Raw genomic sequence first — 57,112 nt, forward strand, 5'->3', positions numbered from 1 at the left:
CCCGCAATCGCCCACTACACGGTGTTCGAACCTGAGCGCGGAGACTTCGGCTTCATCATGGTGGACCCTTCGGGCGTCGTCGGCGTGGCCTGGGCGCAGTTCCTGGGCACGGGGAACCCCGGGTACGGGTTCGTTGCCGCTGACGTTCCGGAAGCCAGTCTGTGGGTGGCCCCCGAACGCCGGGGTGCCGGGCACGGACGTTGTCTGCTCCGACGACTTCTCGCGGAGAGCGCCGCGCGCGGGCACGACCGCGTCAGCCTCTCCGTGGAGGACGGCAACCGCGCGAGAGACCTCTATGAGTCCGAAGGGTTCTTAGCGGTCCCCGGACGAGAGCATGACGGGGTCATGGTGTGGAAGGCGGGGTGACACGGACCGCTCGCTCCGCGGGAGCACTGCAGGGAATCACCAGCAGCGACCTCGAAGATCGACACTGCCCTGCGGCCAGGTGCCCACATCGCGCGTTCCAGAACTCACCATCACCGGGGCGCCTGTTTCTTCCACCGTTTGGCTGGAACCGTCGCGGGAACGGAATCGCTCGGTGACCTCAATGCGCTTGTACCCGCACGACTCGTAGAACGGGACTACCTCCTCTCGACAACCGAGGTATCCGTAGTGGGCCGGTGCAATGGATCGGGCGGCGTCCTGCGCCGCAACGAGCAGCCGCGCACCAAGGCCCTGGCCCCGATGCGAGGGGGAGACCAGCACTCCGCCTGTTCCTGCAACCAGCACTTCGTGGTCACCCACGGAAATCATCCGCCGCTGGGTGCCCACGTGACCCACGACCCTCCCGCCCTCGACTGCCATGACGTGCAGTGCGGCAGGAGCGTAGCCGTAGGGTGCGTCAGGGTCCCACGCGCCCTCGTCGGCTCTGTACTCTGCGTCGAAGAGTTCTCCCAACTGGTCGAGCTGCTTCCCTGTCAGCTCCTCGTGCCACGCCAGGCAGATGTCAGCCACCAGGCTCACTCACCCCGCAGCGACGGGAAGTCCGTGTCCGCGTACTCCACCGACTGACCGGAGCCGGACCCGGCCTCGACACCGCTGGGCGAGGCACCGGAACCCCCCAGCGTGTCCGGATGCAGCACGGCCTCCCGCCGCCGCAGCTCCACCCGGCGGATCTTCCCGGAGATGGTCTTGGGCAGGTCGAAGAACTCGAGGCGCCGGATTCGCTTGTACGGCGCGAGGTTCACGCGGCAGTGATGCAGGATGCTCTCCGCGGTCTCGGCGGTGGGCTCGTGACCCGCGGCGAGCACCACGTACGCCTTGGGAACGGCCAGGCGGATGGGATCCGGCGAAGGCACCACTGCCACCTCCACGACCGCGGGGTGCTCGATCACCACGGATTCCAGCTCGAAGGGAGAGAGCCGGTAGTCGGAAGCTTTGAAGACGTCGTCCGCGCGGCCCACGTAGGTGAAGACCCCGTTCTCGTCCCGCGAGACCACGTCCCCGGTGTGGTAGACGCCGCCCCGGAACGCCTCATCGGTCTTCGCGGCGTCCCCGTGGTAGCCGGGTGTCAGGCTCACGGGACGCGGGTCCAGACGCAAGCACAGTTCGCCCTCGGTCTCGCTCACCTCACCGGTCGTGGTGTCGATCAGCACGGTCTCGTACCCGGGGAGCGCACGGCCCATGGCCCCGGGTTTCACGGGCATCCCGGGGGTGTTGGCGATCTGCAGTGAGGACTCGGTCTGACCGTACCCGTCACGGATCTCGGTGCCCCACGCGGCCTTGACCCGCGCGATGATCTCCGGATTCAGTGGTTCACCCGCGGACACCGTCTTGCGCGGCGGGTTCTTCAGATGGGACAGGTCCGACTGGATGAGCATGCGCCACACGGTGGGCGGTGCGCAGAAGGACGTCACGCCCTCGCGGTCCATCTGGTCCATGAGTGCCACGGCGTCGAAGCGCGAGTAGTTGTAGAGGAACACGGTGGCACCCGCGATGAACGGTGCGTAGAAGTTGGACCACGCGTGCTTGCCCCACCCCGGCGACGCCACGTTCAGGTGCACGTCCCCGGGTTCCAGCCCGATCCAGTACATCGTGGACAAATGCCCCACGGGGTACGTGACGTTGGTGTGCTCCACGAGTTTCGGTAGGGACGTGGTCCCGGAGGTGAAGTACAACAGCAGCGGGTCATCCGCGGGCGAGGGCTCGGTCACCTCGAACTCCTCGGGACCCGCGAAGGAGTCCCGGTAGTCGATCACGGGGTGCTCCCCGATCTTCCGCGGGCTCGGTTCTTCACCCTCGCCCGACGACGCCGCAGTCCCGGCCTCCGGCGCTCCCGCCGCGTCGTCGCCGGCAGCAGCGGGCGACGACGCGGCGTCGTCGTGCCCAGCGGAGGACGCGAAGACCGACGGCGCGGAACGGGGACGGTGATCGGGCTGATCGGGAACCTCGATGATCGTGAAGTCCCCGGGGACGTCCTCGAACTTCAGGGCGTTCGTGTGGGACGTGACCACCCAGGCCGCCCGGCCGCGCTCCACGCGGTCCTGCAGATCGGCGGGCCCGAGCATCACGGTCGTGGGGATCATGGGTGCGCCCAGTTTGGTGCACGCAAGCATGGTTTCCCACAGCTCCACCTGGTTGCCGAGCATGAGGATGACCCGGTCACCGCGGCGCACGCCCCGGGAGCGCAACCACGTGGCCAGCTGCGACGAGCGCCGGGACAGCTGCGCGTACGTGCGGCGGGTCTCGGTGCCGTCCTCCTCCACGATCACGAGGGCCTCGCGGTCCGCTTCCTCGCCGTTGCCCAGGACATCGAACCAGTCCAGGGCGAAGTTGAAATACTCGAACCGGGGCCACTCGAACTCGCGGTGTGCGGCGTCCAGGTCGGTGCGTAGGCGCAGCAGCTGGTCCCGTGCGGCGCGCAACCGCTGCGTGACGGAGTGTTCTGAGGCGGTGGTCTCGCTCATGGGATCCTCGTTGCGACGTGTGCGGATCCCCGGCCCGTCCACGGGAGGGCGGCCCGGCGCGCCGGTGGTGCTCGCGCCTCGAACCGGGGGTGGCTGGTTCCTCAAATTTACTGCACCACACCGGGGCGTCGTCGCTGGTCGCGCGCTGACCGGGGCTTGCCGGCTCATGGGGCCCGTCGACCTGCGCGCACCGGAGCCGTACGATCGGGCGGAGAAAGCGACGAACGGCGTCATCAACAGCGTGCTGGACCGCCCACGAGGCGGGGAACGGAGCGGACATGGACATCAGGGACTCGACGGCGGTCGTCACGGGTGCGGCCTCCGGGCTGGGGGCGGCCACGGCCGCGGAACTCGTGGCGCGTGGGGCGCACGTGATCGGCCTGGATCTGCCGCAGGTCGTGCACGCCGCCGCGCCGGTCGATGGCGTGCAGTACGTGTCCGCGGACGTCACCGACGAGGAGCAGGTGCGGGCCGCCGTGGTCACCGCCGCGGACGTGGCGCCGTTGCGCACCGTGGTCAACTGCGCGGGCATCGGGACCTCCGCGCGCGTGGTGGGCAAGAACGGCGTACACGACATCGCGTTGTTCGAGCGCGTGGTGCGGATCAACCTGGTGGGCACGTTCACGGTCCTCGCGCTCGCCGCGGAGGTCATGACCGCGCAGGAGCCCGTGGACGAGGCCGGTCAACGCGGCGTCATCATCAACACCGCCTCCGTGGCTGCCTTCGAGGGACAGATCGGCCAGGCCGCGTACGCCGCGTCCAAGGGCGGTGTGCATTCGATGACGATCGCCGCGGCGCGTGACCTCTCCTCCCGCGGGGTGCGCGTGATGACGATCGCCCCCGGGATCGTGGACACCCCCATGCTCGGTCGAGTGAGCGAGGATTTCCGCAGCGCCCTGGCGGAGTCCGTCCCCTTCCCGCACCGCCTGGCCCGCCCGGACGAGTACGCCCAGCTCGCGGGGATGATCGTGGAGCACGACTACCTCAACGGGGAGACCATCCGCATGGACGGCGCCCTGCGCATGGCGCCGCGCTGATCCTCGCTGCCGCGCGACTGTCCCGTCCCGGGCACGCAGCCACGGGCGACGACACCGCACGGCCCCCGCACATGACGATGCCTCGTCACGGTCCACCCGTGACGAGGCATCGTCGTGATGTGGTCAGAGCTCCGTGGCCCCGGCCTGCGCGAAAGGCCCCGGGAGTCGCCCCGCTGAGGTCGAGACGCCCCCGGGGCGTTCCGCGGATCAGTCGACCGTGAGCACGATCTTGCCCACGGCGTGGCCCTCCTGGCTGGCGGTGAATGCGTCCGGCAGCTGCGCGAGCGGGAAGGTGCGGTCCACGCGGACGGTGAGCTTGCCGTCGTCGGCCAGGCGACCGAGCTCGGTGAGCTGCTCTGCGTCCGGAGAGACCCACATGTAGCTCCCGCCGTGCTCCTCCACCTCGGGGTCCGCGATGGAGGCGTGCTGGCCGTCGTCCGCGAGCACGGCGACGGAGTCCTCTACCACGCCGCCCACGAAGTCCACGACGATGTCCACACCGTTCGGGGCAAGCTCCTTGACGCGCTCCACGAGACCGTCCCCGTACTCCACGGGCTCCGCGCCGAGCTCACGCACGTAGTCGTGGTTCTTGGTCGATGCGGTGCCGATCACCCGCGCGCCGAACGCCTTGGCGATCTGCACGCCCATGCTCCCCACACCACCGGAGGCCGCGTGGATCAGCACGGTCTTGCCCTCCGCGAGACCCAGTCGGGTGAGCACCTGGTACGCGGTGAGTCCCGCGAGCGGCAGTCCTCCGGCCTGTTCCCAGGAAAGACTCTTCGGCTTGGGGGCGAGTGCGCGCACGGGGACGGAGACGTACTGGGCAAACGTACCGCCGTGGATCCAGTCCTTGCGGGCGTAGGCGATCACTTCATCGCCCTCGGAGACGCTGGGGGTGTCGAAGCCCTTGCCCACGACGACGCCCGCGACGTCCCAGCCGGGGGCCGCCGGGAACTGGACGGTCATCATGGGATCCAGCCCGCCGGACATGACCTTCCAGTCCACCGGGTTGATGCCCGCGGCCTTCACCTTCACCAGGACCTCGCCGGGGCCCACCTTGGGCATGGGCTGGTCGGTGAGCTCCAGTACGGAGGTGTCGCCGTACTGCTGATATGTCTGCGCCTTCATTGTGGTCATGTCTGTCTCAACAGCCCCGGGCGGGGACCTTATTCCATGCCGCAGCAAGTTGTTCGTGCGCGCTGCCGGACGACGCCGTCCGGTGGCCTTGGTCTTCCAGTCTCCCCGGGGGTACCCGGGCGAGTGGGGGAGCAGCCTCAGGCGGAGATCAGCGCAATGCCCGTGAGCACGGCGGCGCAGCCGATGAGCCGCGGCACCAGGCGGTTCTCCTTGTAGATCCACCACGCGAGCAGCGAGCCCACCACGATGCTCGACTCCCGCAGGGGAGCCACGAGCGCCACCGGGGTGGACTGCATGGCGAAGAGCACCAGGATGTACGCGAGCGGGGACAGCAGGCCCACCGCGACGATCCGGTTCCGGTCCACGGCCCACGAGCGCACCATGTCCTGGCGCTGCCGCCACGCCTTGGGCGTCAGGGTGAGCACCAGGACCACCGAGGTCAGCGCGAAGTACAGCACGGGCGGCAGGTCCAGGGTGGCCATGGAGTGGTTGTCCCACAGGGTGTACCCGGCGATGCACGCGCCCACCGCGGCACCCCACAGCACGCCGGTCAGGGCGGACTCGCGGGTGGGTGTGGCAGCGGCGTCGCCCCCCGGTGAGTGCCCGTCCGCCCCTTCCGGGGTCGACGTTCCGTACGCGGAGGAGTCCAGCGGGGCGGCGTCGCGCGCGATGACCGCGCCGGGATCCGACGCGTCGGACGAACTCGGCGGGGCGGCGTCGTCGTCCCGGGTGGAAGTGGGCGTACCGAACGTGGCGACCACGGCCACGCCCACGAGCACGGCGATCGCCCCGGCGGCGGCCGTGAGGGAGAGCTGCTCACCCAGGAACAGGACCGCCACGATCATGGTGATCATGGGCCCGGTGCCGCGGGCCACCGCGTAGACCACGCCCAGAGGTGCGCGGTCGTAGCCGGTCTGCAGGGCAGTGCCGTAGACGGTGTGCAGCAGCCCGGAGACCACGGCGGCGCCCACGAGGGGCCACCCCCAGGACTGCCACGCCCCGGGTTCCAGCAGGCTCACGGGGATCAGCACCACCGAGGAGACGAGCCCGTACCACCACACGAACAGGGTCCCGTTGCCGCGGATGCCCTTGGCGAGGATGTTCCAGACCGCGTGCACCACGGCGGCCAGGAGGATCAGGGACACGCTGAGGGTGGACATCACCGTCCATTGGAGCGCACGCGGGGACGCGCGGCCGAATCGGAGCGCGGATTGTGTCGCCGCGCCACGCCCGCCGGGCGGCGGGCAGCGTCCGGGGCGGTTCAGTCCCGCCGGTACCTCAGCAGCTCCGCCATGGCCGCCACGGTCTCCCGGGCGATCCCCGTGCGGTTCTCCACGTGCAGCTTGAACATGACGCCCTCCCCCAGGGAGATCACCAGCTCCGCGGGAACGGTGGTGCACCCGCTGAGCCGCAGCAGCTCGCGTGCCTGCCCCTCGAGCCGCACGCGCTCCTCCGCGAGCACGGTGGCCAGCTGCGCGTTCTCCCGGGTGCGCGTCCGCGCGGAAGGCTGCGGCGGCACCCCGGTGAAGGCGGTGACGCTGCTGAGCCGCCGGGCGGACGACGCGGAGACCACACGCACGCCCATGCGGGAGACCGCACTGAACGGCGAGTACACGGCCCACCTGCCGCAGGCCCGGCCTCGGGTGAGATCGAGTGCGCGGTCGAGGCCACCTCCGAGGATGGCCGCGTGCAGCGCTGGCCGCGCCCGTCGAAGGCGTGGCTGCGGGCGGCGATAGACTGACCGACCGTGGCCAAGCTCTACTTCCGCTACGGCGCGATGAATTCCGGGAAATCCACGGCGCTGCTCCAGGCCGCCTACAACTACGAGGAGCGCGGGCAGCGCGTGCTGCTCGCCAAACCCCACGTGGACACCAAGGGCGAGGACCAAATCCTCTCCCGGCTGGGTGTCACCCGCACGGTGGACTTCCTAATCCAGCCCGGCGAGAGCGCCATGGGCCTATTCAAGCGCCACTCCACCGGCGATGACCCGGAGGCCCTGCTCGAGCACGTGGACGCCCAGCCCGTGGCGTGCCTGCTGGTGGACGAGGCGCAGTTCCTGGAGACCGGGCAGGTGGACGACCTGCTACGGATCGCCGTGCTGCTGGACGTGCCCGTGATGGCCTACGGCATCCGCACCGACTTCCGTACCCGTTCCTTCCCCGGCTCCGAGCGGCTCATGGAGCTCGCCCACACCTTGGAGGAGCTCAAGACCATCTGCCGCTGCGGACGCAAGGCCCTGTTCAACACGCGGAAGGTGGGCGACGACTTCGTGTTCGAGGGGGACCAGGTGGCTATCGACGGCGTGGCCGTCACCTACGAGTCCCTGTGCGCGGCGTGCTACCTGCGAGAATCCGGCGGCAGGCTGGGCTGAGGGGTTAGCCCCGACACGTAAACTGCCCGTATGAGCACCGACTTCTCTCCCGTGGACCTGGCCACCGCCCGTGAGCGCCTGCGCGAACTGATCAAGGACCTCGCCGTGGTGCGGGGCAAGGTCACGCTGGCCAGCGGCATCGAAGCGGACTACTACGTGGACCTGCGCCGCGTGACCCTGCACCACGAGGCCTCCCGGTACGTGGGTCAGGTCATGCTCGGTCTGCTGGACGAGGCCGGGATCGCGTTCGACGCCGCCGGTGGGCTCACCATGGGCGCGGACCCGGTGGGCAACGCGGTCATGCGCACGGCCGGGGACCAGGGCCGCGCCGTCGACACCTTTGTGGTGCGCAAGGCTCAGAAGTCCTACGGCATGGGGCGTCAGGTGGAGGGCCCCAGCGTGGTGGGCCGCAACGTGGTGGTCGTCGAGGACACCTCCACCACGGGTGGTTCCGCCCTGACCGCGGTGGAGGCGCTGCAGAAGGCGGGCGCGAACGTCGTGGCCGTTGCCGTGATCGTGGACCGCCGCACCGGCGCCAAGGAGCGCATCGAGGAGACCGCGGGCGTCCCGTGCCTGTACGCCTACTCCAAGGACGAGCTCGGGCTTGACTGAGCCGGACGCGTCCGGGTCTCGGCAGGACGACGACGCTGCGCCCCGCGTCGTCGGCGTGGGCCCCTGGCAGGGCGAGTGGCCCGCCGGCGAGCGCTGGGACCCCGAGCTGCTGCGCGAGGGCGACCGCCGCAACGTTGCGGACCAGTACCGCTACTGGCGCATGGACGCGATCATCGCGGACCTGGACTCCAGGCGCCACGCCTTCCACGTGGCGGTGGAGAACTGGGAGCACGACTTCAACATCGGCTCCGTGGTGCGCACCGCCAACGCGTTCCTGGCTCGTGAGGTGCACATCATCGGGCGACGCCGATGGAACCGCCGCGGAGCCATGGTCACGGACCGCTACCAGCACGTGCGCCACCACGCGAGTGTCGCGGAGTTCACGGCCTGGGCACGCGGCGAGGGACTCGCGGTGCTCGCGATCGACAACGTTCCCGGTTCCCAGCTGCTCGAGACGTTCGAGCTGCCCGAACGCTGCGTCCTGGTGTTCGGTCAGGAGGGCCCGGGGGTCTCCGAGGAGCTCGTCGCGGAGGCGGACGCGGTGCTGGCCATCGAGCAGTTCGGCTCCACCCGCTCCATCAACGCCGGAGCGGCCGCCGCCGTGACCATGCATGCATGGATCCGCCGCCACGTGTTCGAGCAGCGTCCTGCGCCCTCGTCCGACGTCACGAAGGGCGCAGGAGCGTGAAAAAGGCCGGCCGACCATAGCCAGGAGGCAGAAGTTACCGTAGGGTCATGTGAGTTGAATCACATGATGAAAGGTTCGCATGCTCATGGCTGCCTCGACCACACGGCCATCGTCCTTGCGGCGTTCTGCGGGTGCCCTCGCCCTGGGCGTTGGGCTGCTGCTTGCTGGACTGCAGCCCGCGCATGCGCAGAGCGCAGCAGGCTCCACACCGGATGGCGGTTTCTCCGAGCTGCCGCGCAGCGAGCAGGACCAGAAGCTCCAGGAGCAGGGTCTGACCCGCGATGATCTTGCTCGCGAGGATGCGCTGAAAAAGCTCCGCAGCTCCACGGACACGGACTTCTACAGCACCCCGGCGCAGCTGCCTGCCGCCAACGGGGGTGTGGTGCGTTCGGAGCCGTCCACGTTCTACCTGGACCCCGTCAAGCTCATCAAGCCCAATGCGTCCGCCACGCGCATCATGTACAGGACCACCAACAGCAAGAACCAGGCCGTGGCCACCACGGGCACCGTGCTGCAGTCCAAGGCGGCGTGGCGCAAGCCCGGCCCACGGCCGCTCGTGGTGCTGTCCTCGGGCACCCAGGGTATGGGTGACTCGTGCGCGCCGTCCCGTCAGATGGCCATGGGCACGAACTACGAAGGCCTCAGCCTGGCCGGTCTGATCAATGCCGGCTACAACGTGGTGGCCCCGGACTACATCGGTCTGGGCACTGACGGCGCCCACACCTACATGAACCGTGTGGACCAGGCTCACGCCGTGCTCGATGCCGTGCGCGGTGCGCAGCAGCTCGGCATGGAGGGAGTGGACGCTAAGACCCCCGTGGCCGCCGTGGGATACTCGCAGGGCGGCGGTGCCACGGCTGCAGCCGCGGAGAGCGCCCCTGAGTACGCCCCAGAGGTGCAGCTCAAGAGTGCCTGGGTGGGTGCGCCGCCCGCGGACCTCACACTCACGGGTCAGCACATCGACTCCTCTCTCTTCTCCGGCCTGTCCTTCTACGTGATGGGGGCGGCCGAGGACTCCGGGGTGGCGGTTCGGGACAGACTCAATGCGGAAGGGCAGAGGCGCTATGACAAGGCCCAGGACAGCTGCCTGGTGGGCACCGTCCTCGCCGACGCCCTGGTGCCGTCCGAGAAGCTCACGGCTGACGGGCGCTCCTTCTCCCAGCTGCTCGGGGACCCCGCTCTGAAGGCGTACCTGGACGAGCAGACCATCGGTGCCGCGGGCCGCCACCCTCGTGTCCCGGTGCGCATCGCCCACACCGTGGCGGACGACGTCGTGCCCTACCAGTCGGGCCGACGGCTCGCCCAGAAATGGTGCGCCTCCGGGGTGAACGTCTCCATGCAGACGCTCGCTACGCCCACCCATGTGGGGGCCTCCCTGGAAGGCATTCCCTCGATGCTCGTCTACCTCGACGCACGGTTCAATGGCATCCCGCAGACCAGCTCATGCTGGCGGCTGTGAGCGCCACGGGGCAACGACCCCCGGGCGCCGCGCACCCACCGAGGAGGTCACCCGTGGGCCCGCACGTGGTCACGGCGGCGTGACCACGGCGCGGCTCTGAGCCGATCGGGCCGCCACGGTTCATCCCGTGGCGGGCCGCAATTTTGCGGTGCCGTCCCGGGTCACGAGCAGACCCGTCGCCTAGACTGGAAACAGGCCTCAGGCCACGGTCCAGCCGTGCATCGGGAACCCAGTAGAAGGAGTGTTTCATGCCCATCGCAACCCCTGACGTTTACTCCGAGATGATCGACCGGGCCAAGGAGAAGGGCTTCGCCTACCCGGCCATCAACGTGACCTCCTCCCAGACCCTCAACGCCGCGATCCGCGGTTTCGCCGAGGCGGGTTCGGACGGCATCATCCAGGCGTCCACCGGTGGTGCGGCGTACTGGTCCGGCTCCTCCGTGAAGGACATGGTCACGGGTTCGCTGGCCATGGCGGCGTTCGCCCGCGAGGTCGCCAAGAACTACGACGTCAACATCGCGCTGCACACCGACCACTGCCCCCAGGACAAGCTCGAGGGCTTCGTGCTGCCGCTGCTGGCCGAGTCGGAGAAGGCCGTGGCCCGCGGTGAGGACCCCATCTTCCAGTCGCACATGTGGGACGGTTCCGCGATCGATCTGGACGAGAACCTCAAGATCGCCCAGGAACTGCTGGAGCGCACCCACAAGGCCAAGATCATCCTCGAGGTGGAGATCGGGGCCGTGGGCGGCGAGGAGGACGGCGTCGTCGGCGAGATCAACGACACGCTCTACACGACCGTCGAGGACGGTATGAAGACCATCGGGGCCCTGGGCGCCGGAGAGAAGGGCCGTTACATCACGGCGCTGACCTTCGGCAACGTGCACGGCGTGTACAAGCCCGGCAACGTGCGCCTGCGCCCCGAACTGCTCAAGCAGATCCAGGACGAGGTGGGTGCCAAAATCGGCAAGGACCGCCCGTTCGACCTCGTGTTCCACGGCGGCTCCGGTTCCACCGCGCAGGAGATCGCGGACGCGGTGTCCTACGGCGTGATCAAGATGAACGTGGACACCGACACCCAGTACGCGTTCACGCGCCCCGTGGCCGGGTTCATGTTCAGCAACTACGACGGCGTCCTCAAGGTCGACGGCGAGGTCGGCAACAAGAAGAAGTACGACCCCCGCGTGTGGGGCGCCGAGGCCGAGACCGGCATGGCCGCCCGCGTGGTGGAGGCGTGCCAGAACCTCGGTTCCGCGGGTACCTCCATCAAGTAGGTTCCCCCTGCTCCTCCGGTGCCCCGTACCCCGTGGTGCGGGGCACCGTCGTGTCTCGGGCCGCAACACCACAGGGTCGCTCACCGGGGTGATGCGAATCACTTGTTACGCTCCCCAAATATGGGAACGAGCCACTCGCCGGAAGAAAACCCAGACCGCGACCGCCACCACCTGACGATCAATTCCGAGCCCTCCCGGGCCTACCTCGAACAGCTCGAGCAGGATACGGAACGTCGTAAGAACGAGCTGAAACATCACCTGGCCAGCCACGACGGCGCAGCGGATGAGCTGCATGAGCGTCTCGAATCCTCGATCGAGGGCCAGACCACGGCCCTCGGTCACGTACTGCACGAACTGCATGAGAACCCCGAAACGGCATTCCAGGAACATCGTGCGGTCAAGCTGATCGTCGATCATCTGGCGGACCATGACATTCCCGCGGAGAACCCCGCTTTCGGTCTGGACACCGCCATTCGCGCTGAGGTGACCTCCGAGGACTTCGACCCGGCGTGTCACCGCACCATCGCGATCATGTCGGAGTACGACGCCCTGCCCGGTATCGGCCACGGCTGCGGACACAATGTGATCGCCGTGACCGGCCTGGGTGCGTTCGTGGCACTCGTCGAGCTCATCCGGGGCACACCCTCCGCGTTCTCCGGCCGCGTGGTTTACCTGGGAACGCCCGCGGAGGAGGGTGAAGGTGGCAAAGAGATCATGGCCAGAGCAGGTGCACTGGAGGGTATCGACGCCGCGGTCATGGTGCACTCCTACATCGCGGATCTCGTGGACCAGGTGTGACTCGGTCGCCGTCAGTGCACGGTGCACTATCGCGGTGCGGCAGCCCACGCGTCGTCGCACCCGTTCATGGGACGCAACGCTCTCGACGCCGCAGTGCTCGCCTACCAGGGGCTGGGCCTGCTGAGACAGCAGACCCCGCCCACCGATCGGATCCATGCCGTACTACCCGAGGGCGGAGAACGCCCCAACATCATCACCGAGGCAGCCACCCTGCAGCTGTACGTCCGTTCCCAGCGCCCTGCGACCCTAAAGGCCTTGTCCCAACGGGTGACCGAGGTTCTCCAGGGTGCCGCGCTGATGGCCGGGGTGGATGTCGAGATCGATTGGGATTCGTCCCCCGCCACCCTTCCCGTGCTGGGCAATTCGCCCCTCTCCGATCGGTGGGTCCTCGCTCAGCGACGCCGCGGGCGCGATCCTTACCCGGCGGGCACGGTGTCCGAGGTGCTGGCCGCGTCCACGGACTTCGGCAACGTCAGCTACCGGATTCCCGGTATTCACCCGTTGATCAGCATCACGGACCAGGACATGGGCCTGCACACCCGGGATTTCGCGGCTGCTGCAGCTACCCCGCAGGCAGAAGCTGCGGGTGTCGACGGCGCCTACGGACTGGCAGCGGTGGCTCTCGACTATCTGGTCGATGATGCACTGGCTCAACACGTCCTTGATGACTTCCACGCCGGCGGGGGCGGCATTGCCGTGGAGAGCTATTTCGACTGAACCGGAGCCGGCGGGCCACGCATCGACATTTTTCGACCACTGACCTCGATGGAGTACACATGACCGCCACCGCGACCAAGAGATCGAATGTGGGAGACAGACTCCTCACCGGTATCGAGCGGGTGGGCAACAAGCTGCCCGAGCCCTTCGCCCTGTTCACCATCCTGTTCCTCATCACGGCGGTCGTGTCCACCGCCATGGCCTGGGGCAACGTGGTCGTACACGTACCGGGGAAGGATGAACCCCTGGCGATCAAGGGTCTGTTCACCGGGGAAGGTCTCGCGTGGTTCACCACGACCCTGGGTGAGAACTACATCGGGTTCCCGCCGTTGGTCACCGTGGCCACCATTCTGCTGGCGATCGGGATCGCGGAGAAGTCCGGGTTCTTGGCCGCAGCCATCCGATTCACGATCGGTGGAGCCCCGCGCTGGTTGCTGCCGTACACCGTGGGTTTCGTGGGCGTGGTGGGGTCGATCATGGCCGATTCCGCGTTCGTGGTGATTCCGCCCCTGGCCGCCCTCGCGTTCAAAGCAGCCGGCCGTCACCCGGTGGCAGGTCTGCTCGGCGGCTTCGCGTCGGCCGGTGCTGGTTACTCCACCAATATCTTCCCGACGTCGCTCGATGCCCTGTTCGCGGGCATTACCAACGCCGTGATCCCTACCGTGCCCGCGCTCGCGAATCACGCCACCGAGGCCAACCCGCTGTCCAACTACTACTTCAACATCGTCGCGGCGGTCGTACTCTCCTGCGTGGCGGGGTTCGTCATCGACAAGGTGGTGGAACCGCGAGTCATGCGAGCAGGGGTGTCCAAGGACGAGGTCAACCCGGAGACGGGTCAGCTCATGACCGACACCCGCGCCATGCGCGTCGTGGGGGACGAGCAAACCGTTGCGGAATCCCGGGAACCCCAGGTCGAGGCCGAATTGTCCCCCAGGGAGAAAAAGGCACTTCTGTGGGCATGTGTGACGTTCGTGCTGATCGGTGTCGCACTGACCGTCTTCACACTCTTGCCGAGTTCACCATGGCGCAACGAAGACGGGAACTTCCTCCCCAAATCACCGCTGCTGGCGTCCATCGTCTTCATCATCTTCGTGTTCTTCTCCGTAAGCGGTTACGTCTACGGCCGGATTGCGGGAACCGTTCGGGGATTCAAGGACGTCCCGGTGATGATGGGAGCAGCCCTCAAGGACATGACGTCCTTCCTGGTCCTGGCGTTCATCCTGGGGCAGTTCATCGCGCTGTTCAACTGGTCCGGGATCGGTTCCTGGATCGCGGTCACCGGCGCATCGGGTCTGGAAAACGCAGGTGTCACCGGCTTCCCCGTGATCATCGGGTTCATCATTCTGTGTTCGATCCTGAACCTGTTCATCATTTCGGGATCCTCCATGTGGACTCTGATGGCCGCAGTCTTCGTGCCGATGTTCGGCATTCTGGGATTCGAGCCCGCCTTCATCCAGGCGGCGTTCCGCGTGGGTGACTCGGCGACGCAGGTGATGACCCCTCTCAACCCCTACATGGTCGTGCTGCTCGCCATGCTCCGTCAGTACGAACCCTCTGCCGGGCTGGGGACGGTGATGGCCAGGATGATTCCGTTCGTAGTCCCCTTCTGGGTGGTGTGGGTTCTCATTCTCATGGTCTTCTACTTCCTCGGACTGCCGTTGGGCCCGGGAGTGGGCATCATGATCACGCACTGAGCCGCTTCGACGGCGCTCGGTGACGTCGTGCGCGAACGGCGTGGAGCGGCGTCGTGCGCGCTGCGTAGAGTGGCTACGAACCCTTGAACTCGGCGTGGAAAGGAACCCACCGTGGCACTGCTCGGCAAGAATCTGCTGGACGAACCGGCTCCCACCTATCTGGACGAGAACCCCGAGCTGACGGCCCGCCTCGACGCGGGTGACGTGGCCGAGGACCTCGCGGCGGCCTTCCCCAAGGAGCAGTTGCCGTGGGCGATGCTCGCGGAGGAGGCGCTCGCGGACGGCCGCACTCTGGAGGGGTACGCCTACGCCCGGGTGGGCTACCACCGCGGGTTGGACTCGCTGCGCGGCCATGGATGGAAGGGGCACGGCGCGGTGCCGTACTCCCACGAACCCAACCGCGGGTTCCTGCGGGCGCTGGCAGCGTTGGGCCAGGCCGCCGCGCAGATCGGCGAGATGGATGAGGCCGCCCGGATCGAGAAGTTCCTCCACGATTCGGACCCGGAGGCGGCGGAGCAGATCGCTCGCCGCTGACCCCGTCCGGCTGCGACGATGAACCGGTCGCCCGGTCCTGAACGGACCGGGCGACCTGGTCATATTCGCCCCGGCCCCCTGTGCGGGTGCGGGTGACGCGGGGCACAATGGAAGGACAGCCGGGGCCCACCGTCAGACCCGAGCACACCTCCTCGGGTACGCGTGCCCCATGAGAGGAGCGCGCCGTCATGAGAATCTCCGTACCCCGTGAGATCAAACCGGAAGAGGCCCGCGTGGGCCTCACCCCCACCATGGTCACCGCACTGGTTGCCGAAGGCCACGAGGTGTTCGTCGCGGAGCACGCGGGGGAGGGCGCGGGTTTCTCGGACGAGTCCTACCGCGCGGCGGGAGCGCGGATCACGTCCCAGGAGGACGCATGGGCGCAGGCCGAGCTGCTGGTGAAGGTCAAGGAGCCGATCGCCTCCGAGTACGACTTCCTGCGCCCGGACCTCACGCTGTTCACGTACCTCCACCTGGCCGCGAGCCGTTCGCTGACGGAAGCACTGCTGGACAGGGGCACCACGGGGATCGCCTATGAGACCGTTCGGGTGGGACGCACGCTGCCCCTGTTGCGCCCGATGTCCGAGATCGCGGGCCGTCTGGCGATCGCCAACGCCGCACACCACCTCCAGCACCACGCGGGCGGCCCCGGGATCCTCCTGGGTCGGGTGCCCGGCGTTGTTCCGGCCACCGTGCTGGTGATCGGCGGTGGCACCGTGGGTGAACACGCGGCCCGCGCAGCGGTGGGGGCCGGCGCGGACGTCACGATCCTCGAGGCCAACGGCGATCGCTTGCGACAACTGGACGCGCTGTTCCCCCACGCCCGGGTCCTGATGAGCGACACCCACCGCCTGGATGAGGAACTGCCGCGCGCGGACGTGGTCGTGGGTTCCGTCCTGGTCCCGGGCGCCTCCGCCCCCAAGCTCGTGCGCCGGGAGCACCTGTCGATCGTGAAGCCCCATGCGCTGCTCGTGGACGTGGCCGTGGACCAGGGCGGGTGCTTCGAGACCACCCGGCCCACCACGTACGACGACCCGGTCTATGCCGTGGACGGTATTCGTCATTACTGCGTGGCGAACCTGCCCGGTGCCGTGCCCGTCACGGCCACCCAGTCGCTCACGCACGCGACGTCCCCGTACGTCATGGCGTTGGCGCGCGGTGTGGACTCCGCCCTGGAGAACGACGCCGCTCTGGCCGCCGGGCTCTCGACCCGTGCCGGGCAACTGCACTCACCGGGCGTGGCGGCGGCCTTCCCCGATCTGCCCGCGGCGAGCTGAGGACGCCGACGGCGCGCCCTGGAGCCGGGGCGCGCCGTCGTCCGAGCGACTCGGGATCTGCGCTCGGTCACGCCGTTGTCGGCGTGGAGCGGGGTCAGAGCCGGGGTACGACGTCGTCGGCCTCGCCGGTGGAGGAGGTTTCCTCGGGGCGGACGCGTGAACTCGTGAAGATCTTGCACGCGAGCGCGATCAGGCACACCAGGATGAACGTGGCGATGAGCTGGAACCGCACGGCGGTGTCCAGGAGGCCCAGGATGACGATCGCGGCCAACAGGGCCAGGGCGAAGTAGGACAGCCACGGGAAGGCCCACATCTTCAGCGGCGAGGACACCCCGGCGCGGTCGGCGCGCTTGCGCAGGATGATATGGGAGATCAGCGCCAGGGCCCAGACCACCAGGCACGTGGAGCCGATCACGTTGAGCATGACGTTGAGCACCGTCTCGGGCCACAGGTAGTTGAGCACCACGGCGATGAAGCCGAAGAGCACCGAGATCGTGACGGCGAGGCGGGGAACCCCGCGCGAGGAGGTGGCCGCGAGCCCACGCGGTGCGGATCCCCGGCGCGCGAGGGAGTAGAGCATGCGCGAACTGCCATACACGTTCGCGTTGAGCGCGGACAGCAGCGCCAGGATGATGACGATGTTCATCAGGACGTTCGCACCGGGGATCCCCACCTCCGTGAGGACCGCGACGAACGGGCTGGAGGAGAGGCCCTCATTGTTCCACGGCAGCACCAGCACCATGACGGTCACGGAGCCCACGTAGAAGATCAGGATGCGGATCAGGATGGTACGGATCGCGCGGGCCACGTTGGTCTGCGGGTCCTCGGTCTCGGCGGCGGCGATAGTCACGAGCTCGGTGCCGCCGAACGCGAAGACGACCACCAGCAGTGCGGCCGCAACCCCCGTGATGCCGTTGGGCATGAACCCGCCGTGCTCCGTGAGGTTGGACAGCCCCGGGCTCGGAGCGGGCAGCACACCGATCAGCAACAGCACACCCACGACCAGGAACGCCACGACCGCGGCGACCTTGAGCAGCGCGAACCAGAACTCCGTCTCACCCAGCGTGCCCACGCGCACCAGGTTGATGACCGTGAACACGGCCATGAAAATCAACGCCCACAACCACTGGGGCAGCGAGGGCCACATCTCGGTCACGAGCTGCGCGGCGGCGGTGGCCTCCGCGGCCACGACCACCACGATCTGGGCCCACCACAACCACCCGAGGGCGCGACCGATCATGGGCCCCATGGCCTTGCCCGCGTAGGTCGAGAACGCGCCGGAGGACGGATCCGCGGCGGCCATCTCGCCCAGTGCGCGCATCACGAGCACGAGCAGCAGACACGCCACGAGGTAGGAAATCAATACGGCGGGCCCGGCGGTCTGGATCGCCGCGCCCGTCCCCACGAACAGGCCGGTGCCGATGGCCGAACCGAGCGCCATCATCACCAGGTGGCGCGGCTTGAGGTAACTCCCCTGTGGCGGTTGCGACGGCGCGTGCGGCGAGTGCTCGCGGGATCCCCCGTGGATCACGCTGGCCGAACCGCGTGCGCCGGTGGGACCGTCATGGGGTGGGCGGGGTGCAGTCATGGGAGAGAACATTACCCGTCCGCACGGGCACCGGTGGTGGCCGTCCGTCATCCTGCGCACGGCAGACGGGACCGGACGGGGCTACTCTGGGGCTGCCGCGCCCGATGTGTTCGGCGCGGTGATTCGCCGAGCCGACAACGGCCCCGCCGATGGGGACACCGTGCAACCCCCGAATCCTGGGTTCCGCCTGTGGGTACCCTGCATCCATGCGCAATCTTCTGAAGGACCATCGACGGGTCCCTCCCGCTCGCAAGCCCCCGATCTACCTGATCTCGTGGGCGGGCTACCCGAATTTCGGGGACGAGCTGATTGCGGCCACCTGGGTCAATTACCTGGCCAAGGTGGCACCCACCACGGACGTGTGGCTGGACGTCCGCGAACCGGGGACCGTCACCGCCCTGCTGCGCGGCATCCATCCACGACTGCATGTGGTCAATACGGTCTTCCGCGCTCTGCACGACGTGGAACACGGCTCGGGGCGCTCGATGCGCAGCTTGATCGAGGATCTGGGGTCCCCGAAGTACGACGCGGGATTGCTCGCCCTGCGCGAAGCGAGCACCGTGCACCTGCTGGGCGGCGGGGTGCTGCACCGGGACTGGGCCGCGAACCTGCACATCGTCGAGGCGATGCGCGCGGTCCGGGACATCTCGGGGGCGCGGTTGTTCGCCACGGGTCAGGGGCTGATGCCCTTCGCGGGGGACCCGCTCACGGACCTGGACCACCTCAGCGTGCGGGACCGCCCCAGCGCCCAGGCCGCCGGAGTGCCCGTGGGGTTCGACGACGCTTTCCTCCTCGCGGAGGACGCCCGCCACGCACGGGCCCTCGGGCTCCTGTCCGGGCACAAGGGGGATGGGTCGTCCGCTCGCACCGAAGGTACGGACGCCCCGAGCGAGGTGGTGGTGTGCGTGCAGTCGGACACCCTGGCGGAGGGGTCCTTCGAACGGATGCTGGACTTCGCCGGGGCGCAAGTGCGGCGGTGGGATCTACCCCGGGAATCCGTGCGCTACCTCGAGGCCATCCCCGGGGACGATCATGAGGGCTTCGACCGGCTGCGGGATCTCGTGGCCCCGGACGGGTTCATCCCGTTCCAGGCCGCATGGGACGGGGATTTCACGTTCGGGCCGCACCAGGTGTGGCTGACCACCCGTTTCCACCACCACCTGGTCGCGGCGCTGCACGGGGCCAGGGGTGTCGCGCTCAGCGGCAAACCCGGGTACTACGACGTCAAGCACCAGTCCGTGATCGAGGTCGGCTCCAACTGGTCGCTGGTCCATGCCGGGCAGACCTCGGAGCCTGTGGCCCTGGAAGAACTGACGGCGCCCGCGGGCTTCGCCGAGGCGGTGCGCGCCAAGCGGGACGAGGCGAAGCAGCTCTACGGCCGGTAGGGCAAAAGGCCTGACCCGGACACGGCGAGGGCCCCGTGACATCCACACTGTGGCTGCCACGGGGCCCTCGCCGTTGCGGAGGATCAACCGATGTGGTGAACCCCGCTGGGAGCGACTACTTCTGCTGGTCGTAGCGGAAGAGGAACGCCGCCATCTGATCGCGCCTCACGGGCTCGTAGGGGCGGAAGGTCCCGTCCGACCAACCACGGGCGATGTTCTGCCCGTTCATCCAGGCGATCTCCTTGTAGAAGACGCGGTTGGGGGGCACGTCCTTGAAGGGGGAGGCCTTCGGAGCGGTGTACGCCGGGGATCCCGCCATCCGGTAAAAGAACGCGGCCATCTGGTCGCGGTTGATCTGCTGGTACGGGCGGAAGGTCCCGTCCGGCCACCCCTTGGTGATGCCCTGCTCGCTCATCCAGGCGATCTCCTTGTAGAAGACGTGGCTGGTGGGCACGTCCTTGAAGGGGGACTTGGTGGGAGGCGTGTACTGCGGCGAACCGGCCATCCGGTAGAGGAACGCGGCCATCTGGTCACGGTTCACGGCCTGGGCGGGGCGGAACGTCCCGTCCGGCCAACCGCGGGTGATGCCCTTGTTGGCCAGCCAGGAGATCTCCGAGTAGAACACGTGGTTCTTGGGAACGTCCTTGAACATCGGGTTCTGGGTCTCGGGGGCCTTCGCCGCGGACTGGAAGGTCTTGACCTCGGCCTTGGCGCCGTCCTGACCCGCGCGGATACCGGAGAGGTCCCCGGTGGCGTTGTGCAGGTGCAGGAACAGGGCCTCGCCCTTGGCGCTCTCCGAACCGCGGTGCGCGGTCAGCTTCTTACCGGGCAGGTCGGTGAACAGCGACGTGTTGACCTGTTCCCCGCGGAAGGAGATCTTCGGGGTGACCGGGCTGTACTCGATCACGCCCGTGCGGTCCACGGGGCCGTCGATGCTCCCGGAAAAAGTGGTCACCTGGTAGGTCAGCTTGGTGTCGGTCTTGGTGGGATCGATACCCAGCTTCGCGGCGCTGACCGGCATCACCATGGCGTTGGTGTCGAACGTGTTGGTGTCCACGTCACCCCAGGAACCGTTCAGCGGCTGGCTGTCGATCACCGTGAGTTCACCGTTGACGTAGCCGTACAGGTTCACCACCGGGTAGTCCAGACCATCCGTCCGGCCCAGGGCCGCGATGTAGTTGGGGCGACCGTTGCCGGTGGTGTCTATCGCGATCTCCGTGGAGACGTCCGGCTTGATCGTGCTCGCGTTGCCCCAGCTGGAGACACCGAAGTTGATCATGCCGTCCTTGCTCACGTCCTTCTTCTCGGCCTTCAGTTGCGGGAGGTTCGAGGAAGCGCCCACGTACTGCAGATCGGCGAACTGGGAGTTGCCGCCGGCCAGCTTGGTGGAATCCAGGCGGCCCGACTTGGCGCCCAACTCGAAGGCCCCCAGGGCCGACTGCCAGCCGCCCTGGTCCAGGCCGGTGCCGGCGAGGGCGACGGCGCTCGTGCCGTTCTTGTCCCACCGGTCCAGCGTGGCGTTGTCCACCCGCATGTCGGCCGCCGGCTTCGGGGCGATCGACATGGGGACGCGCAGGTCCTGGCCGTTCTCCGTCAGGACCAGGCGGCCGGATTCGGAGGCCAGGAACTGACGGGCGAAGCCCAGCTGGGTCACGGCCTCGGAGGGGTCGTGGGTCTTGGCCAGCTGCGCGCGATCCACGGTGGCGGTCACCTTGACGGTGGCCTTGCCGCCCTTGGCCACACTGACCGAGCCCGGCGTGGAGAAGCTCACGCCCGGGACGTCGGTGGAAGCGTCGAAGCGCACCTGGTACGTGTGCGCCGCGCCGCTGGTGTTGTCCACGACCAGCTCACGGGAGAAGGTCTCCTTGCCGTTCTTGATCTCGGTGACCCCGAAGGTCGAGGAGATCAGGGCCGGATTGGCCTTGTCGTAGACCAGCACATCCTGGTTCACGGCGCGCAGTGCGTCCACACGACCCGAACCCACGCGGTCCACCGCGGAGGTGGCCCCGTTCGCGGCGTGCACGTCGTGCACGGCCGAGTTCATGATGGCGGCCTTGATCATCTGGGGGTTGTAGTTCTGGTGCTTCTGCTGCACCAGGGCGGCGATCCCGGCCACGTGCGGGGTGGCCATGGAGGTGCCGGTCTTGACCGACACGCCGTTGCCCGCGGCCACACCGGCGGAACCGATGTTGGTGCCGGGTGCGGCGACGTCGGGCTTGATGACCCCGTTGCTGCCGTGCTGACCGCGGGAGGTCGAATCGTTGACCTGGTCCTTCTGGCCGGTCTGCGCCCTGGCGGCACCGATCCACTCCGGGGCTAGCTTGACCCGGGCCCCGCCGGCCTGGGCGGCCGGCTTGATCTTGGCGATGGATTCCTTGCTCATCAGCAGACCCGGGACGCCGGCGTTGCCCGCGATGCTCGTGGGATCCACCGAGTGGTCGGACTCCAGGACCACGCCCTTGCCGCCGGCGGCCTGGACGTTGTCGAAGCGGACCTTGGAGCCGCACGGGAAGCCGGCCTTGTCCTCCCAGTCGAGCATGACCCACTTGCCGCCGAAGTCCTGCGAGAAGGGAGTGCAGCCGAAACGGTTGTCCTGCGGGCCGACCACGACGTCGCCCTGGAGCTGTTCGGGCTTGGCATCGCTGTAGTTGAAGCTCCCACTGTAGGAGCCGGTCAGTTCACCCTTGGCGCTGTCAGGCGAGAGGCCCTCGGCCTTGTCCTGCGCGGCGCTGCTGCCCTGGGAGTTGGCCACGGTCAATGCGGAACGCGCGCTGCCCGGGGAGCCGGAGATCTCGTGGGCGTCCCCGGCGTTGCCCGCGGCGATGACCGAGAGGATGCCCTGGCGGGACAGCGCGTCGATCAGGTCGTTCTGGGGGTCGTCGGCCGGGCCGAAGTCGGACCCGAGGGACATGTTGATGATGTCCGCCTTGTCCGAGAAGTCCCCGTCCATGTTGGGGTCCAGGGAACGGTCCAGGGCGTCGAGGACGAGGTTGGTGGAACCCTCACAGCCGAAGACGCGCAGCCCGATCAGTTGCGCCTCGGGCGCGGTGCCCGGGCCGATCCGCATCTTGCCGATCTGCTCCTGCGTCAGCTTGGTGAAATCGCCCTTGTAGGTCTTGCCGTCCGCGCCCACGCCGTAGCCCGCGGTAGTGCCCGCCACGTGCGTTCCGTGGCCGCCGGCCTCGCAGTCCAGCGGGTTGTTGTCCGGCTTCGGGACGCTGGTGGGAATCTGGGCGTCGTAGGCATCGCCCGCGAGGTCGTACCCGCCGAGGAACTTCTTGGAGTCGTACAGACCCGAGTCCTTGCCCGGCAGGTCGTTCGAGGCCTTGGCCTTCTTGTAGGCGTCGACGGTGCCCGGACCACCGAAGTCCGCGTGGGTGTAGTCGATGCCCGAGTCGATGATGGCGACCCTGACGCCCTTACCGGTCTGGCCGGTCTGGGTCCAGGCGTTGAGGGTGTTGGTGTCCAGCACGGAACCCGCGTTGTTGCGGTAGGCGGGGACGATCTTGGAGATCTTGACCACGTCGGAGCGCTTGCTCAGCTCACGCAACTGCGCGGCATCCCCCTTGAGGGCGACACCGCGCAGGGCGTTGGATGTGGTGTACAGCAGGTCGGACCCGGAGGCGGAGGCCAGGGTGGAACCCATGCTCTCCACCGACTGGCGGATGGCCTGCACCCGCGCGGCGGCCTGGACCGGGTCCTGGCTCCCGGAGCGCACGCCCTCGGGTTGCGTGGCCTCGAAGGCACTCGGTCCCTGCAGCTGCACGAAGACCGCCACCTGGCCCTCGGCATCCTTGAGGTCCGAGCCGATCAGCCGGTCGGGGTTCTGGGTGTTGTGGTCGTCCGGCTGGGGCGCCGGGGTGATGTCGACGGCGCTCGCCGGCAGCGCCGTGCCCAGGGCCAGTGCCAGGCCCAGGGCGGTCGTGAGGCAGGCCTTGGCGGCTCTGCCACGACCAGCCCTCGTCTCGTGGTTCATGTCTCGTCCTTTGACATTCGGGGGATGTCGTGAGCTGCATCGCAATGACCCAAGCCTGCGTGCGGCCTACCGAAAAGTAAAGGTTTCATCAAAATATTCTGTGCTCTCACCAGTCGCGATGTCCGTGGCGTGTCGGACGCCGGATTCGCGCCGTGACCGGGGTGGGCGGACGAGGGCGGCGGTGGTGGGCGTCACCGTTAGAATTGGTTGGTACGTGCCCCGCGCGTACTCCTCAACCGTTGTCGTGCCGAATGGGTGCAAGCCCGGGCAGGAGTAGCCAGCTATGCCAGCAATCGTGATCGTCGGAGCCCAGTGGGGCGATGAGGGCAAGGGCAAGGCCACGGATCTCCTGGGTGGCCGGGTGGACTACGTGGTCAAGCCCAACGGCGGCAATAACGCCGGGCACACCGTGGTGGTGGGCGGTGAGAAGTTCGAGCTCAAGCTTCTTCCCGCGGGCATCCTCAGCCCCAACGCCACCTCTGTGATCGGCAACGGCGTGGTGATCAACCCTCAGGCCCTGTTCGAGGAGATCGACGGCCTCGAGGCCCGCGGCGCGGACACGTCCCACCTGCGGATCTCCGCCAACGCGCACCTCGTGGCCCCGTACCACCAGACGCTGGACCAGGTCACCGAGCGGTTCCTGGGCAAGCGCGCGATCGGTACCACGGGCCGCGGGATCGGTCCCACGTACATGGACAAGGTGGGCCGCCTGGGCATCCGCGTGCAGGACGTGCTGGACGAGTCCATCCTGCGGCAGAAGATCGAGGGCGCGCTACGCCAGAAGAACGAGCTGCTCGTCAAGCTCTACAACCGCCGCGCGTTCGAGGTGGATGAGATCGCGGAGTACTTCCTGGGCTTCGCCGAGCGCCTCGCGCCCATGATCGTGGACTCCACGCGAGTGCTCAACGAGGCCCTGGACCGCGACGAAGTGGTGCTCATGGAGGGCGGCCAGGCCACGTTCCTGGACGTGGACCACGGCACCTACCCGTTCGTGACGTCGTCGAACCCCACCGCGGGCGGCGCGTCCGTGGGCTCGGGTGTGGGCCCCACGCGCATCACCCGGGTGATCGGCATCCAGAAGGCGTACACCACGCGCGTGGGCGCCGGTCCGTTCCCCACCGAGCTCTTCGACGAGATGGGCGAGCAGCTGCGCAAGACCGGCGGCGAGTTCGGCGTCAACACGGGCCGGCCGCGCCGCACCGGCTGGTACGACGCCGTCATGGCCCGCCAAGCCGCGCGGATCAACGGCTTCACGGACTTGTTCATCACCAAGCTGGACGTGCTCACCGGGCTGCGTGAGATCCCGGTGTGCGTGGCCTACGAGGTGGACGGTCAACGCTTCGACGAGATGCCCATGACCCAGTCCGACTTCCACCACGCCCAGCCCGTGTACGAGAACTTCCCGGGCTGGACCGAGGACATCACCGGGGCCCGCACCCTGGGGGACCTCCCCGCCAACGCCCGCGCATACGTCGAGGCATTGGAGAAGATGTCCGGGTGCCGGATCTCCGCGATCGGTGTGGGCCCGGACCGGGACGACACCATCGTGATGCGGGACCTGATCGCGGACTGACGCCCCGATTCCCACCCGCGGACACGACGACGCCGCTCCAAGCCTTGGAGCGGCGTCGTCATGTCATCCGTGGGGCACGGTCGGATCAGTGCTGCGAGACGTCTGCGGTGAGCAGGTCCACGGGCTTGTCCTTGGTCACGACCTTGTGCCCGAGCCACAGGGCCAGGAACACGGGCAGGCCCAGGTACGAGGACAGCAGGCCCAGGGCGTTGACCTCCCCGGACGTGATCAGGCTGTAGCCCTGACCCAGGATCACCACGGCACACATGATGAGCGCGACCACGGGGCCGATGGGGAAGAACCGGGCACGGTAGGTGAGGTTCTTGGGATCCCCGCCCTGCAGGACGTAGGCCCTGCGGAACCGGTAGTGGCTCCACGCGATCCCCATCCACACGATGAAACCGGCCAGGCCGGAGGCGTTGATGAGCCACACGTACGCCTGACCCTCACCGATCAGGGTGGTCAGGAAGCAGAACATGCCGATCAGCGTGGTGGCCAGCAGTGCGAGCATCGGGACACCGCGGCGGTTGACCCGGGCCAGGAACCGGGGAGCCTTCCCGCTCTTCGCGAGCGCGTAGAGCATACGGGTGGAGGCATACAGGCCCGAGTTGCCCGCGGAGAGGATGGCGGTGAGGATCACGGCGTTCATCACGCTCGCCGCGGCCAAGACACCGGCGTGCTCGAACACCAGGGTGAACGGGGAGATGGAGACGTCCTCCACATCGCTCGCGAGCAGGTGGGGATCGGTGTAGGGGATCAGGAAACCGATCACGGCGATCGCGCCGATGTAGAAGAGCAGGATGCGCAGGAAGACCGTGCGGATGGCCTTGGGAACGGTCTCGCGGGGGTTGTCGGCCTCGCCGGCCGCGACCCCCACGAGCTCGGTGCCCTGGAAGGAGAACCCCGCGACCATGAAGATGGCCATGATGCCGGTGAAGCCGTTGACGAAGGGCGCCTCGCCGGCGGTCCAGTTGTGGAACCCGGGGGACGGGCCGCCCAGGATGCCCAGGATCATCAGGACACCCAGGACCAGGAAGATCACCACGGTGATCACCTTGACCAGGGAGAACCAGAACTCACTCTCGCCGTACGCGCGAGCGCTGAGGGCGTTGAGGGAGAAGAGGATCACCAGGAACAGTGCGGACCAGATCCACGCGGGGACGTCCGGGAACCAGTAGCGCATCACCAGCGCGGCCGCCACGAGTTCCGCGGCCACGGTGATCGCCCAGTTGTACCAGTAGTTCCACCCGATCGCGAAGCCGAAGGAGCGGCTGATGTAGCGGGTGGAGTACTCCTCGAACGAGCCCGCCACGGGCAGGTGCGTGGCCATCTCGCCCAGGGACTGCATGAGCAGGAACACCATGAACCCGATCGCAGCGTAGGCGACGAGCGCCCCGCCGGGACCCGCGGTGTTGATGGAGTTGCCGGAGGCCACGAACAGACCGGTGCCGATCGCACCGCCCATCGCGATCATGGTCAGGTGACGCGACTTGAGGGTGCGGCGCAGCGAGCCGTCGGGCGCGACGTCCTGGCCGGTGGGCCGTGGATCGGGGCGGTGGGATGCGTGTGGATCGGGCGGCGTGGCCGCCGTCGAGATGTTTCCCCCACCGGACGAAGATGAAGACACAGGGTTCTCCCGTAGTTGTGATGGTCCGGCGCCGCAGCGGATCGCGGCGGCTGAGGGACATTATGCGCGGCATCGCAGCACACGTGGGGATCCCCACGCAAGGGTCCACCGAAGTGGCCACAAATTCTCAGAAGACGATCACCGTGATGATTCCCAGGACGCCCAGCACCAGACACGTCCCGGAGGTCACGACCACGGCCACCAGGTCCGGCGTGATCCGCTCCCCGGCGATTCCCACGGATTCTCGCCGATAACGCATGCGTTGTGTGGCATAGATCCCTCCGGAGAGGCACAACGCCACGGTGAACAACGAGAGCACGAACGCGCCGTGGGCCGGGAGCCACTTCAGGTAGATCGCTGCGGCGGTGCACAGTGCCAGCATGGTCCGGCCCCAGGACAGCACGGTGCGCTCGGGTTGCAGTCCCGGATCTTCGTGCGTGCGCACGCCCGGCGGGGTGATGGAACTCATCGGGTCAGCACCACGACCACGAGCACCCCGGAGGCGATCGCGCCCCCTACCGCCACGAGCGGGACGATCAGCGGCAGGGGCAGGGGAGCCTTGTGCCGCATGGAACGTTCCACGCGCAGCCACCGCAGTGCGGCTCCGGCACTGAGGAACATACCCAGCACCAGCAGGACCAGGGCCAGGAACTTGCGCACCGCGATGTCGAAGATGTCCCCGGTGAACGCCTCGATGGCGATGCCCCCGGCCAAGAAGGCCAGGGACGTGCGGATCCAGGCGAGGAACGTGCGTTCGTTTGCCAGCGTGAAGCGGGGGTCCGGTTCCGTCCCGCCGCGCAGGACACGGTGGCTGATCGATCCACGACGCCGCTCGGCCGGGTCTTCGGGGTGGCTCACGGTTCTCCTTCGTCTGGGCTCTCCGTACGCGCCTCTCGGTGCAGAAGCAGGATCCTGAGGTGATGGTATGCGCTCGGGGGCCGGAAGCGGCGTCGTGGGCGGGGGGCGCACCCTTGTCCGCTCGTGCCGCGCACGAGAAGATGGTCGCACTCGCAGACCACTGGCGTAGGGAGAACAGGTCATGAGCACGAGCAACCACCCGGGCAGTGGCACCTCGCCCCACGAGGAAGGAACCCGGTACCCGGGGACCGAGTACCACCGCGACACGCGGCCCCTGTCCGTGTCGGCCGATACCCACCGTCCCTACGCGCAGCCCGCAGGACAGTGGCACTACGTCCCCGCCGGACCGGAGGACGCCCAGCGGCAACAGCAGGCGAGCTCCAGCTCGGAGACGTCACTCGTGCTGGGCATCCTGGGGGTCACCGTCCTGCCGATCCTCGCACCGTTCGCCCTGTGGCAGGCTACGAAGGCTGAGAAACTCGGCGGCAGGGCGACCGCGGGCAAGGTCCTGGGCTGGGTCGGTGTGGTGCTGCTGATCCTGATGGTGCTGTGGTTCGTGTTCTTCTTCGCGATCTGGGGATTCGCGATGAATGAGTTCATGCAGCAATCCCGCTCGAGCGTCTGAGACGCGCAGGAGCCCCGCCGGTCCGACCGGTGGGGCTCCTGTCCACGTAGCTCGAGGGGCGCTACCAGATGGCCACGCGTTCCTCCTCCGGCAGCCACATGCCGTCCGAGTCCTGGACGTCGAACGCCTCGTAGAACGCGTCCACGTTGCGCGGGGTCTGGCCGGCACGGAACTCGGCGGGAGAGTGCGGATCCGTGGCGATGCGTGTCTTTAGCGCCTCGTCCCGGGACTTCTCCTGCCACACGTAGGCCCAGGAGATGAACAGCCGCTGCGCGGGGGTGTACCCGTCGACGCTCTCGCTGTCCGGACGGTCCTTCTTCTCCTGCGCGGTCTTCCATGCCTTGTAGGCAATGGACAAGCCGCCCAGGTCTCCGATGTTCTCACCCAGGGTGAGTTCGCCGTTGACGTGCGGAGCGGCGTCGTCGTCCGCGAACTGCGCGGGGGACAGCGCCGCGTACTGGCCCACGAGACGGGCCGTGCGCTGCTCGAACGCCGCGCGGTCCTCGTCCGTCCACCAGTTGCGCAGCTTGCCTTCGCCGTCGCACGTGGAACCCTTGTCGTCGAAGCCGTGACCGATCTCGTGACCGATCACCGAGCCGATGGCCCCGTAGTTCACGGCGTCGTCCGCGTCCTCGTTGAAGAAGGGGGGCTGCAGGATGGCCGCGGGGAACACGATCTCGTTGCGCAGCGGGTGGTAGTACGCGTTGACCGTCTGCGGGGTCATGAGCCACTCGTGCTTCTCCACCGGCTTGCCGGCCTTGCGCGCGAGCTCGTCCACCGCGAACTGGGCGGTGCGCACTACGTTGCCCACCAGGTCGTCCCCGCGCACCAGCAGGCCCGAGTAGTCCTTCCACTTCTCCGGGTAGCCGATCTTGGGGTTGAATCCGGAGAGCTTCTTGAGCGCCTCGGCCCGGGTGTCTTCCGTCATCCAGTCCAGGCGCTCGATCGAGTCGCGGTACGCCTCCAGGAGGTTCGCCACGAGCTCGTCCATGCGTGCCTTGGCGGATGGCGAGAAGTTCTCGGCGACGTACAGTTCGCCCACGGCCTCACCCAGGGCGCCGTTGACCAGCCCGACGCCGCGCTTCCAGCGTTCGCGCAACTGCGGCGTCCCGGAGAGCACGGTCCCGTAGAACGAGAAGTTCTGGTCCACGAAGGCCTGCGGCAGGTACGCGGCGCGGGCGGAGACCACGTGCCAGCGGGCCCAGGACTTCCACGCGTCCAGCAGGTCGTCGGTGAGTAGTTCGTCCAGGCCCGTGAAGAAGCTGGGCTGGGCGTTGATCACGGTGCTCAGGTGCTCCGGGGTGAGCCCCATGCCCTCGAGCACGGCGTCCCAGTCCAGGCGGGAGACCTGGTCCGTGAGTTCCGCGAACCCCATGGGGTTGTACATCTTGGTGAGGTCCCGCACCGTGACCTTGTCCCAGTGCTGCGCGGCGATGCGCGTCTCCAGCTCCATGACCGCCTGCGCCTGTTCGGTGGCGTCCTCGAATCCGGCCAGTTCGAGCATCTTCGCCACGTGCGCCACGTACTTCTCGCGGATCTCGGCGTACTGCTCCTCGCGGTAGTACTCCTCGTCCGGCAGCCCCAACCCGGACTGGCCCACGAACACGAGGTTGCGCTGCGGGTCCCCGGGGTCCGAGTCCAGGTCGATGTCCAGCGCCGCCCCGATCCCCCGGCGCATGGCCGTACCGAACCACTTGGACAGCGCACGCGGGGAGTCGATCACGGCCACGGCGTCCAGGTCCTCGCGCAGCGGCTCGGTGGCCAGCTCCTCGATCCGGTCCGTGTCCATGAAGGACGCGTACAGCAGCGCGATCTTGGTCTCGGCGCCCTGCTCCGCCGGGTTCGACGCCGCTGCGCCGCCCTCCGCGCTTGCGCCCGTGATGATCTCGCGCACCGCCTGCTCGGCCTGATCCCGCAGTTCGATGAACGCCCCGGTGCTGGCCTTGTCGTCCGGGATCCGGGCCTCCTTCAGCCATGAACCGTTGACGTGGCGGAAGAGGTCGTCCTGCGGGCGGACCGAGCGGTCGAAGGCATCGAGGTCAAACACGGAAGTGGTCATGAGCCCCACGGTACTGAGCGGCGGTGGGGCGGGTCACACCGGGGCTCGGCCTGTTCCCGCAGGGCGGAACCGTACGGCGTCGTGACCCCGGGGGCGGGACGGTCAGTCATGCGCAGAACATCTGAGGCCCGGAAATGCCATCCGAACCCGCCACCACCGGCCTTTTGGGGACTCAGATGTACCGGCCGGATTGGCAGCCCCCGGTACGCCGTATCGCCATGATGACCTAAATGGGCGCCGTCCATGAGTATCTACAGGACCTAGCGGTAGCTACGAACGCAGTGGCGAGCGATTTGCCCCACCACCGTGTTGGACAGAGGAATGGTCCGCTCCCTGCGGGCCGATTGTGTCAGGACCGCGACGGCGATAGGCGGTTCGTCGGGGTGGGAAATGACCCCAGCCTCATGGCTGAGCGCCGCCAAAGACCCAGTCTTGGCTGCGCTCTGGACACCCGGGTACGTGAAGACTTCAGCGAAACGGTGTCCCCATGCTTGTTATCCCAGTACATGCCGCATGAACGAGCACTGGGAGGGAGTGGCTGCGTGGTCCTCCCAGATGAACGAAAGGATACCTACGAGATCGGAGGCCGTGGTACTCGATACCAGCAGGGGGTCGTATTCCCGGGGATCGGGCAGAAGGTAGGGATCCAGATTATCGGCGTCACGGCCAACCTCGGCCGTGTGCAGATCGGTTGCGAGTAGGTAGGGCCGGATATCGGTTTGCAGCAACCCGAGGCGTCTCAGAGTGTGTGCCACACGATCGTGACCCACGGCGCATAGCACCGCGTTTCCAGCCGTGTTGTCCGAGATGGTCGTCATCAATTCGACCAGGTCTCGCCACGACATGCATACGGGGTCCAGGCATATCGACAACCCCGTGGGCCCGGGAACGCGGGTCTCAGGCACCAGATCGACCGGTGCAGCCGGGTCGATGAGGCCATCGTCCGCAGCCTGACAGAAGGCGGCCATGACAACGAGCTTGTACAGGGAAGCCGTTGGAAACCTGACCCCAGTCCGGTAATTAAAGGGAGATAGCGGACCGGTGACAGTTTGACCTGCCCCACCGCCTGCAAAGCTGTTCTGCGGATCAACAATCCGAGCTACCTCCCGTGTCGGGTGAATCAGGTGAATATGGCCAGCCTGTACCCTTCTCGGCAACCATTCTCCATGGGGGTACGGGAAATGTTTATTCCTGTCGGGGGGTGGGATCCGGATACTCAATGGTTGGAACACCGAAGCGGAAGGGCCGGCATTAGAGGAATTAATGGCCGATTTTGCTGGGCGTACAGGAAAGATTCCCATCAGACAGGCGAAGGCGCCCATTCCTGCGGGGGCTACCCAGTTCCCGGTGATGGGGTAACCCTTCCAGCCGCGATCGAGAGGACGATCAGAGGATTGTTGATCAAATGGGTAAACCCTTCACGGGAAACCGAACATGTGTCGACGAGGAGCATTTGTCACGGTCGGTCTTCCTCTTCCTCCTCGGACGACGCGTCCGAGATCCTCTCGCCGCGGCGTTCGGCCATGAGCAGTTCCCACGTGCGGATGAGGCGGGGGATGGAGATGATCACCAGGCCGCCGATCATGTTCAGCGGGATGACCCACGCGAACCACGCGAACCAGTCCAGGTAGGAGTAGTCCCAACCGGCGTGCATGGCCCCGAAGATCACGATGGAGTTCAGCGCTCCGTGGAGCATGCCCAGGCCCACGACCAACAGGCCGCCGATCAGGGAGATCACCGCGGTCATCATGTCGTTGTTCGTACCCTGCTGCATGCGGGTCATGAGGGTGATAGTGGAACCGGCCAACAGGGCCAGGCACACGGTCTCCAAACCGATCCCGTCCGCGACGTACCCCGAGGCGACCTCCACCAGGGAGTCCGTGAAGTCGGGGAACGCCGCAACGACCACCCACATGAACACCCAGCCACCCACGAGGTTGGCCAGCAGGGTCCCACCCCACAGCCGCACGAGTGACCACCACGTCCCGTGACCGGCGACCACCGCGTTGATGGGGAGCAGGAAGTCCTCGGTGAACAGCTCGGAGTGGGCCAGGCGCAACGCGAGCAGCCCCACGCCGAACGCGATGCCCGCCAGCAGTTTGGAGTCGGTGACATCCATGACCGCGAGCATGGCCATGATGCCCAGGCCCACGTCGATCCCGCCGAAGAGGCCGGTGATGATCAACGCCCGCCACGTGCGGTGCAGCCGATCCGTGCCTTCCTGGACGGTGTTCTGGAACTCCTCGACCAGCTCGTCCTCGAGGGGCTGATCGGTGCGTCCCGAGGAACGCCGCTTGGACTCGCTGTCACGCGCTGTGGGCATGGGCCTCAGCGTAGGCCACGCGAGAAGCCATCACGCGATACATCTGTGTCCCGAAAAAACACGGACAGGCGCTTCCCGTGGTCTTTCCGGGGCACAGATGTACTCACCGCGTCGGAGCGGCCGCCCAGGTATGCGCAGCGAAGGCCGACGGCGTCCCTACTCACCGCGGTCCGGCTGCGGCCCAAGCGCTCAGCCCCGTCCCGTGAACTCCGGCTTGCGCTTCTGCTGGAAGGCCGCGAAGCCCTCCTTGTAGTCGTCCGTGGCGCACAGGGCCGCCTGGGCCTTGTTCTCCGCTGCCATGGACTCCCACAACCCCACGCGGTTGTCCCGCACCTGGGCCACGAGTTCCTTGGACGCCAGGTAGGACTGCGTGGCACCGCGGGCCACCTTCGACACCCGCTGCATGGTGAACTCCATGAGCTCCTCCGCCGGCACGGCTCGGGAGAACAGTCCCGCCGCCACGGCCTCAGCGCCGGTCATCATCTCGGCGGTGTAGATCAGGTCCAGGGTGCGGTGGGGGCCCAGTCGTTCGGTGAACAGGGCGTGCCCGCCCGAGTCCAGCGTGGCCCCCAGGTTGGCGAACGGGGATCCGATGGTCGCGTCCTGCGCCACGTACACCACGTCCGTGGCGATCGCGAGCCCCAGCCCCACGCCCAAGCACGCGCCCTGCACCGCGGCGAACGTGGGCGCGGGGAACCGGGACATCTGCTGCAGCAGCGGTTGCACCTTGCCGGTGAGGTAGCCGTCGGTGTCGTCACTCCCCGGGTCTACGGCGGAGATGTCCCGGCCCGCGCAGAACGCACGCCCCTCGCCACTCAGCGCGAGCGCTCGCACGCCGGCCCGCTCGGCCTCGGTGTATGCGGCGGCGAGATCGTCCAGCGCGGCCTCGTCCAGCGAGTTGAGCTTCTTGGGCGCGTCGAGCACCACGCGGGCGATCGCGTCCTCGATCGTCAGGTCGATCATGGGGTTCTCCTTGCGGTTCGGGGTTCCTGTGCGCCCCGCGGGGCGAGCGGGCAGGTACGACGACGCCGCCGCGCGGTCCCGGCGCGGCGTCGTCGTCGGAGTGCATGGGACTCAGGCGTCGAAGTCCACACTCAACCGGTCGGACGTGGGGCGCGTCTGGCAGGTAAGGACGTACCCGGCGTCCAGCTCGTCCTTCTCGAGCGCGAAGTTCTCCTCCATCTCGAACTCGCCGGAGGTGACCTTGGCGCGGCACGTGCCGCACACCCCGCCGGCGCACGCGAAGGGGACGTCCGGGCGCACGCGCAGAGCGGCGTTGAGAACGGTCTCCGCGGCGGACTTGGGAGACTTCACATGGGCGGAGGTGCCGTCCAGGGTGAAGACGATCTCGTAGTTCTCGCCCTTGGGGTCCGCCTTGACCATGCGGCCCTGCTGGCCTTGCGGGGTGGTGGGCTTGCCGGTGGTGAACAGCTCGTAGCGCACGCGGGACTCGTCCACGCCGCGCTCCTTGAGGACGTCCCGGCACAGCTGCACGAGCTCGAAGGGCCCGCACAGGAACCACTCGTCCGTGGAGTCCACCTGGACCACGTGGTCCAGCAGCTCCTCGAGCTTGTCGTGGTCGATCCGCCCGGACATCAGCGGCGAGATCCGCTGCTCGCGGGAGAGCACGTGGTGCACGGCCAGGCGGGCGGGGTACTTGTCCTTGAGGTCGCCCAGCTCCGCCGCGAACATCACGTCCATGGACGAGCGGTTGGCGTAGATGACGTCTATCGCGGCGGTGTCGGAGGCGCGCAGCAGCGCGCGGGCGATCGCCATGATGGGCGTGATCCCGGACCCGGCGGCGAACGCCACCAGGTGCACGTTGCGCTTCTTGGCCACCTCCCGCTCGGCGAGCTTCTCGGGGTCGTTCATGGAGGTGATGTTGACCTTGGACGTGAATGCGCCCTGCGGGTTCATCACGTCCAGGGTGTCCCCGGCGGCGAGCTGCTCGTTCGCCCACGTGGAGAACACGCCGCCCATGTCCTTCTTGATGGCCACACGGATCTCACCCGGGGTGGGGTCCGCGCAGATCGAGTAGGAGCGGCGCACCTCGTGCCCGTTGATCTGTGAGCGGATGGCCACGTACTGCCCGGGCAGGTAGTTGTAGTCCGCCACGAGGTCCTCGGGGACCTCGAACGTGACCTCCACGGAGTCGGGGGTCAGCTTACGCACCTCGGAGACCGCGAGGGTGTTGAACGTGGCGCGGCGCTTGCCGTCACCCGCGCTGGCCTCGGTGGCTTCCTCCACGGCAGAGGTGTCCGGCGTTTCGCTCATGATCAGTGCACCTTGAAGTAGTCGAAGGGTTCTTTGCAGTCGTTGCAGACCCACAGGGCCTTGCAGGACGTGGACCCGAAACGGGTCATCTCGCGGGTGTCCAGGGAGCTGCAGTGCGGGCACTTCACGGCCAGGCTCAGTCGCACCGGTCCGGAGTTGTGCCCGGCGGCGGTGCGCCCGGTGGGCGGGGCGATGCCGTACTCGCGCAGCTTGGCCTGGCCCGCGGTGGACATCCAGTCGGTGGTCCACGCCGGGCGCAGCACCTGCACCACGCGCACGTCCTCGTAGCCGGCGGCGGTGACCGCGGCTTCGAGATCCGCGGCCATGGTGTCCATGGCGGGGCAGCCCGAGTAGGTGGGGGTGATGACGACGACGTTCTCGTTCTCCCGCGCCACGGCGTCCCGCAGCACCCCGAGGTCCTCGAGCGTGAGCACGGGGATCTCGGGGTCGCACACCGTGGCGGCGACGTCCCACAGGGCGGCGTCGCGCGCATCGCCCGGGCGCCGGGACGGCCCCAGGGGGACCTCCCGGGGCGCCACGCCGCCCGTGGGTGGCAGCGAGCGGGGCGGAACGCGGGAGAACACGGTGCTCACCACGTGGCGCCGGGATGCTGGCGGGCGAGCCACTGCATCTCAGCGAGGATGTACCCGCGGTACTCGGAGTAGGAGCCGTCACGCGGTGCGGCGGAGAGTCGGGCCTGGGCCACGTTCGGGACATCGAGCTCGGCCTCCGCCAGCAGGGCGGTGACGCGGTCCATGGTCCGCTCGCGCAGGCTGGAGGGCCGCACGGCGATGCCCTCGAGCTCGTCGTGCAGGGGCTCGTCCGCGAACAGCTCGTCCAGGTAGGGCCACATGTAGTAGAGGCCCTCCTGGATGCGCCGCTTGGACTCCTCGGTTCCGAGGCCCAGGCGCAGCATCCACTGGGCGGCGTGGTCCTGGTGGTACTCGACCTCCTTCAGCGCCTTGTCCGCGATCGCGGCCAGGGTCTGGTCCGTGGAGGACTGCAGCGCCGAGTAGAGCTCGTACTGGTAGAAGGAGAACAGCAGCTGACGCGCGATGGTCTGACCGAAGTCCCCGTTCTCCTGCTCCACGAGGCGCACGGAGCGGAACTCCTCCTCGTCGCGGAAGTACGCGAGCTCGTCCTCGGTCTTCCCCCACGCGGAGCCCGCGTAGGTCAGCAGGAAGCGCGCGTGGCCGATGAGGTCCAGCGCGATGTTGGCGAGGGCGATGTCCTCCTCGAGTTCGGGGGCCCGGGAGATCCACCAGCCCAGGCGCTGGGACAGCATCAGGGCGTCGTCGCCGAGACGCAGAGCGTACTGGGCCACGGCTTCCGAGGCCTTGCCGCCGGTCTCCGCGATCTCCTCGGCGGTGATCGCGTCACCCGCGGACTGCTTGGTGGCGGAGTCGTGGGAGGCGAACGCGCTCACAGGTGCTTCACCCCTTCGCTCTTGGTGTAGTACGTGGCGTGGCGGTAGCTCTTGCCCTGCGCGGACTCGAAGTAGCCGCCCTTGGAGTCCGGATCCGAGGCCGTGATGGCGTCCGCGGGGACCACCCACACGCTCGTGCCCTCGTTGCGCCGGGTGTAGAGGTCACGCGCGTTGCGCACGGCCATGGTGGCGTCCGGGGCGTGCAGGGAGCCCGCGTGCACGTGAGACAGCCCGCGCGAAGAACGCACGAAGACCTCCCACAGGGGCCATTTGCCGGTTTGGTTCTCACTCATGCTCAGGCTCCGATCAGCTCGGCGGAGCCGCGGCCCGCCATCACAGTGGTCTCGTCGATCGCCACGGCGGCCTCGGGGGACGACGCCGCTGCCTCCACCTCGGTGGCCTCGCGCGCCTGCCGCTGGGCATAGGCCTCGGCCGCCTCGCGGACCCAGGCACCGTTGGTGTGGGCCTCGCGGCGGCGCTTCATGCGCTGCACGTTGCACGGGCCGGAGCCCTTGATCACGGACATGAACTCGTTCCAGTCCAGCTGGCCGTAGTCGTAGTGGCCGCGGGCCTCGTTCCACTTCAGGTCCGGGTCCGGCAGGGTCAGGCCGAGAGCCTCGGCCTGCGGGACGATCATGTCCACGAAGCGCTGGCGCAGCTCGTCGTTGGAGAAGCGCTTGATGTTCCACTGCATGGACTGCTGCGAGTTGGGGGAGTCGGCGTCCGGGGGGCCGAACATCTGCAGGGCGGGGCCATAGAAGCGGTTCACGGCCTCCTGGGCCGTCCGCTTCTGCGCCTCGGTGCCGTGGGAGAGCTCGTAGAGGATCTCCCAGCCCTGGCGCTGGTGGAAGGACTCCTCCTTGCAGATGCGCACCATCGCGCGGCCGTACGGGCCGTAGGAGGCGCGGCACAGCGGCACCTGATTGCAGATCGCGGCGCCGTCCACGAGCCAGCCGATCGCGCCCATGTCCGCCCAGGTGCGGGCCGGGTAGTTGAAGATCGAGGAGTACTTGGCCTTGCCGCTCAGCAGCTGCTCGTTGAGCACGGAGCGCGGGGTGCCCAGGGTCTCCGCCGCGGAGTAGAGGTACAGCCCGTGGCCGGCCTCGTCCTGGACCTTGGCCATCAGCACGGCCTTGCGCTTGAGGCTCGGGGCGCGGGTGATCCAGTTGGCCTCCGGCTGCATGCCAATGATCTCGGAGTGCGCGTGCTGGGAGACCTGGCGGGTCAGGCTCTTCCGGTAGGCCTCCGGCATCCAGTCCCGGGGCTCCACGCGGGAGTCCTCGCTGAGGAGGTGCTCGAAGTGCTGCTGCTCGGCGGTGGGCTCCGCCTGGTCCGCAGAGGTGGTCTGCTCAGTCATGGTGTGTGTCCTCGGTTCGCGGGTGAGATGGGAGCGGAGGATGAACTCTGTACGCTGCCGACAATAATAACTGACCGCTCGTTCAGGATATAGCCCCCCCGTGTGGTCGTCAACATATTCCGGGGGCTGTTCCGCGCTCGCGGGAGGCCTCACGGGGCTCGCGTCATGCACGGATTTTTGTTGACACGGGTCACATTTCTGCGATTACATACTGACCGATCGTTCGAATAATCTGAGGAGCGCCCGTGCCACACCATCCCGTCCTCACTGGCGACCGTGCCTCCGAGTGGTTGGGGATCACCGTGCAGCGCGCGGACCCCGGGCACTGCGTGATCTCCATGGCCGTGCGGGAGGAGATGCTCAACGGCTTCGGCATCGTGCACGGCGGGATGATCTTCGCGCTCGCGGACTCGTGCTTCGCCATGACGTGCAACGACCCGGAACCGGACGGCACCTCCATGACCGTGGCCCAGGGCGTGGACATCAACTTCCTCAGCTCGGCCCACCCGGGCCAGACCCTCGTCGCGGAGGGTCGCCAGATCGCCACCACCGGGCGCAGTGGCCTGTGCGACATCACCGTCTCCACTCAGGACGGGGACGTCGTCGCCCAGTTCCGCGGCCGCAGCCGCACCGTGCCCCTTCGCCAGAAAGCGTGAACCCATGACGTCGTGCTCCGTGCCCAGCCCGTACCACCCCGTGGCCTCCGAGGACTCCTCTCAGCCGGATCCCGAGGAGCTGATGAGCCGGGACCAGATCGAGGCGCTGCAGACGGAGCGCCTGAAGTGGACCCTGCACTACGCGTACGAGAACGTGCCCGCCTACCAGGAGCTCTTCGACGAGCACGGGGTGCACCCGGATGACTTCCGGGAGCTCGAGGACCTCGCGAAGTTCCCTTACACGGACAAGGAATTCCTGCGCAAGGCCTACCCGTTCACGTCCTTCGCCACGCCCATGTCCGAGATCCGACGCATCCACGCGTCGTCGGGCACCACCGGGCAGCCCACCGTGGTGGCCTACACGGAGGAGGACCTGCAGACATGGGGGGCCCTCGTGGCACGCTGCTTCCGGCTCTCGGGAATGAAGCCCGGGGACAAGGTGCACAACGCGTACGGCTACGGGCTGTTCACCGGCGGGCTGGGCGCCCACTACGGTGCGGAGCGCCTGGGATGCGCCGTGATCCCGATGTCCGGAGGGCAGACGGAAAAGCAGGTGCAGCTCATCCGGGACTTCGAGCCGCAGGCCATCCTCTCCACCCCCACGTACCTGCTCACCATCGCGGACGGCTTCCGCAAGCTCGGTCTCGACCCGCGCGAGACCTCCCTGCGACACGCCGTACTCGGGGCGGAGCCGTGGACCGAGGAGATGCGCCACGAGATCGAGAAGACGTTCAACATCTCCGCGTGCGACATCTACGGCCTCTCCGAGGTCATGGGTCCCGGCGTGGCCGGCGAGTCCTGCGAGACGAAGGACGGTTCGCACATCTGGGAGGACCACTTCCGCCCGGAGGTCATCGACCCGTTCGACGACACCGTGCTGCCCACCGGCCGCCCCGGCGAACTCGTGTTTACCGCCCTGACCAAGCAGGCGCTGCCAATCATCCGCTACCGCACCCACGACCTCACCCGTCTGCTGCCGGGCACCGCGCGTCCGGGTCACCGGCGCATGGGCCGGATCACGGGGCGCTCGGACGACATGATCATCCTGCGCGGTGTGAACCTCTTCCCGTCCCAGATCGAGGAACTCGCGCTGAAGATCCCCGCGCTTTCCCCGCACTTCACGCTCGAGATCACCCGGCCCCACCGCATGGACCAGATGACCATCCACATCGAGCGCCGCGAGGAAGCCACCCTGGAGCAGGCCCAGGAGGGTGGCAAGAAGCTGCTGCACGACATCAAGACGAAGATCGGTTCGAGCGCCACGATCGACATCGCCGAGCCCGGGACCCTCGCACGTTCCTCGGGCAAGCTGCGCCGCGTCTACGACCACCGTGACAAGTGAGTTCCGGCGTTGCCGGGGCCCGCTGCGGCGGTGGAGCCCAGGTGACGAGCCGGTAGCCTGAGGTTCTCCGTTCCCGACAGCCCGACAGAAGGTCGAGGTCCCCGTCCATGCCCCCCGCGAGCACTCCCCCCGCCTCCGACGACGCCGCGGCGGCCCCCAAGCGAGGCCGTCCCGGGTACGACCGAGAGACCCTGCTGTCCGTGTGCGTGGACGTCTTCAACCGCTACGGCTACGACGCCACCTCCATGGGGACCCTCTCCAAGCACCTGGGGATCTCCAAGTCCGCGATCTACCACCACGTGGAGTCCAAGGAGGCGATTCTCGGCCAGGCCCTGGACCGTGCGCTGGACTCGCTGGAGGCGGTCTTCGAGTCCGTCCTGGCCTCGGACCACGGGCCGGTCAACAAGCTCGAGGCGATCCTCGACGGCTCGGTGCGGGTGCTCGTGGACCAGATGCCCTACGTGACCCTGCTGCTGCGCCTGCGTGGGAACTCGGAGATCGAGGAGGCCGCGCTGCAGCGTCGTCGCACCCTGACCCGCACGGTCGAGGACCTGGTGCGCGAGGCACAGGAGCTGGGGGAGCTGCGCACGGACGTCTCCGGCAAGTCCGCACCGCGTCTGATGCTGGGCATGGTCAACTCGATCGTGGACTGGTACCAGCCCGGCCGCTCGGGCACAGTGGACCAGCTCACGGCGACCGTGGTGACGATGGTCTTCTCGGGCCTGCGGGCGTAGCCGGCGCTCCCTCCGCAGGGAGGTGTCCAGGCCCGCCTAGGGTGAGCCCATGGACATCTCCCGTTCCCGAGATCTCGACCACGCTGCGCTGATCCGCCTGTACGACGCCGTCGGGTGGCGCTCCTACACGCGGCGCCCCGAGGACTTCGGGCCCATGGTCCAGAACGCGTGGCTGGTCATCTCCGCGTGGGATGCGGGGGGAGCTCGTGGGAATGGCCCGGGTCGTCGGCGACGGTGTGACGGTGGCGTACATCCAGGACCTGCTGGTGGACCCGGACCACCAGCGGCGGGGCATCGGTCGTGCGCTGCTCACCGAGGTGCTGGACGAGACGTCCCACATCCGCCAGGTCTACATCACCACCGACGATCCCCTCTGGAACCGCCATGTGGTGAAGCTCTACCGCTCCCTGGGATTCCGCCCCACCTCGGACCTGGGCTGCACCACGCTCGCCATCATGCGGTGAGCCGATGCGCTTGAGCAGCCCGTCGTCGAGGTTGAGTTTTCAGTCCTCGGTGCCGTCCTGCTCCAAGATGTAGCTGCTGAATCCGGGCGCTGTGAAAGCCAGCAAACCCCTGGCGGGCGAATCGAGAATCCCTTTGTCCATGAGAGAACGCCGGGCCATGCTGATGGCCGTGGTCGGCTTTCCCATGGCGGCTGCCACGTCGGCCCTGCGCGGTGCGGGGCTGGACTGCAGTGCGATGGCGCGCAGCAGTTCGCGTTCCGCAGGCGTAGCTTTACCCCATCTGGTGCGGTAGAACACATCCAGCTGTTCGAGCACCTCATCCTCGGACGCCTCCACTGCACCCAGCGTGATCGTCCCGCCAGGGTCGGGAAAACCCGCCGATTCCCATGCGGCGTGTGCCCACAGCTGGAGGAAGTGGGGGTAGCCGTGAGCTTTCTCCAGGACGGCCTCCACTGCTTGGTACTGCCAGGAGACACCGAACTTGATGGCGGGTTCGGACAGCGCGTTGTACGCGGCTTCCCGGCTCAGGTCCTTCAAGCGGACGAACTCGAAGCGTTCTCCGAACGTGGCGGCATCCGTGACCACATTTGACGTGTGACCCAATCCGGCCGCTACGAGGGTGGCTGGCAGGGGGCTTTCATCCCGGGAACGAAGATGCTGCCATGCATAGGCCAGCGCTTTCAGTGCCGTGTGATCCGCTGCCTGGAGCTCATCGATGAAGATCGCCAGGCCCCCGCCGTGCCGGTGCAGTGAGTGCGCAGTGGCGGCGATCAGGGCTTCAAGGGCCTGTCCCGGGGCCTCGGCCGTGGAGCGTCCCTGACCGGGAGAGGTTGTGGCCCCCAGACCTGCGACACTCACGGAGAGTTCCAGGTTCCGGATCAGGGATGCGATCTCCTGCGCGGCCGCGGAGTGCCACGCGCGGGTCAGCTTCTCGAGTTCTGCGGACAGGACGGGCAGAAGGTCGGCATCGCCAGCGGTGATCCAGACCGGGGTCAGTCCTCGTTCGCGTGCAGCTCGTTGGCCATACCGCAGCAAAGACGTTTTGCCGACCCCTCGGCTCCCTACGTACACGCGTGGCCGAGCAATGAATGCTTTTTCGTCCGCTACATGCTGCATCTGAACGCGTAGTCGAACCATGTGTGTTTCTCGCCCGGGAAGGAATGCGGTGACCTCGCCAGGGGTGTACGGGGAGCGCTGCATGGATACTCCTTTATAAAAACCGCTGAACTATAAAGAAGTATATAGAGGCTTCTGGCCAACGTGCCCGGTCAGTACAGCTGGGATGCCGGGCCCGGGTTCTGCAGCTGCTTCTTGAAACCGACGTGGGACGAGCGGTAGCCCAGACGCTCGTAGAAACGGTGGGCATCAGGCCGCGAGGTGTCGGTGGTCAGCTGCAGCAGTGAACAGCCCGAGTCGAGCGCAACGGTCTCCGCCCAGGCGAACATTCGTTCCCCCAGCCCCTGACCGCGAAGGGTGGAGGACACCCGAACGGACTCTATCTGCAGGCGGCGTGTGCCCCCGCGAGACAGGCCCGGGATCACCGTGAGCTGCATGGTGCCCACCACATCGCCCGCGTCGTTCCGGACGGCGGTCAGGAACTGGTGCGGATCGGCGGCGATCTCCTGGAAGGCGCGCTCGTAGGCACCCATGTCCCCGCCTTCCCGAGTGCTCCCCAGCGGATCGTCCGCCAGCAGGCGCACGATTGCGGGGAGGTCCTCCGGACGTACCCGGATGGGGCGGTACCGGGACCCGTCCAGCAGTGTCCAGGTGGTGTCCGTCACATGGATCGTCACGCCACGTCCTGGTCTGCCCCGCTGTCCGCCACCGGCCACCGCTTGGCCACCAGCGTCAGGACGTCGTAGGTGGCCACGATCTCGTCCTTCTGGTTGGTCAGGCGGGCATCCCAGGCGACTTCGCCGTACTCGTCCGTGACGCGCGGGGTGATCTTCTTGGCGGTCAGGGTGACCCGGATGGCGTCGTCATACGTCACGGGGGTGATGAACCGCAGGTTCTCCAGCCCGTAGTTGGCGAGTACTGGCCCGGGGGCGGGCTCCACGAAGAGCCCCGCGGCCCACGAGACCAGCAGGTAGCCGTGGGCCACCCGCCGGGGGAAGAACGGGTTGGCCATGGCGGCTTCCTCGTCCGTGTGGGCGTAGAACGTGTCCCCGGTCTTCTCCGCGAACTCCAGGATGTCCTCGAGTGAGACCGTGCGCAGGTCCGAGACGAACTGGTCCCCGATCCGCAGGGTCTGCAGCGACTTCCGGAAGGGGTGCTCCCCGGTGCCGCTCTCCACGTCCTCGCGGGTCACGGTGTTGGCGGTCGCGCCCCAGTGCCACTTGCCAGTGATCCCGGTCAGCAGGTCCGGGGAGCCCTGGACGGCGGTGCGCTGCATGTAGTGCTTGACCCCGCGCACGCCACCGAGTTCCTCCCCACCACCGGCGCGGCCGGGGCCGCCGTGGACCAGGTGGGGAACGGGGGAGCCGTGACCGGTGGAGGTTTTAGCGTCGTCGCGATCCAGGAAGAGCACGCGACCGTGGTACGCACCGATTCCGGAGGCGAACTGCGCCGCGAGCTCGGGGGAGTGAGTGCACACAGTCGCCACGAGCGAGCCGCCGCCCAGCGCGGCGATCTCCACGGCGTCCGCGATGTCCCCCGAGTAGCCCAGCACCGAGGTGACCGGGCCGAACGCCTCGAGCTCGTGGACGGCGGGGGTGCGGGCGTCGTCGAACGAGAGCACCGTGACGGGGAAGAAGGCGCCCTGGTCCGGCAGGGACGCGAGTTCCTCGGGGCCGCCGAGTTCCACGGTGGCGCCGGCGTCGATCAGGGTGCGCACGGAGCGCAGCACCTCGAAGTGCTGGTCGTCGGACGCGAGCGGGCCCACCGTGGTGGCGGAATCGCGCGGGTTGCCGACGACGGCGCGCTGCGCCACCCGCTCCCGCAGCGCGCCGATCACGGCGGGCTTGAGCGACTGCGGAACGATGACCCGGCGGATCGCGGTGCACTTCTGCCCGGCCTTGGCGGTGATCTCCAGGACCACGGACTTCACGAACGCCTCGAACTCGGGGGAGTCCTCGGTGACGTCTGGGGCCATGATCGCGGCGTTGAGCGAATCGGTCTCCGCCGTGAAACGCACGCCCTTCTCCTGCGCGTTGGTGTGGGCGCGCAGCAACTGGGCGGTGGCGGCCGAGCCGGTGAAGGCCACGTGGTCGCGGGCGTCCAGGTGGTCCAGCAGATCGCGCGCGGCGCCGGAGATCAGCTGCAGGGAACCCTCCGGCAGTAGACCCGAGGCCAGCATGAGGCGCACGCACGCCTCCGTCACGTACCCGGTGGGGGTCGCGGGCTTCACGATGGTGGGCACGCCCGCGATGAACGCCGGCGCGAACTTCTCCAGCATGCCCCACACGGGGAAGTTGAACGCATTGATCTGCACGGCCACCCCGGGCACGCGGGTGTAGACGTGCTCACCCAGGAACGAACCGTCCCGTGAGAGCTGTTCCACCGCGCCGTCCACGATCACGTTGGCGTTGGGCAGTTCGCGCCGTCCCTTGGACGAGAACGTGAAGAGGGTCCCGATCCCACCGTCGATGTCGATCAGGTGGTCCTTGGCCGTGGCCCCGGTCGCGTAGGAGATCTCGTACAGCTCCTCCTTGTGCTCGCCCAGGTATTGCGCGAGCTGCTTGAGGATCAGGGCGCGGTCGTGGGTGCGCAGTTGCCCCAGTGCGGCCTGGCCCACGGTGCGTCCGTGGTCCACGGCGCCCGCGGTGTCGATCCCGTCCGTGCTCACCCGGGCCACGAGCTCCCCGGTGGTGGCATTGCGCACGTCCGCGATCTTCTGCGGGTCCTCCGGCCGCCACCACTTCCCGGCGACGAAGCTGGGCAGGATCTGCGGTTCCTGGGTCTCGGATGCCTGGGTCTGGGTGTTCACGCGGGGTCCTCCGGACTGTCGCGGCCATCAGCCGAACGATCGGTCAGTATATGGTCCAGGATAACCTAGGTCACACAAGGGCACCATGGTCACCACGCTCCGCCGTCGGCGTTCGACGCCGCTCTGCGCACCGCTCAGCGCGGCCCACCGGCGCGGCGTGGGGCCTGATCACCGAGGAGTCAGCATGCACGAGGATCCCACCCGCGCGGACGTCCGCGCCGAGAACGCACGAGTCGCGTCCCCCGCCGAGGAGTTCGGTGAGGCGTACGAGCCATGGACCATCGAGTTGGGTGAACTGGACGAGAAGATGGGCGTGGTGGTGGAGGAGCAGTCCGCCGAGCGCGTGGTGGCGACCATGCCCGTGGAGGGCAACCGCCAGTCCCTGGGGCTGCTGCACGGCGGCGCGTCCGTGGCGCTCGGGGAGATGCTGGGCTCGTGGGCCGCGGTGATCCACGGCTCCACCATGGGCAAGGTGGCCGTGGGCGTGGACATCAACGCGACCCACCACGCCTCCGCTACAAGCGGCCGGGTGCGCGGCGTGGCCACGGCGATCCACCTGGGGCGCAGCGTTACGAACCACGAGGTGGTCATCACCCACATCGACACCGGCAAGCGCCTGTGCACCGTGCGGATCACCAATTACCTCAAGCCCGCGAAGCGCTCCTGAGCATTCGTCCGACGAGGCCGCGGTGCCCGTCCCTCGGGAAGGGCACCGCGGCGTCGTCGTCCGCTGAGCCGCTCCGGCACCGCGGAGGGAGCGCGGAACCGCTCCGGCGCCGCAGGGAATACACGGAACCGCCCCGGCACCGCATGGGAACGGTGTCGGGGCGGTTCGTGGTCCGCGGGAGGGCTGAGGAGTCCCCTCTCATGCCGCGCGGACAGGGTGGACGCGGAGACCGGATGCCCGGAGTTCTTTGGCCTCAGTGACCGTGCTCCGGTCTCCGCGGGTCTTCAGGGCGCCGGGTTCAGAACTGGGCACTCTCGGTGGAGCCCGTGAGGGCGATCGTGGAGGAGTTGGGGTTGACCACCTGGGAGACCAGGTCGAAGTACCCGGTACCCACCTCGCGCTGGTGCTTGGTGGCGGTGTAACCGCGCTCCTCGGCGGCGAACTCGCGCTCCTGCAGTTCCACGTACGAGGTCATCTGGTTGCGGGCGTAGCCGTGGGCCAGATCGAACATCGAGTAGTTCAGCGCGTGGAAACCGGCCAGGGTGATGAACTGGAAGCGGTAGCCCATGGCGGAGAGTTCGCGCTGGAACTTGGCGATGGTCTCGTCGTCCAGGTGCTTCTTCCAGTTGAAGGACGGCGAGCAGTTGTACGCGAGCATCTGGTCCGGGAAGTCCTCATGCACGGCATCCGCGAACTGGCGGGCCAGCTTGAGATCCGGCGTGCCGGTCTCCATCCAGATCAGGTCCGAGTAGGGGGCGTACGCCTTGGCGCGGGCGATGCAGGGCTCCACACCGTTGCGGACCTTGTAGAAGCCCTCCGGGGTGCGCTCGCCGGTGATGAACTCGGCGTCCTGCTCGTCGATGTCCGAGGTGATCAGGGTGGCCGCCTCGGCATCCGTGCGGGCGATAATGATGCTGGGGACGTCCTCCACGTCCGCCGCGAGGCGGGCCGCGTTGAGGGTGCGGATGTGCTGCTGGGTGGGGATCAGCACCTTGCCGCCCAGGTGACCGCACTTCTTCTCGGAGGCCAACTGGTCCTCCCAGTGCACACCGGCCGCACCGGCGTCGATCATGGACTTCATGAGCTCGAAGGCGTTGAGCGGTCCGCCGAAGCCGGCCTCCGCGTCCGCGACGATCGGCGCCATCCAGTTCTCCACGGTGTGGACGTCCTCGGCGTGCTCGATCTGGTCCGCACGCTTGAGCGCGTTGTTGATCCGGCGCACCACCTGGGGAACCGAGTTCGCAGGGTAGAGAGACTGGTCCGGGTAGGTCTGGCCCGCGAGGTTCGCGTCACCGGCGACCTGCCAACCGGAGAGGTAGATCGCCTTGAGCCCGGCCTTGACCTGCTGGACGGCCTGGTTACCGGTCAGAGCGCCCAGAGCATTGATGTAATCCTCCGAGTTGAGCAGGTACCAGAGCCGTTCCGCACCGCGGCGGGCGTTGGTGTGCTCTTCTCGAAAGGAACCCTGCAGACGCAGGACCTCCTCGGGGGCGTAGTCACGGGTCACGCCGGCCCAGCGGGGGTTCTCCTCCCAGTCCCGGGCGAGTTCCTCGGCGCTGCGGAGGTTGCTGTTCTCGTTGCTCATCTCGTTCTCCTTTGATCGTTCGAGCCGGCGGCCTCGGTGGGAGCTCCGCACGGGTAACTTGATGTGTTCCACTTTTGCCGCGATCTGCACTCCCGCATAGAAGCTTTTAGGATGAAGAATTGGTTTTCTTCACGCTTGAGAAAAATCTGCCTAAACTCGGACTATGACCCCGGACACAGGACCCCGCAGGCGCCGTCGCACCGGCGACGGCGCTCCCCCTCGCCCCGCCGCACCGCGGAGCGCTCATGGCTCGGAACCCGCGCGCGCTGCGCGGTCGCGGGACACGGAGCCCGCCCGGACGGCAACACCGCGGCGCACGGACCCCGCGTCCGGCACGCGGGTCCCCGCGCGCTCGTCGTCCGACGTGCCACCCGAGGAGTCCGGGGACCCGACCGATCCGATCGTGCTGGGGCGGCGGATCCGCTACCGCCGCAAGCGACTGCGGATCACGCTCGAGGAGCTCGCGCGCACCGTGGGCATGGCGGCGTCGGCGCTGTCGCTGATCGAGAACGGCAAGCGCGAACCCAAGCTCAGCGCGCTGTCCGCCATCGCTGCCGCGCTGGACATGAGCGTGGAGCAACTGCTGGGGACCAAGGCGCCGTCGCGCCGCATGGAACTGGAGATCCAGGTGGAACGCGTGCAGCGCGGACCCATGTACGCGTCCCTCGGGTTGCCCACGGTGCGGGTGGGGCCGGGCACGAGTACCGAAACCCTCGAGGCGCTCGCGGCACTGCAGCGGCAACTCGCCCAGCGGCTCGAGGAACAAGCGGCCACGCCCGAGGAGGCCCGGCGCGCCAACACGCAATTGCGAGCACGCATGCGGGGGATCGACAACTACTTCGAACGCATCGAGACCATGGCCGCGGACCTGCTCGCCGCGATCCGCCACACGGGCGGACCGCTGTCCGAGCACCACATCTCGCGGCTCGTGGAGCACGTGGGATTCGAGATCCACCAGGTCCCGGACCTGCCGCACTCCACGCGCTCGGTCACGGACCTGCGCAACCGCCGGTTCTACCTGCCGGCCACCGCCGGGGCGGGCTCGCCGTGGTCGGTGTTGTTGCAGGCCGTGGGGCATCACTTGCTTGAACACCACCGCCCGGCGGATTACGGCGAGTTCCTGGAACAGCGCGTGGAGACGAATTACTTCGCGGCGGCCCTGATGATCCCGGAGGCCTCCGCGGTGGACCTGCTGGGCCGCGCCAAGTCCCAGCGGGAGTTGTCCGTGGACGACCTACGGGACGCGTTCGCGGTGTCCCACGAGACCGCGGCACACCGGATGACCAACCTGATGACCCACCACTTCGGCATCCCCACCCACTTCGAGAAGGTGCACTCCTCCGGGATCATCCACAAGGCCTGGCAGAACGACGGGTTGCAGTTGCCCACCGACCACAGCGGCGCGGTGGAGGGGCAGAGGGCCTGCCGGTTCTTCTCCGCGCGGCAGGCGTTCTCGGGGACCAACCGGTTGCTGTCCCACTTCCAGTACACCGACACCCCGCACGGCACGTTCTGGTGCTCGGCCCGCGTGGAGGGATCCGAGAACGGGGAATTCTCCATCTCTTTCGGTGTGCCGTACGAGCACGTCAAGTGGTTCCGGGGCCGCGCCACCACGGTGCGCCACACCTCCACCTGCCCCGACCCCGCGTGCTGCCAACAGCCCGCCCCGGCGCTCGCCGAGCAGTGGGACGGCCAGTCCTGGCCCTCCGCCCGCCCCGCGTCCCACATGCTCGCCGCCATGCCCGCCGGCGCGTTCCCCGGGGTGGACGAGACCGAGGTCTACCGCTTCCTGCAGCGACACGCCCCCGTTGCCTCATCCGGCGACCTCACGTAACCTCCATCACGTTCCCGCCGATGACGCCGCGCCACCCCTACGCGCCCGGACCGTCCGTGTCCGGACGCCGCGTGCCCGGGCCCCGAGCGTCGTCGGCGATCCGTAGGCATGAAAGGTGACCCATGAGCTTCGCGACCGCCGACCTGTACGACGAACACGGCGAGGACCTGCAGTCCGTGACCACCCAGTTCATCTCGGTGGGTGGTGTCCACCGGTTCACCGGACCCATCCGCACGGTGCGCTGCTTCGAGTCCAACGTGGACGTCAAGAAGCTCGTGGCCACCCCCGGTGAGGGCGCGGTGCTCGTGGTGGACGGGCAGGGATCCATGAACCGCGCGCTGCTCGGGGACAACGTGGCCCGCACCGCCATGGAGAACGGGTGGGCCGGGCTGATCATCAACGCCCCCGTGCGGGACCGCGTGGAACTGGGCACCCTGGACATCGGCATCAAGGCGCTGGGCACGAATCCCCGCAAGTCCGAACCCAACGACTCCGGGGAAGTGGACGTGATCGTCACCTTCGGCGGCGTGACCTTCCGCCCGGGCAGGACCCTGTGGGCGGACGAGGACGGGGTCCTGGTGGAGCGCTGAACCCGCCACCTCCGCTGGACGGATATACGACGGCGACTTCCGCACCCGCGGGGGTCGCCGTCGTCGTTCCGGTGGGGGCCGGGTGTCGTGATTACTTCTGGGCCACGAACTCCTGGCCGTCCGTCAGATACACGTTGCCGTACTTGTCCACGGTGGAGTTGGTGCGCAGATCCCACTCCTGAGCTCCCAGCACGGGAGCGGGGCCGAAGGAGACCACCGTGGTGCCCTCCCTGGGCGGCACGTACCCCACGGCCTGACCGTTCTGGTACACGGCGTAGCTGGCCTGCTTGCCCGCGGGGACACTGCCGGGTTCCACGACACGTTCGTAGCTCACGATCTCCATGGCGCCGAAGACGGGGTGGTGCACCGGGATCGCTGAGGTCTTGTCGCACGGCCCCGCGCAGGGGTCCGCGACGGCCGGCAGGGACGGCGCCGTAGCGGTGGCTGACGCGGCTGGGGTGCTGCCCGCACCCGCGGTGTTCGCAGCGGTGACCGGGCCGGGGGTGGGGAACAACCCCGCGGCGTCGTCGAACCCCAAGTCAGAAGGGGTTCGACGCGTGGAACAGCCGATGCGCACCCAACCCGCCACGAGTACGGCCGTGCACGCGCTCAGGAGTAGTCGTAGAACCCCTTGCCGGATTTACGGCCCAGTTCGCCGCGCTCGACCATGTCCCGCATGAGCTGGGGCGGGGCGAAGCGGGGGCCGAGCGTGGATTCGAGGTACTCCGCGATCCCCAGGCGCACGTCCAGACCCACGATGTCGGTGAGGGCGAGCGGACCCACGGGGTGCTTGTAGCCCAGGACCATGGCGTTGTCGATGTCCTCCGCGGACGCCACACCCTCCTCGACCATGCGAATGGTCTCGAGGCCCAGGGCCAGCCCGAGCCGGGAGGACGCGAAGCCGGGAGCGTCGTTCACGGTGGCCGGCGTCTTGCCGATGCCCGCGACCCACTGCAGGGTCAGCTCTTTCAGCTCCTGACGGGTCTTGCGCCCGATCACGATCTCCACGAGCGTGGAGGCCGGGACGGGGTTGAAGAAGTGCATGCCGCAGAACCGCTCGGGGCGCTGGAGCTCATCGGCGAGCCCGTCCACGGAGAGCGAGGACGTGTTGGTGGCCAGCCACGCCGTCTCGGACAGGTTCTTCTCGACCCGCTGGAGGGAGGAGACCTTGAGGTCCCAGGTCTCGGGAACGGCCTCGATCACGAGCTCGCAGTCCGCGAAGTCCGCGTAGTTCACGCTCACGGAGAAGTTCTGGGTCCACGTGTCTAGGTTGCCGTCGATCTTCCCGCGCTCGAGGGACTTGACGAGGTCCGATTCCACCCGCTCCTTGGCGCTCTCCGCGGCCAGCCCGTCCACCTCCACCACGGTCACGCGCGCTCCGGAGATCAGGAACGCGTGGGCGATCCCCGCGCCCATGCGCCCGCCTCCCAGGACTCCCACGCGGGACGGGACGGTTGCGGTGGCGTTCTCGGTCATGTCTTGGGCTCCTTCTTGCGGTCCAGGAACGCTTGCATACGGTCGAATTTGGCCTGCGACTCGAACAGGATGGCCTGCGCGAGCTCGTCCACGTGGGGGTGCGCCTCGCGCGGCATGGCGAACACACGCTTGGACACGCGCACGGCCAGCGGGTCCTGCGCGGCGATGCGATCGGCCAGGGCATCCGCCGCGACCAGCAGCTCGTCTGGTTCGTGGATCTCGGTGATCAGGTGGGCCTCCAGGGCCTCCTGCGCGGAGAGGGCCCGACCGGCCAGCAGGATGTCCTTGGCGAGCGCCTCACCGGCCAGTTCCCGCAGTCGCCACAGGGCCCCCGCGGCGGCGATGATGCCCAGGCCGGTCTCGGGTTGGCCCACCTTGACCCGCGGCGTGCCGATCCGGAAGTCCGCGGCCCACGCGAGTTCCGCGCCCCCGCCCAGCGCGTAGCCGTCCAGGGCCGCGATCACGGGCATGGGTAGCTTGGCGATCCGGTCGAACAGCTGCGAGTTCACGCCGCGCAGGGCGTCCTCACGACGCCGCTCGCGCAGTTGCGCGATGTCCGCACCGGAGGCGAAGATCCCCTTCCCGTTCACGTGCGTGCCGCTCAGGATCATGATCCGGGGATTGCGTTCCAGACGGGTGCACACAGCGTGCAACTCGTCCACCATGACCTCGTCGATGGCGTTGCGCACCGCGGGGCGGTCCAGCGCCACGTGCATGCGGTCCGGGGTGTCGGTGATGCGCAGGGCCGTGAACTGCGCGGCCCACTCGGGGGTGTCGTGCTGCGTCATGGCTGGATCACACCCGCTCCACGAGCAGTGCTGCACCCTGGCCCACGCCGATGCACATGGTGGCCAGGCCCTTGGCGGTCTGCTCCCGCTCCATCCGGCCTAGCAGGGTGATGACGATGCGCGAGCCCGAGGAACCCAGGGGGTGGCCCAGGGCGATCGCCCCGCCGTCCCGGTTCACGATCTCCGGGTCCAGGCCGAGCCGGCGGATCGATGCGAGCGACTGGGTCGCGAACGCCTCGTTGATTTCCACGGAGCCCAGATCGCCCGCGTTCCAGCCGGTGCGCTCCAGGACCTTCTCGGATGCGGGCACCGGGCCCAGGCCCATGATCTCGGGGGCGAGACCGGCGGAAGCACCGTCCACGACGCGGCCTCGGGCGTTGAGCCCGTACTTGGTCACGGCCCGTTCGCTGGCCACGATCACGGCGGACGCGCCGTCGTTGAGCGAGGACGAGTTGCCGGCCGTGACCACGGACCCGCCCTTGACCACGGGGCGCAGCTTGGCGAGCACCTCCGGGGTGGAGCCCTCGCGGGGGCCCTCGTCCGTGTCCACGACCGTGACCGCACCCTTGCGGCCGTGGACCTCCACGGGCACGATCTCGGCGTCGAAATGACCGGCGCGGATCGCGGCCAGGGCCTTCTCGTGCGACTGCGCGGCGAAGGCGTCCGCGTCCTCGCGGGAGATTCCGTCCACCCGGGCGACCTCCTCGGCCGTCTCGGGCATCGAGTAGGTGGCCTTGCCGTCCCGCGAGAGCGGGCCCTCCACGAACGCGGGGTTCACGAACCGCCACCCGATCGAGGTGTCGAAGACCTCCCCGGGCTTGGCGAACGCCGTACGGGGCTTCTCCATGACCCACGGCGCGCGGGACATGGATTCCACGCCACCGGCCACCACGATGTCCGCGGCCCCGGACTTGATCATCTGGGACGCGATCGTGATCGCGGACATCCCCGACGCGCACAGCCGGTTGACCGTAATCCCGGGGACCGTGTCCGGGTACCCGTTGAGCAGCCACGCCATCCGGGCCACGTTGCGGTTCTCCTCACCGGCGCCGTTGGCGTTGCCCAGGATCACCTCGTCCACGAGCGCGGGATCGATGCCGGCGTCCTCCACGACGGAACGGATGCACAGTGCGGCTATGTCGTCCGGGCGCACCGAGGACAGGGCACCGCCGTAACGACCCACGGGGGTTCGCGCCCCTCCGACGAGGAAGGCTTGGGGCATCGAGGACATGGCAACTCCTAAGTGGGGCAATAACTGACCGAGCGTTCACTGCAAAGGTTCCCCGATCATGTGAGCCACGTCAATCGATGACGGTCACGCGGGGAAGAGCGCGACGGGCCCGGCAACCGTATGGCTGCCGGGCCCGCCGTGCGCCGTCGTGACCTCCGACGAATCAGAGGCCGGGACGGTTGGTTCGTGTGTCGGGGATCAGTGGCGGCGGATGCGCGCCGGAGCGGTGGTCTCGGGCTCGCCGGCCACCGGGGGAACGATCTCGTCCGGGTGCGCCCGGACGTACTCCTGGTGCACCTCCGCGACGTGCAGGTCCTTGCCCTGGTCCGACTTCTTGACGAAGGAGACCGCGATGAAAGACACGAGCGAGATCAGGGAGATGTACAGGCCGATGGTCCACGCGGCGCCGGTGCGGTTGAGCAGCAGCTGGGCGATCATGGGGGCGAACGCGCCACCGATGATCGACCCCAGGGCGTAACCGATCGAGACACCGGAGTAGCGGACGCGGGCCGGGAACATCTCGGCGTACATGGCGGACTGCGGACCGTAGGACGGACCCAGACCGATCGTCAGGATGAAGATCGCGGCCGCGAACAGGGGCAGGGACGCCGTGTTGAGCATCCACCACATGGGGATGGCCCACAGGATGATGATGCCGTAGCCGACCTGGAACGTGAGCTTGCGCCCGATCTTGTCCGAGATCCACCCGCCGAACATCGTGAAGATGAGCCACCCGACGCCGCCCACGAGCGTGGCGATCAGCGTCTCGGGGCGGGACATCCCCAGGGCCTTGGTGCCGTAGGACGCGAAGAACGCGATGACCAGGTAGCCCGCGGCGTTGTTCGCGGCGAAGATCAGCGCGGCCAGGATGACCTGCGGGGAGTTGGTCCGGAACAGCTGACCCAGGGGAGCGGAGGACTCCTTGGCGCGCTGGCGCATCTCCAGGAACACGGGGGACTCGTCCACGGAGCGGCGGATCAGCCAGCCCACGAAGATCAGCACGATGGAGAACAGGAACGGAACGCGCCAGCCCCAGGCCTCGAACTGCTCGGGGGTCAGGATGGTGCTCAGACCGAACATGAACAGGGTGGCCATCAGTACGCCCAGGGGCACACCGATCTGGGGGTAGGCGCCGAAGAAGCCGCGCTTGTTCGCGGGCGCGTGCTCCACGGACATCAGGGCCGCACCACCCCACTCACCACCGGCGGAGAAGCCCTGCAGGATACGCAGGACCAGCAGGATGATGGGGGCCGCGATACCGATCTGCTCGTACGTGGGCAGCAGGCCGATCAGCGTGGTGGCCGCGCCCATCCCGAAGAGGGTCATGACCAGGGTGATCTTGCGCCCGTACTTGTCACCGATGTGACCGGCCACGATCGCACCCAGGGGACGGAAGAGGAAGCTGATGCCCAGGGACGCCCAGGCGAGGATCTGTCCCAGCGTGGCGTTCTGCTCGCCCGCCGGGTTGAAGAAGTGGGTGGCCAGGATGAAGGCGGCCGCCTGCGCATAGATGAAGAAGTCGTACCACTCGATGGTGGTGCCCACGAGGGTGCCCGCAAGGACCTTGCGTTCTTCTCGGGTCATGGTGTGCGCCGGCTGAGCGGGCGCTGAGGTGGTGGATGCCATGTGGGTCTCCAGGATCGGCGGACGCGGGGTCCGTGGGGTGCCAGTGGCGGAGTGGATCAGGGGAATAACCGACCGATTGGTCTCGAAATAAGTGTACGAAATAATGTGAAGCGCGCCACACGTTTCGTGTATTAAATCGTATATTTTTCCCGGGCCGTTCACCCGGGCGGGCAGCATGTCGGCCGTTGTGACGCGTTCATGACACGGCAACGCCCCCTCCCGCCGTGCCGCACCGTGGAAGGTGCGGGCGCAGCGGAAGGGGGCGGGCGGCGTCGTCGTCCGGGAAGATCGGGGAACCGGAACGGTCAGCGACGCGGTGAGACTAAAAGCTGCAGGACCAGCCGCGCGGCCTGATTAGAACAGGCGCTCGGACGCGATCCGCGCACCCTCCACGAGGGACTCGAGCTTGGCCAGCGCGATCTGCGGGTGCAACCGCCCGCCCAGACCGCAGTCCGTGGAGGCGATCACGTTCTCCTTGCCCACCACGGACGCGTACTGCTCGATCCGGTCCGCCACGAGCTCGGGGTGCTCCACCACGTTGGTCGAGTGGGAGACGAAACCGGGGTAGACCACCTTGCCCTCGGGCAGCTGGTGGTCCTTCCAGACCTTCCATTCGTGGCCGTGGCGCGGGCTGGACGCCTCGAAGCTGTAGCCCTGCGCGCGGATGGTGAGCATGAGGTCCACGAGGTACTTGAACTCGAGGTCCGTGGTGTGCGGGCCGTGCCACGAACCCCAGCACAGGTGGAAGCGGATCTGCTCCTCGGGGAGGTCGCGCAGTGCGTAGTTCAGCGCGTCCACGCGCAGCTGGGTGAAGGCCAGGTAGTCCTCCACGGTGGGCTCGGGGTTGATCTGGTCCCAGGACTCGGCGATCGAGGGGTCGTCGATCTGCACGGTCAGTCCGGCGTCTACGATGGCCTTGTACTCCTCGCGCATCACGTCCGCGCACGCGTAGACCAGTTCCTCGTCCGTGGCGTAGTACTCGTTCTTCACGCGCGCGCAGGAGCCGGGGGACAGTGCCGCGACGAAGCCCTGCGTGGCACCGTTCAGAGCCATCGCGTCCTTCACGCGGCGGATGTCCCCGGCCACCGCCTCCTGACCCGTGTAGGTCAGCGGGCCCGTGATCTTGGGCTGGGAGACCGTGTTGCGGTGCACGAGCACGCCCGCTATGGGGTCCTCATAGGCGTCCCGGAAGCGCTCCCGGTCGCGGCGGTCGGGGAAGCTCGTGAGCACGATGTGTCCCGGGCTGGAACGGTGCTTCTCGCCCTCGTTCCAGCGGTCCTCGTCCGTGGGGGTCAGCCCGCCCAGGCGGTGGAACGAGTAGTTCCACCAGGCCCCGTAGTCCACGGCGCCGGACGTGGTGTGGCCGTACTCGCCGTCGTTGACGATGTCGATGCCGATCTCGCGCTGGGTGCGCACGATCTCCGTGACGCCCTCGTCGAGCGCCTCGCCCAGCTGGGAGAGGTCGATCTCGCCCGCCTGGAAACGGTTGTTGGCCTTCAGCAGCTCGGGCGTGCGAGGCAGGGAGCCCACGTGGGTGGTCTGGATGCGATCGGTGTTCAAGGGCATGGCTGTGCTGATCCTTTCCATCGGTTCTGGCGTTAGCACCGGTGTCACCCCGGTTGCTGCGGCTTCCACGAGCCAGATCTCTCGGCCGCTCTGGATGGGTACTGCTCCATCCAACAGCATCGCGAGGCGCGGACGCCATTCGTGGCGCGCGGGGTCGTGGCGTGTCGGACGACGACGCCGCTCCCCGGGTTCCTCGCGCCCCGGCCCCTCGGGCTGGGATCACCGGGGTTTCCGTGACCGGGCGGCCCCCGGTGCGGGCCATGACTCGTAGCTGGTCCGAGGTGGTCCGTTCCGGATCGTGACCCGGCGGCCCCCCGGGGCGTAGCGTGACGCGGTAGGAGAACCGTCCACGCGCAAAGAGGCTGTCATGGAGCAATCACTCGAGGGGAAGAAGGCCCTGGTCACCGGTGGGGCCAGCGGGATCGGCCGCGCCGCCGTGCAGGCGTTCGCGGACCGCGGCGCCCACGTGGTCGTCGCGGACATCAATGAAGAAGCCGCTCAGACGACGGCCTCCGAGGTGGGCGGGGAAGCCTGGGTCGTGGACCTCTCGGACACCGCCGCGCTCACCGAACTGAGCCTGGACGTGGACATCCTGGTCAACAACGCGGGGATCCAAAAGGTGGCACCCGTGCAGGACTTCGACCCCGCGGACTTCCACCGCATCCTCACGCTCATGCTCGAGGCTCCGTTCCTGCTGATCCGTGCCGCACTGCCGCACATGTACGAGCGCGGATGGGGCCGGATCATCAACGTCTCCTCCATCCACGGTCTGCGCGCGTCCGCGTACAAATCCGCGTACGTCACGGCCAAGCACGGGCTCGAAGGGCTGTCCAAGACCGTGGCCCTGGAGGGCGCCGAGCACGGTGTGACCAGCAACTGCGTCAACCCCAGCTACGTGCACACCCCGCTCGTGGACAAGCAGATCAAGGACCAGGCCGCGACCCACAGGATCCCCGAGGACCAGGTGATCGAGAAGATCATGCTCACCGAGTCCGCGATCAAGCGCCTCGTGGAACCCGAGGAGGTTGGCGAGCTCATCGCGTTCCTGGCCGGCCC

51 protein-coding genes, 1 pseudogene and 1 riboswitch (2 of these 53 cut by a window edge) are annotated in these 57,112 nt (G+C 68.0%); of the genes and pseudogenes, 23 read left to right on the forward strand and 29 right to left on the reverse strand.

Annotated elements, in window-relative coordinates; all coding sequences use genetic code 11:
- Positions 1-366: the 3' portion of a GNAT family N-acetyltransferase gene (locus HBK84_RS01015; RefSeq protein ID WP_167317969.1), read on the forward strand. It extends 129 nt beyond the left edge of the window; only the last 366 of its 495 coding nucleotides appear in the window; the start codon falls outside the window, past its left edge; the stop codon is at positions 364-366.
- Between the two features lie 36 nt (positions 367-402).
- Here HBK84_RS01015 and HBK84_RS01020 read toward each other — a convergent pair whose 3' ends face one another.
- Together HBK84_RS01020 and HBK84_RS01025 are read right to left on the reverse strand one after the other, a co-directional pair.
- Complete coding sequence (locus HBK84_RS01020) at positions 403-954, reverse strand: GNAT family N-acetyltransferase (protein ID WP_131332171.1); 552 nt, start codon at positions 952-954, stop codon at positions 403-405.
- A gap of 5 nt (positions 955-959) precedes the next feature.
- The gene (locus tag HBK84_RS01025; protein WP_167317970.1) at positions 960-2,906 is read right to left on the reverse strand and encodes an AMP-binding protein; all 1,947 of its coding nucleotides are present in this window, start codon (positions 2,904-2,906) and stop codon (positions 960-962) included.
- 278 nt (positions 2,907-3,184) lie between these two features.
- Here HBK84_RS01025 and HBK84_RS01030 point away from each other — a divergent pair, with 278 nt between their 5' ends.
- Positions 3,185-3,943, forward strand: coding sequence for an SDR family NAD(P)-dependent oxidoreductase (locus tag HBK84_RS01030; protein WP_167317971.1), 759 nt, complete (start codon positions 3,185-3,187; stop codon positions 3,941-3,943).
- A 207-nt stretch (positions 3,944-4,150) separates the two neighbouring features.
- Here HBK84_RS01030 and HBK84_RS01035 read toward each other — a convergent pair whose 3' ends face one another.
- The 3 genes from HBK84_RS01035 to HBK84_RS12760 form a co-directional block, all read right to left on the reverse strand.
- Positions 4,151-5,071 carry an NADP-dependent oxidoreductase gene (locus HBK84_RS01035; RefSeq protein ID WP_206069205.1) on the reverse strand — a complete coding sequence of 307 codons (921 nt, stop codon included), beginning with the start codon at positions 5,069-5,071 and terminating at the stop codon, positions 4,151-4,153.
- A gap of 146 nt (positions 5,072-5,217) precedes the next feature.
- The gene (locus HBK84_RS01040; RefSeq protein ID WP_085106802.1) at positions 5,218-6,240 is read right to left on the reverse strand and encodes a DMT family transporter; all 1,023 of its coding nucleotides are present in this window, start codon (positions 6,238-6,240) and stop codon (positions 5,218-5,220) included.
- 101 nt (positions 6,241-6,341) lie between these two features.
- On the reverse strand, positions 6,342-6,695 hold the full coding sequence (locus HBK84_RS12760) for a hypothetical protein (RefSeq protein ID WP_239317171.1): 354 nt from the start codon (positions 6,693-6,695) through the stop codon (positions 6,342-6,344).
- 132 nt (positions 6,696-6,827) lie between these two features.
- On the opposite strand from HBK84_RS12760, the gene HBK84_RS01055 reads away from it, so the two are divergent.
- The 10 genes from HBK84_RS01055 (at position 6,828) to ald (ending at position 16,501) form a co-directional block, all read left to right on the forward strand.
- Positions 6,828-7,451 (forward strand): thymidine kinase, encoded by a 624-nt coding sequence (locus tag HBK84_RS01055; RefSeq protein ID WP_035960877.1) that lies wholly within the window; start codon positions 6,828-6,830, stop codon positions 7,449-7,451.
- Between the two features lie 30 nt (positions 7,452-7,481).
- Positions 7,482-8,063, forward strand: a complete 582-nt coding sequence (pyrE, locus tag HBK84_RS01060; protein ID WP_144931985.1) for an orotate phosphoribosyltransferase — start codon at positions 7,482-7,484, stop codon at positions 8,061-8,063.
- Positions 8,056-8,751 carry an RNA methyltransferase gene (locus HBK84_RS01065; protein WP_035960874.1) on the forward strand — a complete coding sequence of 232 codons (696 nt, stop codon included), beginning with the start codon at positions 8,056-8,058 and terminating at the stop codon, positions 8,749-8,751. The genes pyrE and HBK84_RS01065 overlap by 8 nt, the downstream gene beginning before the upstream one ends.
- An 85-nt stretch (positions 8,752-8,836) precedes the next feature.
- Positions 8,837-10,210 (forward strand): lipase family protein, encoded by a 1,374-nt coding sequence (locus HBK84_RS01070; RefSeq protein WP_240919044.1) that lies wholly within the window; start codon positions 8,837-8,839, stop codon positions 10,208-10,210.
- A gap of 248 nt (positions 10,211-10,458) precedes the next feature.
- Positions 10,459-11,481, forward strand: a complete 1,023-nt coding sequence (fbaA, locus tag HBK84_RS01075) for a class II fructose-bisphosphate aldolase (RefSeq protein WP_167317974.1) — start codon at positions 10,459-10,461, stop codon at positions 11,479-11,481.
- 120 nt (positions 11,482-11,601) lie between these two features.
- On the forward strand, positions 11,602-12,279 hold the full coding sequence (locus HBK84_RS13090) for a M20/M25/M40 family metallo-hydrolase (protein WP_370520560.1): 678 nt from the start codon (positions 11,602-11,604) through the stop codon (positions 12,277-12,279).
- 21 nt (positions 12,280-12,300) lie between these two features.
- Complete coding sequence (locus tag HBK84_RS13095) at positions 12,301-12,996, forward strand: peptidase dimerization domain-containing protein (RefSeq protein ID WP_370520561.1); 696 nt, start codon at positions 12,301-12,303, stop codon at positions 12,994-12,996.
- A gap of 59 nt (positions 12,997-13,055) precedes the next feature.
- Complete coding sequence (locus HBK84_RS01085) at positions 13,056-14,690, forward strand: AbgT family transporter (RefSeq protein ID WP_167317975.1); 1,635 nt, start codon at positions 13,056-13,058, stop codon at positions 14,688-14,690.
- Between the two features lie 111 nt (positions 14,691-14,801).
- Entirely contained in the window at positions 14,802-15,224 is a 423-nt protein-coding gene (locus HBK84_RS01090; RefSeq protein ID WP_064846478.1) for a DUF3151 domain-containing protein, read from the forward strand.
- A 188-nt stretch (positions 15,225-15,412) separates the two neighbouring features.
- Positions 15,413-16,501, forward strand: coding sequence for an alanine dehydrogenase (gene ald / locus HBK84_RS01095; protein ID WP_085106809.1), 1,089 nt, complete (start codon positions 15,413-15,415; stop codon positions 16,499-16,501).
- A gap of 94 nt (positions 16,502-16,595) precedes the next feature.
- On the opposite strand, the gene HBK84_RS01100 is transcribed toward ald, so the two are convergent.
- Positions 16,596-18,089, reverse strand: a complete 1,494-nt coding sequence (locus HBK84_RS01100) for an amino acid permease (protein WP_240919045.1) — start codon at positions 18,087-18,089, stop codon at positions 16,596-16,598.
- A 206-nt stretch (positions 18,090-18,295) separates the two neighbouring features.
- Here HBK84_RS01100 and HBK84_RS01105 point away from each other — a divergent pair, with 206 nt between their 5' ends.
- Positions 18,296-19,474: a polysaccharide pyruvyl transferase family protein gene (locus tag HBK84_RS01105; RefSeq protein WP_085106811.1), complete on the forward strand. Its 1,179-nt coding sequence runs from the start codon at positions 18,296-18,298 to the stop codon at positions 19,472-19,474.
- 115 nt (positions 19,475-19,589) lie between these two features.
- Here HBK84_RS01105 and HBK84_RS01110 read toward each other — a convergent pair whose 3' ends face one another.
- Positions 19,590-23,450 carry a S8 family serine peptidase gene (locus HBK84_RS01110; RefSeq protein ID WP_167317976.1) on the reverse strand — a complete coding sequence of 1,287 codons (3,861 nt, stop codon included), beginning with the start codon at positions 23,448-23,450 and terminating at the stop codon, positions 19,590-19,592.
- A 283-nt stretch (positions 23,451-23,733) separates the two neighbouring features.
- Here HBK84_RS01110 and HBK84_RS01115 point away from each other — a divergent pair, with 283 nt between their 5' ends.
- Complete coding sequence (locus HBK84_RS01115; protein ID WP_064846482.1) at positions 23,734-25,023, forward strand: adenylosuccinate synthase; 1,290 nt, start codon at positions 23,734-23,736, stop codon at positions 25,021-25,023.
- An 85-nt stretch (positions 25,024-25,108) separates the two neighbouring features.
- Here HBK84_RS01115 and HBK84_RS01120 read toward each other — a convergent pair whose 3' ends face one another.
- From HBK84_RS01120 to HBK84_RS01130, 3 genes are all read right to left on the reverse strand, one after another.
- Entirely contained in the window at positions 25,109-26,497 is a 1,389-nt protein-coding gene (locus tag HBK84_RS01120; protein ID WP_240919125.1) for an amino acid permease, read from the reverse strand.
- A 280-nt stretch (positions 26,498-26,777) separates the two neighbouring features.
- A complete protein-coding gene (locus HBK84_RS01125) occupies positions 26,778-27,119 on the reverse strand; it encodes a DUF202 domain-containing protein (RefSeq protein ID WP_085106814.1) in 342 nt (113 codons plus the stop codon).
- Complete coding sequence (locus tag HBK84_RS01130; protein ID WP_064846485.1) at positions 27,116-27,508, reverse strand: YidH family protein; 393 nt, start codon at positions 27,506-27,508, stop codon at positions 27,116-27,118. Before HBK84_RS01130 ends, HBK84_RS01125 begins: the two co-directional genes overlap by 4 nt.
- Positions 27,509-27,689: 181 nt before the next feature.
- Here HBK84_RS01130 and HBK84_RS01135 point away from each other — a divergent pair, with 181 nt between their 5' ends.
- On the forward strand, positions 27,690-28,133 hold the full coding sequence (locus HBK84_RS01135; RefSeq protein WP_206069172.1) for a DUF4190 domain-containing protein: 444 nt from the start codon (positions 27,690-27,692) through the stop codon (positions 28,131-28,133).
- Between the two features lie 61 nt (positions 28,134-28,194).
- On the opposite strand, the gene HBK84_RS01140 is transcribed toward HBK84_RS01135, so the two are convergent.
- From HBK84_RS01140 to paaA, 9 genes and pseudogenes are all read right to left on the reverse strand, one after another.
- A complete protein-coding gene (locus HBK84_RS01140) occupies positions 28,195-30,192 on the reverse strand; it encodes a M13 family metallopeptidase (RefSeq protein WP_167317977.1) in 1,998 nt (665 codons plus the stop codon).
- Between the two features lie 260 nt (positions 30,193-30,452).
- Positions 30,453-31,514 (reverse strand): annotated as a pseudogene (locus tag HBK84_RS13100) (serine hydrolase).
- A 134-nt stretch (positions 31,515-31,648) separates the two neighbouring features.
- Positions 31,649-32,515 carry a formate/nitrite transporter family protein gene (locus HBK84_RS01155; protein WP_167317979.1) on the reverse strand — a complete coding sequence of 289 codons (867 nt, stop codon included), beginning with the start codon at positions 32,513-32,515 and terminating at the stop codon, positions 31,649-31,651.
- Between the two features lie 189 nt (positions 32,516-32,704).
- Positions 32,705-33,478, reverse strand: a complete 774-nt coding sequence (locus tag HBK84_RS01160; RefSeq protein WP_167317980.1) for an enoyl-CoA hydratase/isomerase family protein — start codon at positions 33,476-33,478, stop codon at positions 32,705-32,707.
- Positions 33,479-33,589: 111 nt separating this feature from the next.
- Positions 33,590-34,789 (reverse strand): 1,2-phenylacetyl-CoA epoxidase subunit PaaE, encoded by a 1,200-nt coding sequence (gene paaE, locus HBK84_RS01165; RefSeq protein WP_167317981.1) that lies wholly within the window; start codon positions 34,787-34,789, stop codon positions 33,590-33,592.
- 2 nt (positions 34,790-34,791) lie between these two features.
- Complete coding sequence (gene paaD / locus HBK84_RS01170; protein ID WP_131333843.1) at positions 34,792-35,307, reverse strand: 1,2-phenylacetyl-CoA epoxidase subunit PaaD; 516 nt, start codon at positions 35,305-35,307, stop codon at positions 34,792-34,794.
- Positions 35,308-35,378: 71 nt separating this feature from the next.
- Positions 35,379-36,215: a 1,2-phenylacetyl-CoA epoxidase subunit PaaC gene (gene paaC, locus HBK84_RS01175; protein WP_167317982.1), complete on the reverse strand. Its 837-nt coding sequence runs from the start codon at positions 36,213-36,215 to the stop codon at positions 35,379-35,381.
- On the reverse strand, positions 36,212-36,508 hold the full coding sequence (gene paaB, locus HBK84_RS01180; RefSeq protein WP_167317983.1) for a 1,2-phenylacetyl-CoA epoxidase subunit PaaB: 297 nt from the start codon (positions 36,506-36,508) through the stop codon (positions 36,212-36,214). Before paaB ends, paaC begins: the two co-directional genes overlap by 4 nt.
- Positions 36,509-36,510: 2 nt before the next feature.
- The gene (gene paaA, locus HBK84_RS01185; RefSeq protein ID WP_167317984.1) at positions 36,511-37,572 is read right to left on the reverse strand and encodes a 1,2-phenylacetyl-CoA epoxidase subunit PaaA; all 1,062 of its coding nucleotides are present in this window, start codon (positions 37,570-37,572) and stop codon (positions 36,511-36,513) included.
- Positions 37,573-37,817: 245 nt separating this feature from the next.
- Between paaA and HBK84_RS01190 the strand changes: the two genes are divergently transcribed.
- The 4 genes from HBK84_RS01190 (at position 37,818) to HBK84_RS12765 (ending at position 40,768) form a co-directional block, all read left to right on the forward strand.
- Positions 37,818-38,228 (forward strand): PaaI family thioesterase, encoded by a 411-nt coding sequence (locus tag HBK84_RS01190; protein WP_167317985.1) that lies wholly within the window; start codon positions 37,818-37,820, stop codon positions 38,226-38,228.
- 4 nt (positions 38,229-38,232) lie between these two features.
- Positions 38,233-39,570: an AMP-binding protein gene (locus tag HBK84_RS01195; RefSeq protein WP_167317986.1), complete on the forward strand. Its 1,338-nt coding sequence runs from the start codon at positions 38,233-38,235 to the stop codon at positions 39,568-39,570.
- 107 nt (positions 39,571-39,677) lie between these two features.
- On the forward strand, positions 39,678-40,304 hold the full coding sequence (locus tag HBK84_RS01200; RefSeq protein ID WP_064846497.1) for a TetR/AcrR family transcriptional regulator: 627 nt from the start codon (positions 39,678-39,680) through the stop codon (positions 40,302-40,304).
- Positions 40,305-40,516: 212 nt separating this feature from the next.
- Positions 40,517-40,768, forward strand: a complete 252-nt coding sequence (locus HBK84_RS12765) for an N-acetyltransferase (protein WP_240919046.1) — start codon at positions 40,517-40,519, stop codon at positions 40,766-40,768.
- 39 nt (positions 40,769-40,807) lie between these two features.
- Here HBK84_RS12765 and HBK84_RS01210 read toward each other — a convergent pair whose 3' ends face one another.
- The 3 genes from HBK84_RS01210 to paaZ form a co-directional block, all read right to left on the reverse strand.
- Positions 40,808-41,968, reverse strand: a complete 1,161-nt coding sequence (locus HBK84_RS01210; RefSeq protein ID WP_167317987.1) for an ATP-binding protein — start codon at positions 41,966-41,968, stop codon at positions 40,808-40,810.
- 68 nt (positions 41,969-42,036) lie between these two features.
- Positions 42,037-42,561 carry a GNAT family N-acetyltransferase gene (locus HBK84_RS01215; RefSeq protein WP_082943322.1) on the reverse strand — a complete coding sequence of 175 codons (525 nt, stop codon included), beginning with the start codon at positions 42,559-42,561 and terminating at the stop codon, positions 42,037-42,039.
- Positions 42,558-44,693, reverse strand: a complete 2,136-nt coding sequence (paaZ, locus tag HBK84_RS01220; protein ID WP_167317988.1) for a phenylacetic acid degradation bifunctional protein PaaZ — start codon at positions 44,691-44,693, stop codon at positions 42,558-42,560. The genes HBK84_RS01215 and paaZ overlap by 4 nt, the downstream gene beginning before the upstream one ends.
- A 184-nt stretch (positions 44,694-44,877) precedes the next feature.
- On the opposite strand from paaZ, the gene HBK84_RS01225 reads away from it, so the two are divergent.
- Positions 44,878-45,360 carry a hotdog fold thioesterase gene (locus HBK84_RS01225; protein WP_144997051.1) on the forward strand — a complete coding sequence of 161 codons (483 nt, stop codon included), beginning with the start codon at positions 44,878-44,880 and terminating at the stop codon, positions 45,358-45,360.
- A gap of 298 nt (positions 45,361-45,658) precedes the next feature.
- On the opposite strand, the gene aceA is transcribed toward HBK84_RS01225, so the two are convergent.
- The gene (aceA, locus tag HBK84_RS01230) at positions 45,659-46,945 is read right to left on the reverse strand and encodes an isocitrate lyase (protein WP_064846502.1); all 1,287 of its coding nucleotides are present in this window, start codon (positions 46,943-46,945) and stop codon (positions 45,659-45,661) included.
- 364 nt (positions 46,946-47,309) lie between these two features.
- Here aceA and HBK84_RS01235 point away from each other — a divergent pair, with 364 nt between their 5' ends.
- Positions 47,310-48,779: an XRE family transcriptional regulator gene (locus HBK84_RS01235; RefSeq protein WP_144932551.1), complete on the forward strand. Its 1,470-nt coding sequence runs from the start codon at positions 47,310-47,312 to the stop codon at positions 48,777-48,779.
- Positions 48,780-48,901: 122 nt separating this feature from the next.
- Positions 48,902-49,369 carry a ribonuclease E activity regulator RraA gene (rraA, locus tag HBK84_RS01240; RefSeq protein WP_064846504.1) on the forward strand — a complete coding sequence of 156 codons (468 nt, stop codon included), beginning with the start codon at positions 48,902-48,904 and terminating at the stop codon, positions 49,367-49,369.
- Positions 49,370-49,460: 91 nt separating this feature from the next.
- On the opposite strand, the gene HBK84_RS01245 is transcribed toward rraA, so the two are convergent.
- The 6 genes from HBK84_RS01245 to HBK84_RS01270 form a co-directional block, all read right to left on the reverse strand.
- Complete coding sequence (locus HBK84_RS01245) at positions 49,461-49,907, reverse strand: hypothetical protein (protein ID WP_167317989.1); 447 nt, start codon at positions 49,905-49,907, stop codon at positions 49,461-49,463.
- Positions 49,908-49,978: 71 nt separating this feature from the next.
- The gene (locus tag HBK84_RS01250) at positions 49,979-50,845 is read right to left on the reverse strand and encodes a 3-hydroxyacyl-CoA dehydrogenase family protein (protein WP_167317990.1); all 867 of its coding nucleotides are present in this window, start codon (positions 50,843-50,845) and stop codon (positions 49,979-49,981) included.
- On the reverse strand, positions 50,842-51,633 hold the full coding sequence (locus HBK84_RS01255) for an enoyl-CoA hydratase/isomerase family protein (RefSeq protein WP_167317991.1): 792 nt from the start codon (positions 51,631-51,633) through the stop codon (positions 50,842-50,844). Before HBK84_RS01255 ends, HBK84_RS01250 begins: the two co-directional genes overlap by 4 nt.
- 7 nt (positions 51,634-51,640) lie before the next feature.
- Positions 51,641-52,864, reverse strand: coding sequence for a thiolase family protein (locus HBK84_RS01260; protein ID WP_167317992.1), 1,224 nt, complete (start codon positions 52,862-52,864; stop codon positions 51,641-51,643).
- A 198-nt stretch (positions 52,865-53,062) separates the two neighbouring features.
- Positions 53,063-54,490 carry an MFS transporter gene (locus HBK84_RS01265; protein WP_167317993.1) on the reverse strand — a complete coding sequence of 476 codons (1,428 nt, stop codon included), beginning with the start codon at positions 54,488-54,490 and terminating at the stop codon, positions 53,063-53,065.
- Between the two features lie 354 nt (positions 54,491-54,844).
- Complete coding sequence (locus tag HBK84_RS01270) at positions 54,845-56,056, reverse strand: cobalamin-independent methionine synthase II family protein (RefSeq protein ID WP_167317994.1); 1,212 nt, start codon at positions 56,054-56,056, stop codon at positions 54,845-54,847.
- A 14-nt stretch (positions 56,057-56,070) separates the two neighbouring features.
- Positions 56,071-56,157: riboswitch (SAM riboswitch) on the reverse strand.
- Positions 56,158-56,423: 266 nt separating this feature from the next.
- On the opposite strand from HBK84_RS01270, the gene HBK84_RS01275 reads away from it, so the two are divergent.
- Positions 56,424-57,112, forward strand: the 5' portion of a protein-coding gene (locus HBK84_RS01275; protein ID WP_131332202.1) for a 3-hydroxybutyrate dehydrogenase. It continues 61 nt past the right edge of the window; the window shows 689 of its 750 coding nt (coding positions 1-689); its start codon is at positions 56,424-56,426; its stop codon lies off the right edge, out of view.

The organism is Kocuria sp. KD4, from assembly GCF_011769905.1.
In the GTDB taxonomy this organism is placed as follows: Bacteria; Actinomycetota; Actinomycetes; order Actinomycetales; family Micrococcaceae; genus Kocuria; species Kocuria marina.

Bases quoted from the DNA above. Each gene is read 5' to 3' on its own strand.
- HBK84_RS01025 (WP_167317970.1), bottom strand. From the start codon at position 2,906: ATGAGCGAGACCACCGCCTCAGAACACTCCGTCACGCAGCGGTTGCGC.
- HBK84_RS01030 (WP_167317971.1), top strand. From the start codon at position 3,185: ATGGACATCAGGGACTCGACGGCGGTCGTCACGGGTGCGGCCTCCGGG.
- HBK84_RS01035 (WP_206069205.1), bottom strand. From the start codon at position 5,071: ATGAAGGCGCAGACATATCAGCAGTACGGCGACACCTCCGTACTGGAG.
- HBK84_RS01040 (WP_085106802.1), bottom strand. From the start codon at position 6,240: ATGTCCACCCTCAGCGTGTCCCTGATCCTCCTGGCCGCCGTGGTGCAC.
- pyrE (WP_144931985.1), top strand. From the start codon at position 7,482: ATGAGCACCGACTTCTCTCCCGTGGACCTGGCCACCGCCCGTGAGCGC.
- HBK84_RS01070 (WP_240919044.1), top strand. From the start codon at position 8,837: ATGGCTGCCTCGACCACACGGCCATCGTCCTTGCGGCGTTCTGCGGGT.
- fbaA (WP_167317974.1), top strand. From the start codon at position 10,459: ATGCCCATCGCAACCCCTGACGTTTACTCCGAGATGATCGACCGGGCC.
- HBK84_RS13090 (WP_370520560.1), top strand. From the start codon at position 11,602: ATGGGAACGAGCCACTCGCCGGAAGAAAACCCAGACCGCGACCGCCAC.
- HBK84_RS01085 (WP_167317975.1), top strand. From the start codon at position 13,056: ATGACCGCCACCGCGACCAAGAGATCGAATGTGGGAGACAGACTCCTC.
- ald (WP_085106809.1), top strand. From the start codon at position 15,413: ATGAGAATCTCCGTACCCCGTGAGATCAAACCGGAAGAGGCCCGCGTG.
- HBK84_RS01100 (WP_240919045.1), bottom strand. From the start codon at position 18,089: ATGACTGCACCCCGCCCACCCCATGACGGTCCCACCGGCGCACGCGGT.
- HBK84_RS01105 (WP_085106811.1), top strand. From the start codon at position 18,296: ATGCGCAATCTTCTGAAGGACCATCGACGGGTCCCTCCCGCTCGCAAG.
- HBK84_RS01110 (WP_167317976.1), bottom strand. From the start codon at position 23,450: ATGAACCACGAGACGAGGGCTGGTCGTGGCAGAGCCGCCAAGGCCTGC.
- HBK84_RS01115 (WP_064846482.1), top strand. From the start codon at position 23,734: ATGCCAGCAATCGTGATCGTCGGAGCCCAGTGGGGCGATGAGGGCAAG.
- HBK84_RS01120 (WP_240919125.1), bottom strand. From the start codon at position 26,497: ATGATCGCGATGGGCGGTGCGATCGGCACCGGTCTGTTCGTGGCCTCC.
- HBK84_RS01125 (WP_085106814.1), bottom strand. From the start codon at position 27,119: ATGAGTTCCATCACCCCGCCGGGCGTGCGCACGCACGAAGATCCGGGA.
- HBK84_RS01135 (WP_206069172.1), top strand. From the start codon at position 27,690: ATGAGCACGAGCAACCACCCGGGCAGTGGCACCTCGCCCCACGAGGAA.
- HBK84_RS01140 (WP_167317977.1), bottom strand. From the start codon at position 30,192: ATGACCACTTCCGTGTTTGACCTCGATGCCTTCGACCGCTCGGTCCGC.
- HBK84_RS01155 (WP_167317979.1), bottom strand. From the start codon at position 32,515: ATGCCCACAGCGCGTGACAGCGAGTCCAAGCGGCGTTCCTCGGGACGC.
- HBK84_RS01160 (WP_167317980.1), bottom strand. From the start codon at position 33,478: ATGATCGACCTGACGATCGAGGACGCGATCGCCCGCGTGGTGCTCGAC.
- paaE (WP_167317981.1), bottom strand. From the start codon at position 34,789: ATGAGCGAAACGCCGGACACCTCTGCCGTGGAGGAAGCCACCGAGGCC.
- paaB (WP_167317983.1), bottom strand. From the start codon at position 36,508: ATGAGTGAGAACCAAACCGGCAAATGGCCCCTGTGGGAGGTCTTCGTG.
- paaA (WP_167317984.1), bottom strand. From the start codon at position 37,572: ATGACTGAGCAGACCACCTCTGCGGACCAGGCGGAGCCCACCGCCGAG.
- HBK84_RS01195 (WP_167317986.1), top strand. From the start codon at position 38,233: ATGACGTCGTGCTCCGTGCCCAGCCCGTACCACCCCGTGGCCTCCGAG.
- HBK84_RS01200 (WP_064846497.1), top strand. From the start codon at position 39,678: ATGCCCCCCGCGAGCACTCCCCCCGCCTCCGACGACGCCGCGGCGGCC.
- HBK84_RS12765 (WP_240919046.1), top strand. From the start codon at position 40,517: ATGGCCCGGGTCGTCGGCGACGGTGTGACGGTGGCGTACATCCAGGAC.
- HBK84_RS01210 (WP_167317987.1), bottom strand. From the start codon at position 41,968: ATGCAGCGCTCCCCGTACACCCCTGGCGAGGTCACCGCATTCCTTCCC.
- HBK84_RS01225 (WP_144997051.1), top strand. From the start codon at position 44,878: ATGCACGAGGATCCCACCCGCGCGGACGTCCGCGCCGAGAACGCACGA.
- aceA (WP_064846502.1), bottom strand. From the start codon at position 46,945: ATGAGCAACGAGAACAGCAACCTCCGCAGCGCCGAGGAACTCGCCCGG.
- rraA (WP_064846504.1), top strand. From the start codon at position 48,902: ATGAGCTTCGCGACCGCCGACCTGTACGACGAACACGGCGAGGACCTG.
- HBK84_RS01250 (WP_167317990.1), bottom strand. From the start codon at position 50,845: ATGACCGAGAACGCCACCGCAACCGTCCCGTCCCGCGTGGGAGTCCTG.
- HBK84_RS01255 (WP_167317991.1), bottom strand. From the start codon at position 51,633: ATGACGCAGCACGACACCCCCGAGTGGGCCGCGCAGTTCACGGCCCTG.
- HBK84_RS01260 (WP_167317992.1), bottom strand. From the start codon at position 52,864: ATGTCCTCGATGCCCCAAGCCTTCCTCGTCGGAGGGGCGCGAACCCCC.
- HBK84_RS01265 (WP_167317993.1), bottom strand. From the start codon at position 54,490: ATGGCATCCACCACCTCAGCGCCCGCTCAGCCGGCGCACACCATGACC.
- HBK84_RS01270 (WP_167317994.1), bottom strand. From the start codon at position 56,056: ATGCCCTTGAACACCGATCGCATCCAGACCACCCACGTGGGCTCCCTG.